The following is a 53,799-nucleotide window of genomic DNA, read 5'->3' as shown; positions in this document are numbered from 1 at the left end:
TCCGGCTTCTGCGCGAGATCCACGAAAAGCTATTGACCGATGTCCGCGGCGCCGAACGGCGCCCCGGCGAGTTCCGGCAGAGTCAGAACTGGATCGGCCCGGCCGGTGTAACGCTCAACGACGCGGAATTCGTACCGCCGCCGCCAGACGCTATGCACGAGGCCTTGGGGAATCTCGAAGAGTTCCTTCACGACCGTGCTACCCTGCCGGACCTCATACATTGCGCCGTTGCGCACGCTCAGTTCGAGACCATCCACCCGTTCCTGGATGGCAACGGCCGTGTTGGGCGCCTTCTGATCACACTGCTGCTTTGCGAGCGAGGCATACTGCACAAGCCCCTGCTCTACCTCAGCTACTATTTCAAGGCGCACCGCGCTCAGTACTACGACCGCCTCATGGCCGTTCGCCACGATGGCGATTGGGAAGGCTGGATCAAGTTCTTTCTGCGCGGTGTGGTCGAAGTCAGTCAAGCGGCCACGACCACATCCCGCGAAATCCTCGCACTCCGCGAACAACACCGTGAAGCTCTTCGCGACAATGCGATGGCTCAACAGCTGCTCGACATCCTATTCGAGCGCCCCATCGTGTCGATCCGTACCGTCGAAGGGGCATTGAACACGTCGTATGTAACCGCCCAACGAACAGTGGAACATCTGGAAGCCTGGGGCATTCTGAGAGAAATAACGGGCCGGAAGCGCAACCGGCGCTATCGCTACCAACCCTATGTCGACCTGTTCCAGCGTCAGAGCATCCTTGCTCCCGACGAGGAGCTGGGAGAGCCCGCGACAACGGGTAGTGAGCCGCCCGCAGCGTCGTAGTGGAGCCGAAGACCTAGCTGATTGAACCACTTGAGCTGCCGCGTGAGCGAAACCACATGCGCGCAGCTCGGCGTTCTCCGCGGTCAGGGGCAGCGGCGAGGCGGTCGGTTCGCTTTGAGGCGGGTGGCTTTACACATGGCGACGCGGTATACGGACGCGACTCAGCCAGTTCGAGGCGCGGAACCCCCCGTTGCAGTGAACACTCGCCGCGATATCGGGTGTGGGGCGCATTCGCAAGTTATCGATTGGACTGGTGGGCCCGGCTGGATTCGAACCAGCGACCAAGGGATTATGAGAACGTCATTCCGGTGCACTCTTGTGCACTCTTCTTGACTGTTCAATAACTTACGGCGTTCGTGGCGCACAGTGCAGCACTCTTACGCAGAGAGGCGTAGCCACTGGGTAGACACTCGTTGCCGGTTACTGGTGTCTTATATAAGTTCTGATATAATCTTGCAAAGATGAAGGAAATCGAGTTCTGGGGCGACAGTCTGGACGTCATCCGGGGCTTGGCGGAAGGGGCCAAGACCGCCGTCGGGTACCAGCTTGACCGACTGCAACGCGGCATGCAGCCGGACGACTTCAAGCCGATGAAGAGCATCGGCCCTGGTGTCGAGGAACTGCGCGTGAAGGACGAAGGCAACGCCTACCGCGTGATCTACATCGCCCGGTTTGAGGACGCCATACACGTCCTGCACGCCTTCCAGAAGAAAACACAGAAGACCGCCAAGCGGGACCTCGACACAGCAACGCGCCGGTTCAAGCAACTGCAGGCGCAGCGGAGGAACGAGCGATGACTGACAGCCAGCGATTCAACAGCGTGTGGGATGCCCTGGGCGACACGCCGGAGCAGACTGAAAACCTGAAGCTCCGCGCCGAGCTGATGACGCAGATCCGCGAATACGTGGAGAGTCTGAACGTTACCCAGAAAGAAGCGGCTACCCGCCTCGGCCTGACTCAGCCGCGGCTGAACGACCTGCTGCGCGGCCGTCTGGATCGGTTCAGCCTCGACATGCTCGTGAACGTTCTCGCTCGCGCCGGTAAGCACGTCAACGTGACCGTCGTCGACGACGTGGCCTAATTCCGCGCCTACTCGACGGCCGGTTCCGCGCGCCCTACGTTCTGGCTAGCCTCAGGCTGAGGTTGCACTAAGGCGGCAACAGCGTCCCTGATCCGTTCTCGATCCGGCATATCCTTCACGTGCCACCGGATGATGGGAATGCCCGCCTCTTCGAGCACCGCATTCTTCGCCTGGTCACGCTTGCGGGTATGCGAACGGTCGTCCAGCTCGACCACCGCCAGGATCGACAGATCCCGCCGGCAGATCACGAAATCCGCCACCTTCTGCCGGGCCGTGCCGAACTTCGCGAAGTTCGCCTTGCGACTCCCGCCCTTCACGCCGATGAACTGGCTAAACGCCACTTGCGCCAGGACCTCATAAGGCAACGCCGCCTTGAGCCGGTGATACAACGTCTGCTCGGGCGCGGTAAGCACCTTCTTGGGCACGAACCGCGGCCCTCGGGCCGCGTCCTTCCCCTTCTGTGCCAAGGCGTCTAGCACCTGCCACACCAACCCGCGCCGTTTGCCCTTCGCGTTCTTAACGGCCGCGACGATCAGCCCTGCGAACATAAGGACGATGAACGCGTACACGAACACGCTGAACATGCTGAATCTCCCGCCGGCGTCTACTCGTCTGCGTAGATGGGCACGCGGCGCTTGTACCCATGCCGGCAGCGCAACACGTTCTCGTTCAGCTCCTTGTCCGGCCCGATGCACTCCTCCATCGGCTTGCCGGGCACCCACTCCTCGCGATAGCCGATGATGCGTTTGCGCTTATCGCCAAAGAGCTGGTCGACCATCATGTGCGCGCCGTCGCGCATCCCTTCGATGGCCGCATCGCCCAGGTTGGGCAGTGGATCGGGTTTGCGCTGGTCATCAGCGACGGCCGGGACAACGGCGAGCGACAGTCCAGCAGCGAGCACGAACGGTAGGATTCGCATATGGCACCTCCCTGTCTGTAGGGCAACAGCCACCGATGTGGCACTGGGCAGCTCCTAGCCCGATGGTTGCCTGTTCACTCTGAAAGTGTGATGTTTATCACTGTAAGGCCGGTTTCCGACGCCTGCAACGTGCCTGGGCGAAACGGGCATGGTGAGATCAGCGATGGGCTATACCTGCGATCTAACAACGTGTGGGAAGCTCGGGACGATACGTCCGAGCAAGCCGAGTATTATTTCCGTTCGGCTAAGGGGTGTAGTGATGGGGCAAGAACCTGGTGGCCATTCTCGCGAAAACATGGGGCAGGCACTTGTCGACTCTGTCTTTTCGGAAAGCGGGAGGGATTTTGTCAGCACCGTTACCGAGACTGCACTGGATGCAGCTATGGATAGTGGGGTGCTAAAGGATATTCCGTTCGTAGGCATTCTTGCAAAAATTTGGAACCTTGGTAACACAATTGATAACAAGGTTTTCATGAAGAAGGTGGCGTTTTTTCTAGAATCAGCAAAACAGTCATGTGGTCAGGTGCCTAGCCATGAGGTTAGGAAGCTACAATCAGATCCCTCTTACAGGCGACGCGTGGGAGAAGGGCTGATCCTTTTGTTACAGCAACAAGATCATTTTGACAAAGCCTCCATTTTAGGGAAGGTGTATGCTGGTTGCCTTCGCGGGGATATTGATTACGACATGTTTCAGCGCCTTGCCAGCGTTATCAACAATACCTTTATTGGCGATCTTCACGAACTGGAAGACTATTACAAGAGGATCGATCAATATGACCCCACATTGAGACGGCCATTCAAAGAATTTCTCGATGATGCGATAGCACAGTCTTTGCAAGGCAGCGGGCTTGTTATAGCGGAGGGGTATACGGAAGATATTTATCACCCTAGCGAAAGCGGCCGGACATTGGTTAAGCTTCTAAAGAATTGAGGGTGGCACGGGGGGTTAAAGCGTGTGGCAGAAAATGACGCGGCGATTAGGAAGCTTCTGGCGCCCCTGGCGAGCTATTGCGGGCTTTCTCAATCTCTGGGCTGATGTGCCCATTCGCCGGGTCGGTCATCCCTGTCACAAGGCAGTGGGCGTACTTGGGCCAAATGGCACAGACGGTCTCAATGACTTCTGTGCGCGGTGCGCTTCCGGTCTGCTCGTACCGCGTGACCGTTCCCTTCGCTAGTCCGGTTACCTCGCAGAGATCTGCACAGGTTGCTCGACGCTGGCATCATCGACCGAACGGAAGACGGCCGTCTGTTCCTTCCGTATGATGCGATAAACGTCGATTTCACACTTACAGCAGCCGCCTGACCTGGGTTGTGCGAATACATGGGTGGCGGTGCGATTTTCTAGGGGGCAAAGATGAAGCGATATGGAATTTCGCTTTTTATGGTTCTCTCACTGATTATCAGTTCTGCGGTAGCAGAGTCGCCAATCAAAACAGTTGGTGAAAATAAAGCATGGATGCTTTCTAAGCGAGTAGACCCCATTACGGATGCGGTATCTTTCACCGCATACACAAATGAGGCCGATAGGGATATCAGGTTTTTTCTGGGCTGCTATCAGAGCGATAAAGAAGTGCTCGCTGGGCTGAAAGGGCTGAAATACGAATCCGGTGACTTGGTTCGAGAGGTTATCTATCGTTTTGACAAATCAAAACCGCAGCATGCGGATTTACTTTTCACCTCTATAAATACTGTCAGCGCTCACCCTCCGCTTGTAGAGAAACTTGTAAGAAAAGCTCCAAAGCATAAGAGGCTTGTTATTCGTGTTCCGCTAGGCCGACCTCATGTGGACTTGTTTTTTGACTTATCAGGAAGCGCCACGATTTTGGCGGAATGGGAAGACAAATGCGATATTGATTTGGCAAGCATGGCCGAAAAAGTGCGCCGGCGTGAACGTGAAAAGCGACTGAAAGAAGAGCGTCAACGTAGAATTTCGAAAAAATTGAAAGAAGCGAGGGAGCAGTATATTCCAATATGGCAACAACGGATCCAAGCTGCGTGGATTCGGCCTCCGGGCATTAGTGATGGATTATCGTGTATTATTCAGGTGCGTCTCAGCCCGAGCGGCGTGGTCATGAGTGCTCGGGTCGTAGAGTCTAGCGGTGACTCATCTTTCGACCGATCGGCAGCTGCCGCCGTACAGCGCGCTGGGATGTTGCCAATGCCCGCAGATTCGAAAATAAAAAGAAAATTTCGGCAACTCCGTTTTCGATTTAAACCCGAGACTTAATGTGGATTGTTTCGGGAATGGCTGCGCAGCTATGGTTTTGGTGCGTTTGTGCTAGGCATTTACCATGCGGATGGTCTCCTAGTAACGTGGCTGCGTTTACTTGCTAGGGCTGCTAAACGCGGCGGCCTATCCATACAACGCGGCCAACTATTTTCAAGTTCTTGTAGTCGTCAGGCCCGACGTGTTGATCGTGATACTGGGGGTTGTCGGAGCGTATCCACACGCCGCCTGACCAGTCGCGTTGTAACCGCTTGGCGAAAGTTTCGCCGTCTACCTGAAGCACATAGATAGAGTCGTCGCGGACTTCGTTGCGGCTGGTGTCGACGAGGATTAGGTCATCTTCTCCGATCGTCGGCTCCATGGAGTCGCCCATGGCCGTGACCAGGACGAGGTTATCCGGGGTAAACCCTTCACGACGTAACCAGTCCTTGCGGAAGGCAAGTCGTTGCACTTCCTGTTCCCGCTCGACCACGGCCCCGTGGCCTGCGCTGACATGAACGTCATAGCGGGGTATCAGAGCGTACTCGTCGACGATCTCGGTGTTCGCTTGTGATGCCGGCGAGGGGGTGACCTCCTGGGAGCCTTCACCGGTAGCTAGCCACGTCAGCGAAACGCCTGTGACCTGAGCTAAGGCGACGAGCTTATCTGCACCAGGGATAGAGCGCGCGTTCAAATATTTCCGGACCAAGCTCTGCGCTATGCCGGTTTGTTGCTCTATGGAGTATACCGACTGGTTACCTAGAGCCTGCCGCAATCGCTGACTGAACCTCTCCGTGTCCCAAGTTGGTTCGGCGACAGTGTGTGGTTCGGACTTGGGGCGCGTCACGTGTCTCTCCAAGACGTTGGCATGACTCTATAGGGCCTAATCCCGTGGAGGCGAGATCTCAAAGAGCCTTTAGTAGGCTCTAAATACTTGCATTAGGCTCTATAGTGCAGTATGGTTCTCATCAGCGGCTACATAGTCCCTGAGGACAGTGCACCACAGTTCATTACAGTGCAGGAGCCAGCATATGGAAACGCCCGCGCCTGAACAACCGAACACCCCACTGATGAGCAAGGAGCGCTTCGCGCAGTTGACGGGCGTGGGCGAAGAAGTGGTGCGCGGCTGGATCAACAAGGGCTACATCCCGACCATGAAGATCGGCCGTTACCCGCTGATCAACATGGAAGTCCTGCGCCGCATGTGCCTGGAAGCGGAGGATTGGGAATGACGGCCTACCTCCCTGCCTTCGAGGCAACTGACACCATCGTCGAAGCCCTGGAATCGGGTACGCTCCGCGTCCAGACCGGCCAGTGGGTCTACCGGTTCGACGAACAGTGGCGGCGCGAGATGGGCCGCGTGAAGCAATTCCGCCACGGTGCCATGATCGTGTGGCGGCCGATCACCAACGGCAAACGGGAGCGGTGGGCCGACTACTGCGCCCGTTTCCGCCGCGAATGCTGTCGCCCCTGGCGCCCCTTCGCCTGCCGGCCCCGACAGACCAACTGGGTCACCGGTGCCGGTCTGGCCACGGACTATGGTCTGCGCTGGCCGTATGAGAGCGTTCACGCCCAGGGTCGCCGCATCCGCCCCAAGGGCGTCAAAGCCCCGCGCCCGGTCTGCGCCAAGCCGAGCGCTCCCAAGCCGCGCCCGCGCAAGCATCCGGGTAACGTCACGTACTGGGCGTCTAACGGCATGACGGGTCCGCAGCGACCGGCACCGCGCCCCTTCCAGGACCGCAACACCTGGCGACTGATCGTGCGTCAGCAGCACGGCCGCTTCGTCACCTATTTCCAGCAATGCCCGCACTTCACCCCGCAGCGGTACGGCAGCGGTGAGACGTACGACGAAGCCGTCGCGGCCATCCGGCGGAAGATGCCAGCCGATGTCACGCTCACGGAGGCTAGCCATGTGTGATCGCAGCAGCCGGCAGATGGAAGCGATGCGTGTCGTGAGCCGCCTTAAAGCGGTGGCGTGGAAGGTACCGGGTGAATGCGGCGTGCAAGCAGCGCTTGAGACGGTTATCCAGACGCTCCTGATAGAGGGCGAGGTTAGGCCGGAGGCCGTCGAGCGGCTGACGACGCAGCTTGAAGTGGGTTTTGGCGGCGAGGAGGCGACGACCGATGCCCTACGCTAGCCGCTACATCCCGGCCGTCACCTACCGGGGCCGCTACCAAACCCCGGCCGGCCACGCGACGGCGCTATACGCTGCCCTCGGTCACTGCCGCGTGCTCATCAACCGCCACGCCGGCGACGCGGACGCTCAGGTGCCGACACTCGCCCTCGTGCGCGCCACCCTCGCCGAGTGCCGCCCCTACGCGCCGGATCTGCGGACCCCGCAGACCCTCGCGGACGCCCCGGCGGCCATCGCCCACGCCCGGCAGGTGCTGCGCCACGTTGGCGCCGATCCCGCGCCCGCCGCCGACTGGCAGGCCGACTTTCAGGCGTGGCTCGCCTTCGAGACCGCACGCGGCACCGACAACTGGCGCCCGGCCATCCAGCGCGAAGCCCGCGCCACCTTCACCGAGCGCCAGCGCGCCACGGTGCTGCTGATGGGCCTGATCCACGCCGATGCCTGCGCCCAACTGGCGCGAGGCAACGCCGCCGAGTATGCGGCGCTCGTCATGTGCCGGGCGGCGCTTCGCCCCTGCCGTGACTACTGCTATGGTCTGTGGAAGCCCGACAACGTGAGCGAGGCGCGGCAACTGCTCAACAAGGCCGCTGACCAGCTCTGGGCCATCGGCGCGGACTATGACGGCCTCGCCGACGCCGAACGCAGCGTCGCCGACTGGCTCGCCTGGGCCCTCGGTGACGAGGTGCGGCGTATCGCCCCCGATTCACTGGCTGGTGGTGTGTGTTCTGTGCGCCACGCCACCCCCCTTCACCCGGACGCCACGCCCCCACGACACCGCATCCGTCGCTGTCGTCCGGGTGCTTCCTACACGAACCCGGCCGAGTCGCCGCCCCGAACGTAGGGCGACGTTCAAGGCCTGGCAACGGTGCCGAGTGCCGGCACGGCATCGCGAAAGCAGTACTGCCGGCTTGGAGAACCTAAGGAGTACAAAGCCATGATGAACCAGATCATTGACGTGGACATCCTCGGCGTGCGGCGGATCACCGTCGACGGCAACACCTACACGAAACTGTTCCTCGCCGAGCGCCAGGACACCAAGGACGTCAAAGGCGTCATCCCCATGACCATGCCCTGCGAGCCCGACGTGGCAGACCAGCTCGACGCCTCGACGCTGCCGCGTCAGCACAAGCTGCGCGTGCGGCTGCACATGGCCGGCGGCGGCAAGACCGGCATGCACGGCCTCGCCATCGAGCCCGAAGACAGCCCCACCGGCGGCGACACCAGTACCGGCGGCCTGCCGGCCACCGACAAGGCCCCGGGTAGCAGCACTAGCAGCGCCAGCGGCGAGAGCGCCGCCGCCAGCACCGGCGCGAGCAAAAAGGGCGCGTAAGTGGCGCTGTGCGCCGAAGTCACCCGCCAGGGCTTTGTGACGGCCACGTCCAAGACCCTGGAAGACTGCGGGGGTTACGTACTGGTAACCCCCGCCGAGCATGAACAGCTCGCCTGGACCCACGAGCTGTTCGCGCCCCACTGGCCCACCGCCGAATGGACGTTTGGCAGCGTACTGGCGATGTGGGCCATGGGCATCGCACTGGGTCTGATCCTCAATCTTCTGCGAAAAGCGAGGTAAACCCGATGAAGATCGTGAATGCCGTCCATCGTTTCGGCAAGTCCACCGCCGCCAAGGTCGCCACCGGCGCGGCCGTGTTCGGTGCCAGCGCCACGACTGCGCTCGCGCAGTCTGGTGGCAACATGCCCGACCTCGCCGGTCCGGCGACGAATGCGCTGGATTCCGCCAAGGACCAGTCGGGCACCGTGGCGACGGCCGTGGTGGGTGCGGTGGCGCTCATCGTGCTCGCCGGCATCGTCATCTCCATGATCCGCAAGGCGTAAGGGAGGGCGAGCGATGTTCACCGGCGCGCTCATCGGCGTTGCCTGGGGCCTTGCCTTCTGCGCCGGCGTGCGCGCCGTTATCTACTGATGCCACCCCCGGCGGGGTGACGGCCGCCGTCACCCCGTCGATTCCCACCGCCCGAGCGAGGGTCCGCGCTCATGGATCGCGTGCTGCTTACCGCCGCATTGATCGTCCTCACCGTCATGGCCCTGGTGGCTGCCGGCAACGCCCGCGCCGCCGAGCTGCTGCCGGCGAAATTCCACGTGCCGCTGATGAACGTCACCGGCTGGGGCGACAGCCGCCAGGCGGCCTGCGCGGATGCGGCAGCGCGGGCACCGTCGGTGCATGACGGCGAGTTCGAGGCGCGGATTGTCGTGGGGCCGGAGGAAGAGTTGCCGCCCGGCGAGGTGCATTGCTGGGTGATCCAGCATGTGCCGAATCCGAACGAACCGGATGGCATTCGCTCGCAGCTGCACGACATCCACCCGATTACTAAGGCGTGTCCGGGCAATAAGTTGAATGAGGTCTGGGAGAACGGGCAGCTGTTCTGCCGTGTCGCCGAGTGCGAGCGCACCTATCGGCGCTATGAAGATTCGATGCAGAAGCCGGGGCCGGACGAAGCCAACGTTTGGAACACCACGGCGAAGACGTGGTGCGACAACGGCTGTTGGAAGCATTTCACCGGCGTCAAGAACCTCACCGACAACGGCGATGGCACGGTGTCGTGGAGCTACTCATCGGGCCAGACCGGTGAGGCATGTCTGAATAGTGACGATCCGCCCCCGCCACCCGAGTGCCCGAATTACGCCCAGCTCGGCGAGATTGTCATCTGCCTGAGCGATATGCCCGATGGCGGCGATGGCGATGACAGCGATGACGACAACAACGATGGCGGCAACAACAACGACGACGACGACCAGGGCGACGGCGATAACAACGACGGCGATGACGGCCAGAACCCCGACGACGGCGACGATGGGTCCGGCGGCGGCGGTGGCGGCGGAAGCGGCGGCGGCGGTGACGGCGACGATGGTGATGGTGACGACTCCGGCGGTGGCGGCGGCGGTGGGTCAGACGGCAGCACCGGGGATGGCGATGGCGATGGCGACGGTTCCGGTGGTGGCGGTGGTAGCGACGGCGGCACCGGTGGCGGTGGCGGTGGTGATGGTGACGGCCAGGGCGATGACAACAACGACGACGATGGGAACAACAACGATGACGACAGCGACGGTGACGGTGACGGTGATGGCGACGGTGATGGCGATGGCGATGGCGATGACGGGGACGGCGACGGCGATGGCGACTGCAAGGCCGGCGAGGATTGCGGAGACGGTGGGGGGCCGACGCTCGACGTCGGTGGCGAGGGCGGCGAATTCCCGGAACTGACCGAAGAGCGCGAGGCTGCCGAACAACGCCTGCAAGAGACCATCGACCGCATTCGCGGCGAGGCCGAAGACCTGCTGGGCCTGAATACCAGCGGCGGCGAAAGCCTGCCGGTCGTCACATTTCCCTTTCTCGGCGAGCAAATCAGGATGGACTTCAACCGCTTCGCGGAACAGCTCTCGCTCGTGGGGCTGCTCGTGATGCTGCTCGCCGCCCTGGCATCACTGCGAATCATTCTGAGCTGAGGTGCGCTATGGATTTCTCGTGGGTTGGCGAACTGTTTGAAGGGTTTCAGTGGATACTCGACTGGTTCAACTCAGGGATTTACGACTTCTTCGTCGAGTGGACCGCCTTCTTTACCCAGAAAGCCGCCATTGCGGCGATCAGCGCGCAGGTGGCGGCGATGCAATTCGCCTGGGACGTCGCGCGGCAGATCCTCGCCGACATCGGTGTGACCGGCTACATCAATAGCGCCTGGGGGCAACTGCCCGCCGACTTCCGGGGCGTGCTCGGCTTCTTCCGCATCCCCGAAGCCGTCAACCTCGTCGCCAACAGCTACGCCACGCGGCTGGTGATGCAGTTCCTCGGCCTCGGCATGAAGGCGAGCGGCTGACGCCATGGCCATCAAGATCCACCACGGCCCGCCCGGCAGCTACAAGACCAGCGGCGCGATCATGGACGACCTGCCCAAGGTCGTGAAGGAAGGCCGCACGCTGGTGACCAACGTGCGCGGGCTCACCTCCCGCGAGCGCATCCTCGAGGTCATCGACGGCGACCCCCGGTTCGACGTGATCCACATCGACACCAGCCAGCGCGAGGGCCTGGAGCGCCTGCGGCGCTGGTTCCACTGGGTGCCCAAGGGCGCCTTTCTCATCATCGACGAAGCGCAACGCGTGTGGCCGCCGCGGTGGACGGATCGGCAGCTTAGTGCGCTGTCGATCGAAGGCGGCGAGGACGCAGCGGCGGAGATGGGGCGGCCGGAAGATCATTGGACCGCCTTCGACATGCATCGTCACTTCAATTGGGACCTCGTCCTGACCACCACGAACATCCGAAAGATTCACAGCACGATCCGCGAATCCAGCGAAGGCGCCTACAAGCATCGGAACATGGCGCTGATTGGTGTCGGTGGCTTCTACAACGAAGCCTTTCACGCCGCCGGCGACAGCGGATCGAGCACGAGCCAATTCCTGTCGATTCGCAAGCGCCGCATTCGCTCTTGGGTATGGAATCTGTATGAGAGTACCGATACAGGCGACGTCCGCGACACGCACGCCGGCACCCCCTTATGGAAAAATCCTCGCGTGGCATTTCTGGGGGCTATTGTCCTGGCTGGCTTCGGCTACGGCTTCCGTAACGGCATACCCGACCCGTTTACGCCGCCGGATGCGGGTCAGGCAGTGGCGGAGCGCCAAGCGCCGGGGCCATCGCCGGCCGAGCCGGGCAGCACGCCTGCTGCGCCTGCCGCTGCGCCTCGTGGCGATGGCGCTGCGCCCGTTCAAACCCGTGGCCAAGCTCGCCGGCCGGCTCGCCCTGCGACTGGTCATTTGGGTGATCGTGCTGCGCGTCATCAGCGCCGGCATGGCCCGCTTAGTGGCTGGGATATGACCGTTGTCGGCGAATTCCGCAGCGTGTGGATCGAAGTCGAGCGCGGCGATGCCCGCATGACCCTGCGCGGCGACGAGCTCGGCCGGCTCGGCTACAGCTACCGGCGTCTGTCGGACTGCATCTACCGCATCACCCACATCGACACCGGTGTCGAACAGCTCGCCACCTGCCGCAAGCGCGGCGAGCCCGTCGCCCCCGAGCTACTGCCCGGCGCCAACCTCGTGCACAGCCAATCCGGCCCGATCCTGCCCGGTGGCAACGACTCATGACCGCCGTGGCCCGAATCACCCCCGGCCCCCGTCACCCGGCGCGTAGCGAAGCAGCGCCGCCCCCAGGGGCCGACACCACCCCGGCTGTCCTCCCCAGAGGGCGCGCGTCCAGGTCGGGCGTCGCGGGGCCCCGCGACGGCGCGCAGCGCCGGCGTGGGTTCCGACGTCCGCACCTTGACGCAGCAACCGACCCCCACCCTGTAGACGCCCCGGGCAGGCACACGCCTGCCCGGGCTGCCCCCCGGCGAGGGCGGGGTCTTAGGGGCGGAGCCCCTACGACAACACCCCGCGGAGCGACCAATTGCCGGCAAGCGGAGCGCGCAGGCCCGACAGGGCCGGAGGCGCGAGGGATCCGGAAGGCGCGCCGCGTCCCGCAGGGATGGAACGCATGTGGAACCTGTAGGAGCCCGGCCCCGAAGGGGCGCGCCCACTCTCATACACGCATTGACGCTCGGAGGCCCATCAACCATGACCGCCGACCCCACGCAGGCCATATCCCTACTCAGCAGCTTGTACACCGGCCTACTGCTGTTCTTCACGCTCCTGGGCGCCTTCTTTGGCTGGATCGCCCACAGCCTGTATCGCGACATCGGCGATTACCTCGCCGTCTCCCGTCGTCCCGATCCCCGGCCCGACGACCTGCGCCCACAACAGCACCAGTGATCGCCATCACCGACCGGCCGTGCCCGACAGGGCATACCGCTGCTCGCCGCAAGGCGAGCCGCCGGCCTGCTTTCGGCCGGCGGCCGCCGGTCTGCGCGGCGCGGCACGGCGTGTGCGAGCCCCCGAGCGCCACGCCGTGCCGCGCCGCGCAGACGGCCCTGTAGCACGTCTTAAGAGAACAAGAGGTTTAGACCGTATGAGCACAGTCATGCACACTCGTGCACCGTCCGCCCAGAAGGCGGCCAGCAAGCGGAACCACTGCGACCGCCAGCAACTGAACGCAAAGGCCGCCAACCGGGTCAGCACCGAATCGCTGCTGAATGGCGAGTACGACCCCAAGGGCCGTCAGTTCCTTCTACCCAGTGGTCCGCGAGACCTGCGCAACGTCCGCATCCTCCACACTGGCGTGGACACCCTGCGACAGCTCTACCAGGGCACCGTGCGCACCCACGAAATCGGCCTGCTTCACGGACAGAGCCGTTGGGGGGACGAATCCGTCGTCACCTGGGCCGGATACGAGTGGGTCATTGGCTCGGGTGGCCGCTCAGGCTACCGCTACCGCCTCCAGAACAACGAACTGGGACTGATCGTCCTGCTGGGCAGCCGGTACAAGCGCCTGCAGGAACCGGGGTCGCACCTCAAGATCGAGTGTTCCCCGCACTTCCTCAAAGACAATCCCCCGGAACGCGTCCAGGCAGAACTTGACCGCATCGCCGCCACCCTCCTGCACGATCCCACGCACCACGCCGTGGCCGTGCACGTCGCCATCGACGTTCAGGGCTGGAAACCGCCACGAGACTTCACCGAACGCATCCGCACGCGCGCGCGGCGCAAGACCGATCACACTGGATTCGACAGCCTCGAATTCGTCGGCGGCGAGACTGCGCAGCGCTACGAAGGCGGCCAGTCCTACCTCTTCGGTAGCTCCAGCTCCGTCCAGTTCGCCACCTACCGCAAGGATCTCGAAGCCCACAAGCGCGATAAGCTCGACTGGTGGGAAAGCGTTTGGCGTGAGGCCGCCGAAGAACTGGACGAACCAAGCTATCGCGAGGGCAAACCCGTGTGGCGCCTCGAATGGCGCTTCCACCACAACGTCGTCCAGCAAATCCAGAGCGAAGACGGCAAAGGCTTCCGTGCCTACACCGACATCGCCCCCGTGCTCACCAACCTGTTCCGCTACGGCCTGAACCTCTTCCGGCTGCACGCCAGCCCCACCTATGCCGATCCCATGTGGCAACTGCTCTTCGAAGACGTGACCATCCACGCCGAAGCCACCCGCTTCGTCGTCCGCCGCGTCCAGAAGACCCCCGGCCGGGGCAATGAAAAGAACCTCGTCCTGGCCCTGGGCAACATGCTCAGCCTCTACGCCCGCGAGGGCTACAGCACCCGGCAGGTCATCCACCACCTCAAAAGCGCCGGCTTCTGGAAAGACCTCGTCGCCTACTGGCAGGCCCGGGGCAAAGACCCGCAGAAAGTCATCACCCACGGCCTACAGAAGCGAATACTGGCGACCTGACGGACGACTATGGCAATTCGCAAGATCAACACCGGATGGCAGGTCGACATCTGGACCGACGGCCGTGGCTCCCGGCGCATCCGCAAGACGTTCAAGACCAAAGCGGAAGCGGCGCGCTATGAGCGCTGGGTGCGCGCCAAGGTGCAGAGCGAGCCCGAGTGGCGGCCGCCGAAGAAAGATCGTCGACGCCTAACCGACCTCGTTGACCGCTGGCTTGAAGTGCACGGCCTCCAGCTCAAGGACGGAACGCGCCGGGCAGCGGACATGCGCACGGCTGCCCACGCCATGGGTAATCCGCAAGCGGCCGGCTTCACCGCACGCCAATTCACCGAGTATCGAGCGCGGTGTCTCGAAGACGGCCTGACGCCCGCCACACTGAATCGTAAGCTGGCGTACTTCCGCGCCATGTTCCGTGAGCTGGAGCGAGTAGGGGAGTGGAACCGGGGCAACCCGCTTGCCCAGGTGCGGCAATTTCGCGTCGACGAAACCGAACTGGCATGGCTGACCCGCGACGAAATCGCCGCGCTCTGGTGGGCGTTGCGGCAGTCCAGTAACCCTGATGCCCTCCGGGTGGCCCGTCTGTGCCTCGCCACTGGCGCACGCTGGTCTGAAGCCGAACAGCTCCGGGGCGAACAGCTCTTTTCCGACCGGGTACGCTACGGCAGGACAAAAGGCGCGAGAGTGCGTGTTGTCCCGATCAGCGAACGCCTGTCCCGATCGCTCGCCCTGCATCAGCGTGGACGCCTGTTCACGTCCTGCTACGCCGCCTTTCGCAAGGCCGTCGACCGTGCCGGCCTGGAGTTGCCGCGCGGTCAGTGCTCCCACGTGCTCCGGCACACGTTCGCTACGCATTTCATGGCGCGCGGTGGCTCCATCCTCGTACTACAGCGCATCCTCGGCCACACCGACATACGCATGACCATGCGCTATGCCCATTTTGCCCCGGATCACCTACGGGAAGCGTTGCACCTGAACCCGTTGGCACCCCGTAGACAGTTTGTAGACACTCGGCCACAAACGAGGCTTTCCGCGAAGGGTAATGTTTAGCTAAGTGATTGATTTTATGGTGGGCCCGGCTGGATTCGAACCAGCGACCAAGGGATTATGAGTCCCCTGCTCTAACCACTGAGCTACGGGCCCTTCGGCGGGAGGCCGCAGTATAACGGTTCATGGGCGGTGGGGCACAGTGTTCGTTGGTATGATCGGCTCTCGTGCAAGACAGTGAGTGGGGTCGATGGCTGTGCGCATCACCAGTGCCAACCTGAACGGCATCCGGGCGGCGGCGCGGAAGGGGTTCTTCGACTGGTTCGCCGAGGCAGCGCCGGACGTGCTGTGTGTCCAGGAGACGAAGGCGCAGTACGAACAGATCGCCAAGGACGCGACTTTCTTCCCCGACGGCTATCACGCCTATTTCAAGGACGCGGAGAAGAAGGGCTACAGCGGGGTGGCGCTGTACACCCGGCATGAGCCGGACGAGATTATCCGGGAGGTGGGCTTTCCGGAGATCGACAGCGAGGGGCGCTGGATCGAGGCGCGCTTCGGGGATCTGTCGGTGGTGTCGTTTTACATGCCTTCCGGGACGTCGGGGGATGAGCGTCAGGACTTCAAGTACGCGTTCATGGAGCCGTTCCTGGAGCACCTGGTGCGCCTGCGGGAGTCGGGGCGGCGGTACATCATCTGCGGTGACTGGAACATCGCCCACACCAAGCTCGATATCCGCAACTGGCGCTCGAACCAGAAGAACTCGGGCTTTCTGCCGGAGGAGCGGGCTTGGCTGGATCGTCTCTTCGGCGAGGCCGGCTTCGTGGATGCCTTCCGCGTGGTGGAGCCGGAGACGGAGCAGTACACGTGGTGGTCTTATCGTGGTCGGGCGTGGGACAACAACACGGGGTGGCGGATCGACTACCATGTGCTCACGCCGGATCTGAAGGACGTGGTGCGGGAGGCGAGTGTGTATACCGGGGAGCGGTTCTCGGATCATGCGCCTTTGACGTTGGCGTATGACCTTTCGCTTTAGGCGGAAGGGACGGTGGACTGCGCTGCGCTCCGTCCACCCTACGCGTCGGCATGAACGTTGAGCGTACCGGTCTTTTGCCTTTGCACTTTTGGCTTGTCGCTTGTCCTCTGGTGGACTGCGCTGCGCTTCGTCCACCCTGCCTCCTAGTACCCAAGTCGGGTACCCTGCCTTCGTGGGCAAGGGTATGTCGGAGCGCATACCGCTCTTTCCACTTTCATCTTTCCGCTTGCCGTTCACAAAAAACGACCGGCGCTTTGGCCGGTCGCGGCGACTTGCGGGTAGTCGCGTTTATGGTGTGTTGACGGCGCTGCGCTGGCCGAAGCGCTCGGCGAGGTAGGCGGCAATGTCCGCCGACTCGTAGAGCCAGGTGGCCTCGCCATCGGGTTCGTCGATGCGCAGGCAGGGCACCGTCTGGCGGCCGCCGCCTTCGAGCAACTCCTGACGGCGCTCGGGTTCCAGGCGCACGTCTCGCAGCTCGATATCGACGCCGAGGCGCTCCATCACGGCGCGCACCCGAAGGCAGGCGCCGCAGAGCTCGTGGTGGTAGAGCGCGAGCCCTGCGGCCGGTGCCTTGTCGAGGGCTTCGCTCACGCGGGCGTCTCGGCGGCCGCGTCAGCCTTGGCGACGGTTTCGCGTTCGAGCTTGAGGGCGTCGAGGTACTTCTCGGCGTCCAGCGCGGCCATGCACCCGGTACCCGCGGAGGTCACGGCCTGGCGGTAGACGTGGTCCATGACGTCGCCGGCGGCGAACACGCCGGGCACGCTGGTGGCCGTGGCGTTGCCGTCGAGCCCGCTCTTCACCTTGATGTAGCCGCCCTCCATGTCGAGCTGGCCCTGGAAGATCTCGGTGTTGGGCTTGTGGCCGATGGCGATGAACACGCCGGTGACTTCGAGCTCACTGGTGGAGCCGTCCTCGGTGCTTTTCAGCCGCAGGCCGTTGACGCCCATGTTGTCGCCGAGAACTTCGTCGAGGGTGCTGTTCCACAGGATCTCGATGTTGCCGTCCTCGGCCTTCTTCATCACCTGATCCTGGAGGATCTTCTCGCCGCGGAACTGGTCGCGGCGATGCACGATGGTGACCTTGCGCGCGATGTTCGACAGGTACAGGGCTTCTTCCAGCGCGGTGTTGCCGCCGCCGACGACCGCGACGTCCTGGTTCTTGTAGAAAAATCCGTCGCAGGTGGCGCAGGCCGACACGCCCTTGCCCATGAACTTCTCTTCGGACTCCAGTCCCAGGTATTTCGCCGTGGCGCCGGTGGCGATGATCACCGCGTCAGCGGTGTACTCGCCGCTGTCGCCGGTCAGGCGATAGGGGCGGTTGCTGAAGTCCACTTGATTGATGTGGTCGAAGAGGATCTCGGTGCCGAAGCGCTCCGCGTGGGCCTTCATGCGCTCCATGAGCGCCGGGCCCTGCAGGCCTTCGACATCGCCCGGCCAGTTGTCCACGTCGGTGGTGGTGGTGAGCTGGCCGCCCATCTCCATGCCGGTGACCATGACCGGGTCCAGGTTGGCCCGGGCCGCGTAGACCGCAGCCGTGTAACCGGCGGGACCGGAGCCGAGAATCAGCAGTTTGCAGTGTTTAACGTCGCTCATCGAATCAAGCGCCTCTTCTCATAGGGGATCCGGGTGTCTGAGCCGGGCCGCGGCGCGAGGGCGCCGCGGCGGACCGACCTGAACGCTGGTCCTGAGTTTACAGGTTACCGGCGTTCTCCGAGAGGTAGCTGGCCACGCCCTGGGCGTCGGGCTTCATGCCGGACTCGCCCTTCTGCCAGCCGGCGGGGCAGACCTCGCCGTGCTCCTCGGTGAACTGCAGCGCGTCGACCATGCGCAGCATCTCGTCGACGGAGCGTCCGAGCGGGAGGTTGTTCACCACCTGATGCTGGACGACGCCGTCCTTGTCGATGAGGAACGAGGCACGCAGGGCGACGCCGGCCTCGGGGTGCTCGATGCCGTAGGCCCGGCAGATCTCGTGGCTCTTGTCGGCCACGACGGGGAACTTCACCTCGCCGATGCCGCCCTTGTCCACGGCGGTGTTGCGCCAGGCGAAGTGGGTGAACTCGCTGTCGATGGACACGCCCACGATCTGCACATCCCGCTCGGAGAACTGCTCGAAGCGGTTGTCGTGCGCAATGATCTCGGACGGGCAGACAAAGGTGAAGTCCAACGGCCAGAAGAACAGCACGGTGTACTTACCGCGCAGGTCGGAGAGCTTGAAGTCTTCCTTGATGGTGCCGTCGGGCATCACGGCCGGAGCGGTGAATTCCGGGGCTTCCTTCGCTACGAGTACGCTCATGCTTAAACACTCCCCTGTTGGGTTGCTCTGACTGGACGTCGGCAGTCTATGAGAGCAGGTGCCGATCGGTAAAATTGATTTCCGGCATCGGGGTGATAGATGGGATCGATCGTTTGCCGTCACTACATGTCGCCGATGGATGTCGGGACTGGGAGGTTAGTTTTCAACGCGGGCCGGTCGCCACGGGGCCGGCCCGCTGGATACCCGGTGTCAGAATCCGTGCATGCCCATGCCGCCGCCGATCATCATCCCGCCGAAGCCGAACACCATGGCGAGTAGCCACAGCGCCAGCAGCACCAGAACCATCACGCCGCTGATGGTGAAGAACGTGCGCAGGCGCTGCTGCGCGCGGATCATCGCGGCCTCGTCGCCGCCGGCATGGGCTTCGTCAATGGCGTTGCTGCTCTGAAACAGCACCACGCCCATCCAGATCGGCAGCCACGCGATCAGCAAACCGACGATGGACAGTGCGGTGAGGACACCGTTTGCGATGAGCAGTACGGCGACCAGTTTGACCCATACCCGACCTTCGGCCAGGGGCGCCGCCAGGCGGCGGACGATTTCTCCGGAATCTTGAGGGACGGTGCTCATGGGGTCGGCTCCCTAGTGTGCAGTTGTTGTTCTCGCTCAGTTGCGTCCGCCGGCGGGCGGCGGCGCATGAGCCAGAGTATGAGCGCAATGGCCGGCAGGCCAAGCGCTGCGGTCACCAGGAAGAAGGCCGGATAGCCGCGGGCGTCCACCAGTATGCCGCCCCAGCCGCTCAGGAACTTGCCGGGCAGGGTCATCAGCGAGCTGAACAGCGCATACTGCGTGGCCGTGTACTGCTCCGAGGTAAGGCTCGACATCCACGCGATGAACGCCGTGCCGGCGAGACCGCTGGCGAGGTTCTCGGCGCCGATGATGGCCGTGAACAGCATGACGTTGTCGCCGCTGACTGCGAGCAGGGCGAAGAGCAGGTTGGTCACTGCCGCCAGGACTGCGCCGGCGAGCAGGGGGGTGAGCAGCCCGTATCGGCGCACCGTCACGCCCCCGCCGATGGCGCCGAGCATGGTCATGACCGTCCCGTAGAGGCCGCTGACCGCGCTGATCTGTTCTTTGCTGAATCCGAGGTCGAGGTAGAGCGGGTTGGCCATGCTCGCCATGGCGAGGTCGGTTATCCGGAACACGCCCACCAGCGCGAGAATGCCGATGGCTGCGGGGCCGAATCGGCGCAGGAAATCCCCGAGCGGCGCGACCACGGCGCCGGCGACGTGCGCGCTCATGTGTGCCAGCGGCCGGGGCAACCAGGCGTGGCGGCGGCTGTACGCCTCCACGGCGCGTTCCTCGGCGCTCGTCACGCTCACCCGGTGTGCCGGCTCCACGCTCAGCAATACTGTGACCATGCCGACGCCGGTCAGGCATGCCATCACCAAATAGGTCACCTGCCAGCCGACCCCGGCGGCCAGGTAGAGCGCGCCGGCGTAGGAGACGATGATCGCGGTTCGGTAGCCGAGCTGGTAAGTGGCCGCCATGGCGCCCTGGTCGGTGGCCGGCGCGGATTCGATGCGGAAGGCGTCGATGGCGATGTCCTGGGTTGCCGAGGAGAAAGCCACGAGCAGCCCCAGCAGGGCCATGGTAGTGAGCGCTTCTGTCGGGTCGGTCACGGCCATGGTGGCGAGGCCGGTGGCGATGCCGAGCTGGCCGGCGAGCATCCAGCCGCGCCGGCGGCCGAGGCGTGTCGTGAGGCCGGGCAGCGGTACCCGGTCCACCACCGGTGCCCACAGGATCTTTATCGAGTACGTAATCCCGATCCAGCTGAAGAATCCGATGGCGGTGCGTGTCACTCCCGCCTCGGTGAGCCAGGCGGTGAGCGTGGAGAAGACCAGCATGAAGGGCAGGCCGGCGGAGAAGCCCAGAAAGAGCATGGTGACCACCGGCCGCCGGGTGTAGATCGTGAGCGCTTCGCGCCAATGCCGTCCCTGCTCGGGTTCGCGGGTGTTCGCGCGCTCGGTCACCGTGCCACCGCAATGGCGCTGGGGATGTCAAGGTGTACGGCTGGCGGGAAGCCGCAGGCGGCGTCCAGGCAATGCGTCGGTCGGTGCATGGCGCGTGGCTCGGTGCTCGCGGCTTCGGACCAGGCAGCATGGTCGTCCATGGTCACCGCTGCTGCAAGGGGGACGGGTGTCGCGGCGCGGCAGCTCCACGTGCCCGGGTGCCCTTCCGTGTCACAGGAAAACCACACAGTGGTTGCGTGTGTGCATCACTGTGAGCCTTTGGAGCCCCGTGTAATCCTCGTCTTACGTCGTCGATCGACGACAAGTCCTAATCTGGCACGCACCATGCATTGAACAGGGCGCGAACGCAGACCGGAATCCATGAGGGGGTTTTAAGGGCAATGGTCTCGCAGCTTGAACGAGCGTGGAACGATTATCTGTGTGGCCGACGCCTCGAAACGGGGGACGGTTGCACGGTGGACCTGGTAGAGGCCGCTCGCCAATACCGTCGTGCCGCGCTCCGTGGGCTCGCCGAGGCTCAGCATGCCCTTGCGTTCCTGTACGCCACCGGCCAGGGCGTGCGTCGCGATGACGCACTGTCGCTGCGGTGGTTCGAGGCAGCCGCGCGGCAGGGACACGTCGCCGCGCAACACAATCTGGGGGTGATGTTCGCGGAAGGCCGCGGCACCTCGCCCGACGAGCAGACGGCGGTACGCTGGTTCTACCGGGCGGCGCTGGGGGGCAGCGCCGAAAGCCGCCGTTGGCTCGATGGGCGTAGCGGAGACCGCGAGGCGGCGGAGCGTTAGGGGAGGGGCTTTCCCTGACGGGTGCCGCCGGCTGCCATTTATCAGGGCCGGATCGCCAAGCGATCCGGCCCTTTCTTTATGCGCGACTGCCGCCGCAACGGGCCGGTCAGCGTGGTGGAAAGCGCAGGATGCGTGCCTTGCGTGGCCGCGGCAGCGGCAGCGGCTCGTCATCGGCGACGGCGCGCAGGTGCTCGGCGAGCCCGCCCGGGCCGGCGAAGCGATCCCACATCATGTTCGACAGGCGTACGCATGCGGCCATGGCGTTGGGGCTGCGCTCGCGCTCGCGGTCGATGCGCCACTGCAGGCGGCGCAGGCGTTCCCGGCGGGCCCCGGTTTGGGCGCTGATGAAGGCTTCCACTTCGGCCCGTCGACGCCGCTCGAAGGTGTCGGGCTCGGTGCGGGCGAGGCGTGCCCATTCGTCGAAGTCGAACTTGCCCATTTGTATATCCCCGGGAGCGCTCACTTACACAATAGCAGCTGGTTGTTGGCACGCGTGTCACGTCAATGAGGCGAATTCTGTGCGAGACTCCGCGTTACCGATGCGTGAGGGTGGTCGGGCGGCTGGCTGCTCTGCTAATAAAGGGGCGGCCATGGCGTCGACGCCGATGACGGCGGCCTGAGGGGGGCCCAGGCGTCCGGCGCCCGCAACGCGTGACTGGCACTCAGGGCACGAGCCAGGGAGCCCGAGAATGAATGACAATATCAGCAAGGCCCTCGTCGTCGACGATTCGCGGCTCGCGCGCATTGCGCTGAGCAAGCTGCTGCGCCGGCGTGACGTCGAGGTGGACGTGGTGGGCACCGGCGGTGAAGCGCTTGCCTACGTGCGCGACAACCGGCCCGACGTCGTCTTCATGGACTACATGATGCCGGACATGGACGGCTTCGAGGCGACGCGGCAGCTTCGCGAGCAGCCGCACACCGCCGATCTGCCGGTGGTCATGTACACCTCCCAGGACACGCCGGAGGATCGGGAGCGGGGCCATGAGCTCGGGGTGGTGGATTTCCTGATCAAACCGAGCGGGGAGGACAGTCTGGGGCGGGTGCTCACTGCCGTGCGCGAGCACTATGCTGCGAATATGCCGGCGCCGGAGCCGGAACCCGGGCCCGAGGTCGAACCCGCTCCCGAACCCGAACCGAAACCCGAATCCGCTCCTGAGCCTGAATTGCCGCCCGAGCCCGAGATCGACTTCGAGCCGGTGGCGTGGGAACCGGAACCTGAGCGGGAGCCGGTCGCCGTAGCCGTGCCGCCCGCCGACGAACCGGCCGAGCTACCCGCGTTTGAGCCGCCGCCTGCGGCCCAGCCTTCGACACCTGGGCCGGTTCCCGCTCCGACGGCAGGGCCCGTCGAACCGGAACCCGCCATGTCCGGGGCTGCCGAGGTGGAAGCGGCCCCCGCTCCGTCGCCTTCGCCTGAGCCATATGAGCCGGCGGCGGCGAGTGCGCCGGAGCCGGCGGTGGACGGCGGCGTCTGGCGGCGTGAGGCCGAAGAGATCGCGGCCCGGGTTGCCAGGGACGCGGTTGGCGACCGGCTGGACGCCGAGCTCGAGGCACGGGTGCGTGCGCTGGTGACGCCCGTGGTGGAACAAGCGGAAGCGGGCGCTCGCGAAGCTGCCCGCGACGCCGCGCGTGAGACCGCTCGGGAGATCGCCGCCGAGGTGGCCCGGGAGAGTGCCCCGCAAATCCCGGACGCCGCGAGCGCGGCGGACAGTCTGGATACCGAGGCGCTCGCCGAACGTCTGGCTCGCGAGACGACTGCGCGGGTCGTCGGCGACATCGGTCCCGAGGCGGCCCAGCGCATTCTCGATGAGGCCGCCCCGGCGATCGAGCGCCAGATCCAGGAGTGGATGCGCAGCGAAGCGTTTACCGCCCAGGTGTTGCCGCAGTTCCTCGAGCGCGCCCTGCCGCCGCTTCAGGAACGGCTCACGGGGGCGTTGCGTGGCCCGTTGCGTGAGGCACTGGTAGAGGAGCTCACTGCGGCGGCGAGCCGTGCCGGCGAGAAAGCGGCCGAGGAGCGCGCTGCCGCGCAGACCGAGGCCGTGGACAACCAGGTACGTGAGCGGATCTCCCGTGAGCTTGCCGAAGTCCGGCGCCTTGTCTACATCGTGGCAGGTGTTGGCGGTGCGGCGATCCTTGCGGTGGCGGCGCTGGCCATGCTTTAGGCCGCTGGGGCCGCATCGAGCGCCGCCACGACGCGTGCGAAGGGGGCGTCCCGGTTTCGCCGGGGCGCTCGGACATGCAGCGAAGTCCGGATACGGGGCACTAGCGATTGGAGGCCAGGCGGTCGGCTGCGCGAATGGGCTCGGGCAGGCGGTAGCGCGTGCAACAGGCGAGCACCCAGTCCGCAGCGTTCGCTACGTCCAGCCGGTTGCCCGGGGAAACGTACAGTGGCCGTACGCGGGTGCGACTGCGTAGTACCGTGCCGATACGTTCTCCTTCATGAAATAGCGGTACCCGGGCGCCTTTTTCCTCCCCCGGCATATCGTGCTCGCCGACGAGCCGTGATTTGCCCACGCCGATGGTGGCGAGCCCCGTGATCACCCCCAAATGGGCAGCGATGCCCAGGCGGCGAGGGTGGGCGATGCCCTGGCCGTCGCAGAGCACGAGATCGGGCTCCGTGGTCAGCGATTCCAGGGCACTGAGCACCACGGGCAGCTCCCGGAACGACAGCAGTCCCGGCACGTAGGGCATGCGTGTGGGTTCGCGGGCAATGTGGTGCTCGACTACCGTCAGCGCCGGCCAGTTCATGAGCACCACGGCGGCGCGCGCGGTGGCGCCCCCGTCCTCGAATCCCGTGTCGACGCCTGCGATTGTGGCGATATCCGGCGGTGCCGGTTCGAGGCGGACCCGCGCGGCGAGTTCGGATTGCAACGCACGCGCGGCGGCCGGCGCCAGATTCCATTCGTGCTCGATCAGTCGTTCCATCGGCGCAGTCTGCCACGGCCGCAGCTCGTCGTGCGTCGATTGCGGGTCGTTTTCGTCGTCCCGTGTGCGGTACACGAAAAAGCCCCGCACGAGGCGGGGCTTTTCGAGCGACTCGGGTGTCGAGCCGGGCGGGGCTTACATCATGCCCATACCGCCCATGCCACCCATGCCGCCCATGTCGCCGGCACCGGCGCCGCCTTCGTCCTTCTCGTCCGGATGCTCGGCCACCATGCACTCGGTGGTGATCATCAGGGCGGAGACGGAGGCCGCGTTCTGCAGCGCGGTGCGGGTGACCTTGGTCGGATCGAGGATGCCGAACTCGACCATGTCGCCGTACTCGTCGGTCTGGGCGTTGTAGCCGTAGTTGCCCTCGCCGGCACGCACGGCGTTCACCACCACGGCCGCGTCCTGGCCGGCGTTGGTGACGATCTGGCGCAGCGGCTCCTCGACGGCACGGCGGACCAGGGCGATGCCCATGTCCTGATCGTGGTTGTCGCCCTTGAGGTTCTCGAGCGCGGAGAGGATGCGCACCAGGGCGACACCGCCGCCGGGCACGATGCCCTCTTCCACGGCCGCGCGGGTCGCGTGCAGGGCGTCCTCGACGCGGGCCTTCTTCTCCTTCATCTCGACCTCGGTGGCGGCACCCACCTTGATGACGGCCACGCCGCCGGCGAGCTTGGCCACGCGCTCCTGGAGTTTCTCGCGGTCGTAGTCGGAGGTGGCGTCCTCGATCTGGGTGCGGATCTGGTCGACGCGCGCCTTGATGTCCTCGGCGCGGCCGCCGCCGTTGACGATCGTGGTGTCGTCCTTGGAGATGTTCGCCTTCTTGGCGGTGCCGAGCTCCTCGAGGGTCGCCTTCTCGAGGGAGAGGCCGACTTCCTCGGAGATCACGGTGCCGCCGGTGAGGATGGCGATGTCCTGGAGCATGGCCTTGCGGCGGTCACCGAAGCCGGGCGCCTTGACGGCGGCGACCTTGACGATGCCGCGGATGCTGTTGACCACCAGCGTGGCGAGCGCCTCGCCCTCGATGTCCTCGGCGACGATCAGCAGCGGACGGCTGGACTTCGCCACCGCCTCGAGCACCGGCAGGAGCTCGCGGATGTTGGAGATCTTCTTGTCGCAGAGGAGGATGTAGGGATCCTCGAGCTCGGCGGCCATGCTCTGCTGGTTGTTGATGAAGTACGGGCTGAGATAACCGCGGTCGAACTGCATGCCCTCGACCACGTCGAGCTCGTTCTCCAGGCCGGAGCCTTCCTCGACGGTGATCACGCCTTCCTTGCCGACCTTGTTCATGGCCTCGGCGATGATCTCGCCGATGGCCTGGTCGGAGTTGGCGGAGATGGTGCCGACCTGGGCGATGGCCTTGTCGGTGTCACAGGGCTTGGAGAGGTTGCGAAGCTCCTCGGTGGCGGCGTGCACGGCCTGATCGATACCGCGCTTGACGTCCATCGGGTTCATGCCCGCCGTGACCGCCTTGAGGCCCTCGCGCAGGATGGCGTGAGCGAGCACGGTGGCAGTGGTGGTGCCGTCACCGGCGCTGTCGGAGGTCTGGGAAGCGACCTCCTTGACCATCTGCGCGCCCATGTTCTCGAACTTTTCCTTGAGCTCGATTTCCTTGGCGACGGAGACGCCGTCCTTGGTGACGGTGGGGGCACCGAAGCTCTTCTCGAGCACGACGTTGCGGCCCTTCGGGCCCAGCGTCACCTTGACCGCGTTGGCCAGGGTGTTCACACCCTTGACCATGCGCTGGCGGGCGTCTTCGGCAAAGCGTACGTCTTTGGCTGCCATTGTCTTGTTACCTCTGTAATCCGGTATCCGAAGTGGAAAAAACCGTGTTCCTCGGCTCAGCCTTCGATGACGGCCATGACGTCGTCCTCGCGCATCACGAGAACGTCCTCGTCATCGATCTTCACCTCGGTGCCGGCGAACTTGCCGAACAGCACTTTGTCGCCGACCTTGATGTCGAGCGGGCGGACCTCGCCGTTGTCGAGACGCTTGCCGGAGCCCACGGCCACGACTTCGCCGCGGATCGGCTTCTCGGCCGCGGAGTCGGGGATGACGATGCCGCCGGGGGAAGTGCGCTCTTCCTCCTGGCGTTTGACGACTACTCGATCGTGCAGAGGACGAAGGTTCATCGGGTCGTACTCCTTAACAGTGTTCCAGTCGGTGACACCTGATGATTCCCGAGACGGCGGTTGTTAGCACTCGCCGCTGGTGAGTGCCAATGATAGTCACGCCATCACGGCAGTCAATAGCCGCCCGCGCAGCCAATGGTGCGCGGTTGACGCGAGGCATGGAGGTCGCGGTGTTATAATTCAAGCCTTTGATATGACCCGTGCCGAAACGGAGGTCGCCTGTGTCCGAAGAGCATCTCGTCGCGCTGTCCACCTGCCCCGATCGCGAGACCGCCGAACGCATTGCCGAAGCCCTGGTCGCCGGCCACCATGCCGCCTGTGTGAACATCATTCCGGGGCTGACCTCGGTCTATCGCTGGCAGGGCGAGGTCCATCGCGACCCGGAGCTCCTGCTGGTGGCGAAGACCACGCGCGCGGCTTTCGATGAGCTCGAGGCCGCCATTCGCGCCGAGCATCCCGATGAACTTCCCGAGATTATCGCGGTCCCCATAGCGGCAGGGCTGGAGGGGTACCTGCACTGGGTGACCGAGCAGACCGCCAAGAGCGACAGGGAGTGACCGCATGCTGCGCCGCCGCCTAGCCCGCATATCGCGGGTGGTTCCCGGGCTGATCGCCGCCGTCGTGCTCGTCGCCGCGAGTGCGAACGTGTATGGGCAAAGCGGCGGCCTCTCGGGGCTGGTGGGTGGCGAGTCGGATCTGCTCCGTCCGGAGCAGGCGTTTCCCCTGACCGTCGAACGCGTGGCGCCGGATCGCGTGGTCGCCACCTGGGACGTTCAGGACGGCTACTACCTCTACCGCGACAAGGTCGGTTTCAGCGTCTCCGGCGATGACAACGCCGTCGTGCGCGTGGAGACGCCGCCGGGCAAGGAAAAGGACGACCCGTACTTCGGCCGGGTCCAGATCTACGAGACGCCCGTTTCTGCCTCTGCGTACCTCGAAGGGGGAGGGCCCGTGGACCTGGTCGTGGAGTACCAGGGTTGCGCCGAGGCCGGCGTGTGCTATCCGCCGCAGGCGGTCACCGTCAGCCTCGCCGGTGGCGGCGGTGCAAGCGTATCCGCGAGCCCGGGCGGCGGCGCTGCGGTTGGTGCGGCGGCGGGCGTCGGCGGCGGTCTCGGGGCCGCGCTTGCCAGCGGCAACACGGCGGCGGTGCTGACGGGCTTCTTCCTCGCCGGCCTCGTGCTGGCGTTCACCGCCTGCCTCTATCCCATGGTGCCCATCCTCTCCGGCTTGATCGCCGGAGACAGCCGGCGCACGGGCTGGCGGGCGTTCTGGCTGTCGCTGGTCTACGTCGAGTCTACCGCGGTGGCCTATGCCCTGGCCGGCGTCGCCGCCGGCCTCTCGGGCGCGGCGGTGCAGGCGCAGGTGCAGGGCCCCTGGGTGCTGGGCGCCTTCGCCGCGCTGTTCGTGGTGATGGCGCTGGGCATGTTCGGCGTGTTCAACGTGCAGCTGCCGAGCGCATGGCAGACGCGGCTCACCGAGCTCTCCCACCGCCAGCGCGGGGGCACGGTGATCGGCGTGACCGTGATGGGTGTGCTCTCGGCGCTGATCGTCGGCGCTTGCTCGGGGCCGGCGCTGATTGCCGCACTGGCTTTCATCAGCACGACCGGCGACGCCTGGCTTGGGGGGGTGGCGCTGTTCGTGCTCGCCAACGGCATGGGTGTGCCGCTGCTCGTCATCGGCACGGCCGCCGGGCGCTGGCTGCCGCGCGCCGGCGTGTGGATGAATCTTGTCCGCCAGGTGGTCGGCGTGCTGTTCCTCGGCGTGGCCATCTACTTTCTGGACCGGATCGTGCCGGCACCGGTGACACTGGCGCTCTGGGGGCTGCTGCTGCTCGGCTGTGGCGTGTTCATGGGCGGGCTCGACGCACTCGGCCACGGCGCCGCGCACGGTCACCGTCTGCGCAAGGCGGGTGGGCTGGCGCTGGTGATCTGGGGCGCCGTGTCGCTGGTGGGCGCCTCCGCCGGCGGCGGTGACGTGTGGCGGCCACTGGAACGCCTTGCCGCGGGCGGCGGCGCCACGGCGCAGTCCGTCGCCGCCGGGGAGTTCCGTACCGTCGATGATCTGGATGGTCTCCGCGCCGCGCTCGCCGACGCGCGATCGGCGGGGCGGCCGGCCCTGGTGGACGTCTATGCGGACTGGTGCGTGTATTGCGTGCAGCTCGACGAGGAGACGTTTGCCGACCCGCAAGTCCGAGCGCGGCTCGCCGAGGCCGTTCTGCTGCGGGTGGATGTCACCGAGATGAACACGGCCGATCACCGTCTGCTCAGTGAGCTGGACGTGTTTCTGCCGCCGGCAGTGATGCTTTTCGGCCCTGGTGGCGAGGAGCGGCGCTCGCTCCGCGTGGTGGGCTTTCTCGGGCCGGGCCCATTCCTCGCTCGGCTGCGTGAGGCCTGGGGCGAAGGGCGCGGCTGATGAGGCGTCTGGTCTACACAGCGCTGCTGGTGCTTCTCGGCGGCGCGCTTGGTGTCGGCGGCGTGCTCTGGTACCAGGAGCGCCAGGGCGAGCGGCGCCCGGTTTTCACCATGCCGGATCTCGACGGCGAGACGCGTTCGGTCACGGAGTGGGACGGCCGGGTCGTGGTGCTTAATTTCTGGGCGAGCTGGTGTCCGCCGTGCCGGGAGGAAATCCCGCTGTTCAACGAGCTACAGGCGCGCTTCGGTGACCGTGGCGTGCAGTTCGTCGGGGTCGCCGTGGACCGGCGCGAGCCGGTGATGGCGTTCATCGAGGAGCAGCCCCTGGAGTATCCGACCCTGCTCGGGTTCACGACCGGCAGGGAAGTGCAGGCGCGCTACGGCAACGAGGCCGGCACCCTGCCTTACACCGTGGTGATCGACCGCGAGGGCATGATTCGCCATGTCTTTCCCCGCCAGGTTCACGAGGGCGAGCTGGCCCCGGTGCTCGCCGAGCTCGCGGATATGTGACGCGGTGCTTCCCGTTGCCGTGAATTGCTACGAAATGCGCGGTAACGTCTCCGAAATGGTTGGTAACGGCTCATAACTGGACAAAGCGCAGAGTGTGGTCCAGAATACCCCGCCTGACAGCACCGTGCCTTACGGGGCGAGTCATCGAGGGAGGGTCATGGCGACGGTACTGCTGCTCAACGGGCCGAACCTGAACCTGCTCGGCCGCCGCGAGCCCGGGCACTACGGCCGGGAGACGCTGGCGTCGATCGAAAAGCATCTCACCGGTCTCGCCGACGCACACGGTGCCCGGCTCGAATGCTTTCAGAGCAATGCCGAGCACGAGCTCGTCGAGCGGATACAGCGCGCCGGGGACGAAGAGGTAAACTTTATCATTATCAACCCGGCCGCGTTTACCCACACCAGTATCGCGATTCGTGACGCACTGCTCGCCGTCGCGATTCCGTTCATCGAAGTGCATTTGTCCAATGTGCACGCGCGCGAGCCCTTCCGCCGCCATTCCTATTTCTCTGACCGGGCCGAAGGCGTGATCGCCGGGCTCGGCCCGGCGGGTTATGAATACGCCTTGGACGCCGCGCTGCGGCGCACGAGACAGGATTGAACAGCGATGGACATCCGCAAGATCAAACGTCTGATCGAGCTGCTCGAGGAATCCGGGGTCAACGAGATCGAGATCTGCGAGGGCGAGGAGTCGGTGCGCATCAGCCGCGGTGGCGGTGCGGCGCAGGCGACGATGCCCATGCACTACCAGATCCCGGGGCAACCGGACCCGGCGACGGCCGTGCAGCCGCAACCGGCGGCACCCGCCGCCGAACCCGAACCCGCCGCGGCCGAGCCTGCCGGGCACACGGTGCGCTCGCCGATGGTGGGGACGTTCTACCGTTCGCCGTCGCCCGGGGCGAAGGCTTTCGTGGAGGAAGGCCAGGAGGTACAGGCAGGCGATACGCTGTGCATCATCGAAGCGATGAAAATGCTCAACCAGATCGAGGCCGATCAGGCCGGCACGGTGCGCAGCATCCTGGTGGAGAACGGCCAGCCTGTGGAATTCGACCAGGCGCTGTTCATTATCGAGTGACGCCCTGCAACCTCTGGCACCAACGGATACGCACCCATGCTGGATAAAGTCGTCATCGCCAACCGCGGCGAGATCGCATTGCGCATCCTGCGCGCCTGCCGGGAGCTGGGCATCAGCACTGTCGCGGTGCACTCGAGCGCCGACCGCGAACTCAAGCACGTACGCCTGGCCGACGAGTCCGTGTGTATCGGCCCGCCACCCTCCGGCGAGAGTTACCTGAATATCCCGGCTATCATCAGCGCCGCGGAGGTCACCGACGCGGTGGCCATCCACCCGGGCTACGGTTTCCTCTCCGAGAACGCGGACTTCGCCGAGCGGGTGGAGAATTCCGGATTCGTGTTCATCGGTCCCCGGGCCGAGACCATTCGCATGATGGGCGACAAGGTCTCGGCCATCGAGGCGATGAAGGCCGCCAATATCCCCTGCGTCCCCGGCTCCGGTGGTCCTCTCGGTGAGGACGACGAGGAGAACCTGCGCATCGCCGCGGAGATCGGCTACCCGGTGATCATCAAGGCGGCGGCCGGTGGAGGCGGGCGCGGCATGCGCGTGGTGCGCAGCGAGGCGAATCTGCTCCATGCCATCGCCGTCACCCGGGCCGAGGCGCAGAACGCCTTCGGCAGCGAGGTGGTGTACATGGAGAAGTACCTGGACAACCCTCGCCACGTCGAGTTCCAGGTGCTCGCCGATCAGCACGGCAACGCCATTCACCTGGGTGAGCGCGACTGCTCCATGCAGCGGCGTCATCAGAAGGTCATCGAGGAAAGCCCGGCGCCGGGTATCACCCCGGAGCAGCGGCAACGCATCGGCGAGCGGTGTGCCGCTGCCTGCCGCCAGATCGGCTACCGTGGTGCCGGCACCTTCGAGTTCCTCTTCCAGGACGGCGAGTTCTACTTCATCGAGATGAACACCCGCATCCAGGTGGAGCATCCGGTCACCGAGCAGGTCACCGGCGTGGATCTCGTCAAGGAGCAGCTCTACATCGCCGCCGGGGAACCGTTGCGCTATTCGCAGGACGACATCGTCATGCGCGGCCATGCACTGGAATGCCGCCTGAATGCCGAGGACCCGAAGTCCTTCATTCCGTCACCGGGGCAGATTACCCAGTTCCACGCCCCCGGCGGGCTGGGCGTGCGTGTCGACTCGCACATCTACTCCAGCTACGTGGTGCCCCCGCATTACGATTCCATGATCGGCAAGCTCATCACCTGGGGCGACGACCGGGTGAGCGCCATCGCGCGCATGCGCACGGCGCTCACCGAGCTGGTGGTGGAGGGCATCAAGACCAATGCCGAGCTCCATCTCGATCTGTTGAGCGATGGCGCCTTCAAGCAGGGTGGCACCAATATCCACTATCTCGAGAAGAAGCTCGGCATCAGCTGAGAAACAGGCGCACGCCCACCACCGCGAGGAATAGCGCGAACGCGCGCTTGAGCGTGCGCTGGGGTAACCGGCTCGCCAGGCGGGCGCCAACCGGTGCCAGCAGCACGCTCGCCGCGGCAATGCCCGCCACCGCCGGCCAGTAGATGAACCCGGTGCTGCCGGCGGGCAGGGCCGCCCGGGCGTGCAGTCCGCCGGCGATGACGAAGCCTGCCGTGCCCGCGAGTGCGATGGGCAGGCCGCAGGCTGCGGAGGTGCCCACGGCGCGGCGCATCTCCACGCCGCACCAGGCGAGAAACGGTACCGTGAGGCTGCCGCCGCCGATTCCGACGATGCTCGAGATGGCGCCGATGCCCACACCCGTCGCGCCGAGGCCCGCGGCGCCGGGGACCTGGCGATGCGCCGGCGGCTGGCCCCCCAGGGCCATGCGCACGGCCATGATCAGTACGAATGCCGCGAAGACGCTGCGTAGCAGATCGCCGGGCATCAGTCCCGCGATCTGGGCGCCGGCGATGGCTCCGAGCACCAGCCCGACAGCCAGCGGCCGCCATGTGGCCCAGAGAATGTTGTCGAGACGCCAGTGCGCGCGCAGCGACGATATCGAGGTGACGATGATCGTCGCCAATGAGCTGCCCACGGCGAGGTGCGTGGCCACCGCCGGGTCCACGCCCTGCCAGGCGAACACCGCCAGCAGCACGGGCACGATGATGAGCCCGCCGCCAATACCGAACAGGCCCGAGGCGAAGCCGGCGGCGATGCCGACGGCGAGGTAGATCAGCAGAACTTCCAAGGGGGTCTCCTCCTTTCGGCCCCGGCGGCGTCGATGGGCATCGCCAGCGGCGGTCAGTGGAATGAGTGTCCGGCTCGCGCGGCATTGCGGATTCCCACCTGCCGATGGTGGCCGCGACCGCGTCACAGCCATGCACAATCCCTTACAATGCGCACCAGCTTCAACCATCAAGAGGGGCGCCCCGTCATGCGAGTGGACTCGGTCTGTATACTCGGCGGCACCGGTTTTGTCGGTCGGCATATCGCCAACCGACTCGCCAACACACCGGTGCGCATCAAGGTATTGACTGCCCGGCGCGAGCGTAACCGGCACCTGCTGCCGATCCCGAACCTGGAGCTGGTGGAGGCGAACGTCCACGACGCCGACACCCTGCGCCGTGAGTTCGGCGGCGTGGACGCGGTGATCAACCTGGTCGGCGTGCTCAATGAGAGCCCGGCGCGCGGGCGGCGTTTCGAGGATGCGCACGTCAACCTGGTGCGCAACGTGGTCGAGAGTGCCCGCGCTTCTGGCGTGAAACGGCTGCTGCACATGAGCGCCCTGGGTGCGGGCCCGGACGCGCCGAGCCGGTACCAGCAGACCAAGGGCGAGGGCGAGCGCATCGCGCTGGAAGCGAATCACACCGGTTTCGGTGTCACCGTGTTCCGACCGTCGGTGATCTTCGGCCCGGAGGACAGTTTCCTCAACCAGTTCGCGACGATGCTGCGAATCGCCCCGTTCCTGCCGCTGCCGACGCCGGAAGCGCGCTTCAAGCCGGTCTACGTGGGTGATGTGGCGCGGGCGTTCGTTCAGTGCCTGGACGACCCCGAGACCTTCGGCGAGTGCTACGAGCTCTGCGGCCCCAATGTCTACAGCCTGCGCGAGCTGGTCAACTACTGCGCCGAGCTGATCGGCTCCAAGAAGGCCATCATTGGACTCTCCGACCGTTTTTCACGGCTGCAGGCCCGGTTCATGGAGCGGTTGCCCGGCAAGCCCTATACCATGGACAACTACCTCTCCAGCCAGGTGGACAGTATCTGCAGCGACGACGGTCTCGGCCGCCTCGGCATTCACCCCACGGCGATAGAGGCGACCGTGCCGGGGTACCTCGGGCACAGGCGTCAGCGCAGCCTCTATGACCGTTATCGCAAGACCGCGCGCCGCGTCTGAGCCGCCCATGCAGCCCGATCCGCACACATCGGCTCTCGAAATCTACCTCGTCGGCGGGGCCGTACGCGATCGCCTTCTGGGCCTGCCGGTGCACGAGCGCGACTGGGTGGTGGTCGGTGCCACGCCCAAGGCCATGGAGCGCCAGAGCTTTCGGGCGGTGGGCAAGGAGTTCCCGGTGTTCCTGCACCCGGAGACCGGGGAGGAGTACGCGCTCGCGCGTACGGAGCGGAAGGTCGGGCCCGGCTACCACGGGTTCACGTTCCACGCGGAGCCGGATGTGACCCTGGAGCAGGATCTGGCGCGGCGGGATCTCACCATCAACGCCATGGCCGAGACGCCGGACGGCCGCCTGGTCGATCCTTACGGTGGACGCGACGACCTGGACAATCGCCTGCTGCGCCACGTCTCGCCCGCGTTTGGCGAGGACCCGGTGCGCATTCTGCGGTTGGCGCGCTTCGCCGCGCGCTTCGCGCATCTCGGTTTCCGCGTCGCCGACGAGACGATGGCGCTATGCCGCGACATGGTCGCTGACGGCGAGGTGGACGCGCTGGTACCGGAGCGTGTCTGGCAGGAAGTCGCCAAGGCCCTGATGGCGCCGACGCCGAGCGCGTTCGTGCGTGTGCTGCGGGACTGCGGCGCGCTGGCGGCGCTGTTGCCGGAGATCGATGCGCTGTTCGGCGTGCCCCAGCGCGCTGATTACCACCCGGAAGTGGATACCGGTGTGCACGTGCTGATGTCGCTGGATCAGTCGGTCGCGCTCACCGATGAGCTCGCTACGCGCTTCGCCGTGCTGCTGCACGACCTCGGCAAGGGCACGACACCCGTCGATGAGCTACCGCGCCACCGCGGCCACGAGGAGCGTGGCGTGCCCATGGTCGAAGCGGTTTGCGATCGCCTGAAGGTGCCCAACGTCTGCCGCGAGACGGCGCGTCAGGTCGCCCGTTACCATCTCCACGCGCATCGCGCCTTGACGCTAAAGCCGGCGACCGTGGTGCGGTTGCTGGAATCCCTGGACGCCTTTCGCAAGCCCCAGCGACTACCACGCTTCACCGCTGCCTGCGAGGCGGACGCGCGCGGCCGTACCGGTTTCGAGGAGGCCGACTACCCCCAGGCGCGCTATCTCCAGGCGGCGTTCGAGGCCGCCCGCGCGGTCACTGCAAGGCCTTTCGTGGAGCAGGGCCTCAAGGGCCCGGCCATCGCGGATGCCGTCCACCAGGCCCGGGTCGCCGAGGTGCGCCGCGTGCGCGAGGCGTGGCCCGGCGGCTGAGCCGTGACGCCCCAACCGTCCAACAACCATCCAGGGAAAGACCGAATGTCGTCGACTCCCGCGGAGACCGCCCGCGAAACCTACAATCTGCCCCACTGGAGCGAGGGGTACTTCGAGATTACCGACGGCGGACGCGTGGTCGCGCGCCCGCGTCGGGATGCAGGGCCTGCGGTGGATCTCCACGAGGTCGCCCGCGCCGTGCGCGCCGAGGGCCTCAATCTGCCGGTGCTGGTGCGGTTCGTCGATATTCTCCATGACCGGGTGCGCCGGCTGTGTAACGCCTTCGAGCAGGCGATGTCTGCCGATGGTTATGGAGGGCGCTATACGGCCGTCTATCCCATCAAGGTCAACCAGCAGCGCCGGGTTGTCGACGAAATCCTCGCCGGCGGCGGCGAGCGGGTGGGGCTGGAGGCGGGCAGCAAGCCCGAGCTCATGGCCGTGCTCGCCGTCGCGCCCCCTGGGGCCCGGGTGATCTGCAACGGCTACAAGGATCGCGAGTACCTTCGCCTCGCCCTGCGTGCGCGTCAGCTTGGCCTCGACTGCCACGTGGTGGTGGAAAAACTCTCCGAGCTCGCACTGCTGCTCGACGAGGCCGAACGCCTGGGTGTCGAGCCCAGCCTGGGGTTGCGCGTACGCCTCGCCTCCATCGGCGAGGGCAAGTGGCAGAATACCGGGGGCGAGCGCTCCAAGTTCGGGCTCACCGCCGCGCAGACGCTCACGGTGGTTGACCGCCTGGCCGCCGCGGGCCGGTTGGACGCACTGCGGCTGCTGCATTTTCACCTGGGATCACAGATCCCTCACATCGGCGATATTCAGCGCGGCATGCGCGAGGCGGCGCGCTATTATGCCGAGCTGCGGCGGTTGGGCGCGCCCATCGCCTGCGTGGACGTGGGTGGCGGGCTCGGGGTCGACTACGAGGGCACGCGCTCGCGCAGCTTCTGCTCGCTGAACTACTCCATCGAGGAGTACGCCCACAACATCGTGCATACGCTGTGGGAAGCGTGCGAAGCCGAGGGGCTGCCGCACCCGGACATCGTCACCGAGTCCGGCCGGGCGATGACCGCCCATCATGCCGTGCTCGTCACCGACGTGATCGACGTGGACGGCGTGCCGGCCGATGACACCCCCACGGCGCCGGATGCCGAGGCGCCGGTGATCCTCCGTGATCTCTGGCGTGGCTATACGGAGGGCGGCGGGCGGTCACCGCTGGAGGTCTATCACGACGCCTGTCACTGGCTCGGCGAGGCGCAGACCATGTATACCCACGGGTTGCTGACCCTCGGCCAGCGCGCTGAGGCGGAGCGCCTCTATCACGCTACCTGCCGGGCGGTCATGCCGCGGCTCGATCCGCGGGTGCGTGCCCATCGCGAAGTACTCGACGCGTTGCGCGAGAAGCTCGCCGGCAAGCTCTTCGCCAACCTGTCGCTGTTTCAATCGATGCCCGATATCTGGGCCATCGACCAGATTTTTCCCATCCTGCCGCTGCACCGCCTCGACGAGCCGCTGGCCGAGCGCGCAGTGCTCCAGGACCTCACCTGCGACTCCGACGGCGCGATTCACCTGTACGTGGATCGCGACGGTGTGGAGAGCACGCTGCCGGTGCCGGCGTGGCGCGCCGGCGAGCCGTTGTTGCTTGGCGTGTTCATGGTGGGGGCCTATCAGGAAATCCTCGGCGACATGCACAATCTCTTCGGGGACACAGACGCGGTGAACGTGGTGCTGGACGGGGAACGCTGGCGGCTGTCCGAGCCGGTCAACGGCGAGAGTGTCGAGGCAGTGCTGCGCCATGTGCACTTCGAGGAGCGCGAGCTGCTGCAGGCCTATCGCCGGCGTGTCGGGGCGACGGACCTGGACGCGGACACCCGTGCCGCCTGCCTGCGCGAGCTCGAAGCCGGGCTGCAGGGGTATACGTACTTACGCTACGAAGGAGGTCGGCCATGAATGTGGGAGTGATCGGACTCGGCGCCATGGGCGCGGGCATGGCTCGCAACCTCGCCCGCCACGATTTGCTGGGGGGCGTGTGGAATCGCACGCGCGAGCGGGCGGTGGCGCTCGCCGATGAGCTTGAGGTACCCGTCGCGCCGGTGCCGGACGCGCTCGCCGAGGAATGCGATGTGGTGCTGACCTGCGTCGCCGCGGACGCGGACGTGCTGGAGATGGTCGACGCCATCACCCCGGCGCTTGAAGCCGGCAAGGTGGTGGTGGATACCTCCACCATCGGCGTGGCCACCGTGCGCGACGCCGCCGAACGGGTGGCGGCCACCGGCGCCCGCTTTCTCGACGCGCCGGTTTCCGGTGGCAGGGAGGGCGCTGAGAAAGGGCAGCTCGTGGTGATGGTCGGCGGTGATGCCGAGGCGCTGGTGCAGGCCATGCCCGCGCTGGAGGCGATCGCCAAGTCCGTGACCCATATGGGCGAATCGGGCAGCGGTCAGGCGACCAAGGCGGTCAACCAGATCATGGCCGCCGGCATCAACCAGGCCGTGAGCGAGGCCCTTGCCTTCGGCCAGGCGATGGGGCTGGACATGGACCGGGTGATCGAGGTCGTCGGCGGCGGCGCCGCGGGCAACTGGTTCCTAAGCCACCGCGGGCCGACTATGGTGCGTGGCGTCTACGAACCCGGCTTCAAGGCTGCCCTCCACCACAAGGACCTGAGCCTCTGCCGCGAGATGCTCGACGACATGAACGTGGCCCTGCCCCTGGTGGAGATGACCCTCAAGCACTACGAAAAGCTCATGGAACAGGGCCATGGCGACGAGGACATCTCCGCGCTCCATCGGCTGAAGCGCGAAATGTTCGAGCAGGGGAACAAGCGCTCGCTGTAGGGCGAGCGCAGGGGCAAGTTGAAAGTTTCAAGTTGCAAGAGGCGCGTCCGCGCTCGCGGTGCCAGCGCAGTATCTCACTCGGAACGTTCAACTTCGTTCCCACTCCCGCCATAGCCACGCAACACAACCGCGCCATACTGCTGTCTGGGCTAGTGCGGAGGCGTGGCCGTGATGCACGTGCTGGACGTGACCGCCTTGTATGCCGAGCGCAGCGGTGGGGTGCGCCGTTATCTCGGGGCCAAGCGGCGCTGGTTCGGGCGGCAGCCGGGAGTGCACCATTCCCTGCTTGTGCCTCGCGGGCCGGGCGCGCGCCCGGGCGACGGCGTTCATACCTTGCCGGCGGCGCCGTTGCCAGGCTCGGGGGGCTACCGCTTCCCGCTGCACGAGCGTCCGTGGCGGGAGGCGATTGCCGCTCTCGCGCCTGATCTGGTCGAGGCCGGCGACCCCTGGATACCGGGTCACGCGGCCCGGTACGCGGCGCAGCGCCAGGGTATTCCGGCCGTGGGCTTCTGCCATTCCGATGTGCCGCGCTTGCTGGGCCGGCGCCTCGGGCGGTGGGCGGCCGGTCCGGTCGCGGCGTGGCTGCGTCGATTCTATGCCGGCTTTGATCTGGTGCTCGCGCCCAGTGCGACGCTCACACAACGGCTGCGGGCGATGGGTATCGAGCATGCCCACCACCAGCCCCTAGGGGTCGATGTCGCGCTGTTTCATCCACGTCACGGCGACCGGGCTGCGCTTGTGGCACGCCTCGGACTGCCAGCCCCCACGCGGCTGCTCGTCTACGCCGGCCGGCTCGCCCGGGAAAAGCGCCTGGACGTCCTGCGCGCATCGATGCGGCGCCTGGGGGCGCCGTACCACCTGGTGCTCGTGGGCGCCGAGCGGATGGCTCGCATCGATGATCGCGTGACGACGCTGCCATTTCAGGAGGCCGGTCTTGCCCGGGTGCTGGCCAGCTGTGATGCGCTGGTGCATGCGGGGGAGTGTGAGACGTTCGGGCTGGTGGTGCTGGAGGCCATGGCCTGCGGCCTGCCGGTAGTGGGCGTCGAGGCCGGCGCGGTGCCGGAGCTGGTGCGGCCCCAGTGGGGCCGTCTTGCGCCCCCCGGCGATGCCGCGGCGTTCGCTGGGGCGGTGGCGGCGGTGTTCGATGCCGATCACAGGGCGCTCGGCCGGACTGCCCGTGAGACCGCTGAACGGCACCACGCCTGGCGCGCGGTGTTTCCGACGCTGCTCGCCCACTACCGGCGCCTGGGCGTGGCGGCGCCGACTGCGGCGTTGGAGCCGGTGCCGGACGGTCATGGCTGACGTGGCGTGCGTTGAGGTCCACGACGTCGCGCCGGCGACCTGGCCGCTGTGCCGCCGGCTCGTGGACTGGCTGGACGCTCGCGGTGTGGGGCCGCTGGCCTTGCTGGTGGTCCCGTACTACCATCGGTGCTCGCCCACCGTCGGCGACCGTCCCTTTCTGGAGTGGCTGGCGGCCCGCCGCGCCCGGGGCGACGAGCTGGTGCTTCATGGCTATGTTCATCTGGATGAGTCGCCTGGCGGGGGAGAAGTGGCGATGCGCTTCGCCCGCCGGTGGCTGACCGCCGGGGAAGGCGAGTTCGCGGCGCTGGGCCATGACGAGGCGGCCCGGCGTCTGCGGGCGGGGCTCGAGCTGTTCCGTGACGCCGGCTGGCCGCGGCCCGGCTTCGTGCCCCCTGCCTGGCTGGCCGGTGCGCAGGCGCGCTCCGCCATCGACGACAGTGGGGTAGCCTACCTGGCCATGCGTAACACCGTTCACGCTGTCCCCGGCGATCGCTGTGCCCGCGCCCCGGCGGTTGCCTGGAGCATGCGCAGTCGCCCGCGCCGGCTGACCTGCCTGGCGGTCAACGCGCTGCGCGGCCTGCAACGTCCCTCGTACCTGCGCGTGACTCTGCACCCGGCGGATGCTCACCGTTCGGACGGTTTCGCCAGGGTCCGCCACCAGGCTCACCGCCTGATTGCCGGGCGACGGCTGGTGACCCTCGCAGAGATCGCCGGAGCTCCCCGGTGAGGCGCCATTGGGTGCTCGCGCTGCTGGCGAGCGTGCTCATTTCCGCGGCCATTCCTGTGTGGCTCGGCGGCGGCGTCGGCCTGCTCGATGCCCTCGATCGTTTCCCGCCCTGGGGATTGCTGCCGTTGATCGCCATGGTGACTGCCGGCTGGGTGTGCAATGCATTCCGTTTGCGCCTGCTTGCCGGCGCTTTCGGGTTACGGCTGCCGTTACGTGAGACCTTCGCCAAGGTGCTGAGCATAGAGTTCGCCGGCACCGCCACCCCGGCGTACACCGGCGGTCCGGCGACCAGCGTGTTGCTGTTCACCCGCCGCGGACTGGGGGTGCCGGAGGCCGGTGCGCTCGTGGTACTCGACCAGATTACCGACTTCGCGTTCTTCGCCACTTTCCTGCCGCTTGCAGCGCTGTTGGTGCTCGGTGATGTGCCGCTTCAGTACGTGCTGGTGGCCGGCCTTGGCGCGCCGGCGGGTTTTGCGTTGCTGCTCTGGCTTCCGCGTCACTACCGGCCGCTGGCGCTGTGGCTCGGCCGTATTTTCCGCCGCCTGCCGGTTCTCCACCGCTACCGCTGGCGGCTCGGGCGGGCGCTGATCCGCTTCCGTGCGGCGGTGCGTCTGATGCTGGGGCTGGGGCGGTGGCGGCTCGCCGCGCTGTACGGCTTCTGCGCCGCACACTGGCTGCTGCGCTACGGTATCGTGCCGGTGATCTTTCTGCTGCTCGGTGATCCGCAACCGTGGGCGTGGCTGTTCATCACCCAGGCCGTCTCGCTTTTCATCGGCCACCTGAGTTTGCTGCCCGGCGGATCCGGCGGTGTGGAGGTGGGCTTCGGCATGATGCTGTCGGCGTGGGTGGACGCGCCGGTACTCGCTGCCGCGCTGCTGGTGTGGCGCTTCTGCACCTTCCACTGGTATCTCATCGCCGGCGCGCCGGCCTTCCTGTTCACCGTCGGCCGCGGCGGGCCGGTTGCCAGGCAACCGGCGGATTGAGCCCGGTTTCCGCACGGAGCGCGGCAGGTGTTGCCGCGCTCTTCGGTCCAGCGCTACACCACGCCGCCGTTGGCGCCGACGACCTGGCCGGTCACCCAGCACGCCTCGTCGGAGGCGAGAAACGCCACGACGTTGGCGATCTCTTCGGGCTCACCGAGCCGCCCCAGGGGGGGGGAGACCCGGCATCGCATCGCGCGCCGCCGGTAGCAGCATGTCCGTGTCGGTGGCCCCCGGCGAGACTGCGTTCACCGTGATCTCGCGACCGCCGAGCTCCTTCGCCAGTATCTTGGTGAATTGCTCCACGGCGGCCTTGCTGGCGGAGTAGATCCCGAGACCGGGACTGCCCTGGAGCGTCAGCTTGGTGGAGAAGCCGATGATGCGTCCGCCGTCCGGCACCCGCCGGGCGGCTTCCGCGTAGGTCAGGAAGGTGCCCCGGGCATTGACGGCAAACCCCGACTCGTAGTCCTCGACGGTTGCCTCGGCGAGGTTCTGAACCCCCAGCGTGCCGGCGTTGGCGACGACGATTCCGGGCTCGCCGAAGGTGCGGGCGGATTCGTCGAACAGCCGCTTTACGTCCCCGGGCTGGCTGACGTCGGCCTGTATGGCGATCGCTTCGGCGTCGGTGGCCGTGATCCGTCGGACGGTTTCCTCGGCACCGCTGCGGCCGCGGCTGTAGTTCACCACTACCCGGGCTCCCGCTTCGGCCAGACGTTCGGCGATGGCGCGCCCGATCCCCCGTGAGGCACCGGTTACCAATGCGACTCGGTTGGTCAGCTGCATCGTTGCACTCCTTCGTTGGTTGGGCGTGGGAAGGAGTCTGGCAGCGCAATGACAAGTTTATAATGGCAAATATGATTAAATGATTTTCAACTTTTGGTTACTTGTCTGAAGAAGGCGTATGGATACCTTCCGGAGCATGGTTGTCTTCCGCCACGTGGTCGAAGCGGGCAGCTTCGCTGGCGCGGCCGGCCAGCTGAACCTCACGGCGGCAGCGGTGAGCAAGCAGATCAAGGCCCTGGAGCAGTGGCTCGGCACGCGGCTGTTCGACCGGACCACGCGGCGGGTGCGCTGACCGAGGCGGGGGAGGCGTTTTACCGGCGCTGCGTCGGCATTCTCGACGAGGTGGCCGCCGCCCGGGACGACGCGGGCCGCCGGCGCACCGTGCCGCGGGGGCACATGCGGGTGAGCGCGCCGGTGACGTTCGGCACGATGCACCTCGCGCCGGTGGTGACCGACTATCTGCGCGAGTACCCGGATGTCACCGTGGAGGTGGAACTGAGCGACCGAGCCGTCGATCTCATCGCCGAGGGGTTCGACGTCGCGGTGCGTATCGGCGAGCTGCCCGACTCCAGCCTGGTCGCCCGGCGGCTGAGCTCGAGCCGATTCGCACTATGCGCCGCGCCGGCATACCTGGCACGGCACGGTGCCCCTGCCACGCCCGGGGAGCTCACCGGGCACGCCTGCCTCGAATACAGCTACCGACCGCCCCACGGGCGCTGGCGTTTTGCCGGTTCCGGCGGCGATATCGTGGTGCCGATCCGTCCGCGTCTGCGGGCCAATAACGGGGAGTTCCTGCGTGCCGCCGCCCTGCGCGGGGAGGGCATCGCCCTGGCGCCCACCTTCATCGTGGGCGACGATCTGCGAAGTGGCCGTCTCGTCGGGCTGTTGCCGGACTATCGCCCGGCCGCGACGCCGATCCAGGCGGTGTATCCGGCGGGCCGATATCTGCCCGCGAAGGTCCGTAGCTTCATCGACTTCCTGCACGAACGCTTTGCGGGAACCCCGCCGTGGGACGCGGAGTGAGCGTCTCTTCCGCCCGGGGCCGGGGTCAGCGGCCGCGTTTGAGCAGGATCGTTTCCACGCCGTTGTCCTGCAGGCGCTGACGGATCCGGTTGACCCGGGCGCGTTCGCCGTAGGGGCCGATGCGCACACGGTGCCAGAGCTCGCCGCCGGCGAGCTCGACCTTCTGAATGCGTACCTCGACGCCGAGGAGTGCGAGCTTGGCCTTCATACGGTCGGCGTCGGCGGCGTTGCGGAATGAGCCGGCCTGCAGAAGGTAGCGCTGGTTGCTGCCGGTGTCGGCGGAAGCCGTGGTCTCGGTGTCGTTCCCGGGGGCATCGCTGCCGGCCGCCGTTGCCCGCTGATCGCGTTCCGGGGTGGTCGTTGGTTCCCGGGCAGGCTGCGGTTCCGGTTCCGGCCGCTTGGGCGGGCGTGTGTTCGATGTCTCGCTGCCCTCGTTGTCGGAAGGCACTTCGACTTCCTGCTCCGGCAGCAGGCGGTAGAATTCGAAGCGGGGTTTGTCCTTCTTCGACTCGGCGGGGGTGTCGTCGGCCGGGCGTTCCCGGGCCGGTTCGTCAAACAGTCGTGCGACCTGCTCCGGCCCGCCTTCGGTGTGATGCAGGTGTACCAGGTAGGCGACGCCGAGCCCGACCCCCAGGCCCGCGAGCCCCCAAACCCATCCGGGCAGGGAGCGGCCGCTGGCGGTGCGACGCGAGCTGGTCTTGCGGCGTCCGCTCGCCTGTCGGCCGCTGCGCTTTGCCACGATTACATGCTCTCCGGTGCCGAGACGCCGAGGATGGCAAGGCCGTTGCGCAGCACCTGTCGGGTCGCCAGGATCAGGTTCAGCCGTGCGTTGCGCAGGCCGTCGTCATCCACGAGGAACTGGTGTGCGTTGTAGTAGGTGTGGAAGGCGTTGGCGAGCTCGCGCAGGTAGTGGGCGATCTGGTGCGGCTCGTGGGCGAGCGCCGCGCTCTCGACCATCTCCGGGAAGCGGTCCAGCTGGGTGATCAGCGCCTGCTCGTGATCCTCGGTGAGCTTCGCCAGCGTGGCGAAGCCTGCCTCGACCTCGTGGTCGAGCCCCTTGTCGGCGAGCTGGCCGAGCACGCTGCAGATACGCGCGTGGGCGTACTGCACGTAGTACACCGGGTTGTCCGAGGATTCGGACTTGGCGAGCTCCAGGTCGAAATCCAGGTGCTGCTCGGGCTTGCGCATGACGTAGAAGAAGCGCGCGGCGTCACGGCCGACCTCGTCGCGCAGCTCGCGCAGGGTGACGAACTCCCCCGAGCGCGTGGACATGGACAACCGCTCGCTGCCCCGGTAGAGGATGGCGAACTGCACCAGGCGGAACTCGAGGCGGTCGGCGGGGTAGCCGAAGGCCTCCAGGCTGGCGCGTACCCGCGCCATGTAGCCGTGGTGGTCGGCGCCGAAGACGTCGATGAGCTGATCGAAGCCGCGCTCGAACTTGTCCAGGTGATAGGCGATGTCCGAGGCGAAATAGGTGGTCAGCCCGTCGGCGCGGCGCACGACCCGGTCCTTGTCGTCGCCGAAGGCCGTGGCGCGGAACCACAGGGCGCCGTTTTCCTCGTAGAGATGGCCGGCTTCCTGCAGCCGCTCGATGGTGCGGGCGACAGCGCCATCGTCGGTGAGGCTGCGCTCGGAGAACCAGCGGTCGAAGGTCACCGAGAACTCGGCGAGGTCGTCGCGGATATCGGCGAGGATGGCATCCAGCGCCGCCTGGTGGACGGCGCGGTAGCGCGTCTCGCCGAGGAGCTCCCGGGCGCGGACGACGAGGGCATCCACGTGCTGCTCCTTGTCACCGCCGTCGGCGGCGTCTGGTGGCAGGTCCGCCATCAGCGCCGCGGTGTCGACCCGGTAGGCATCGCCGTCCCGGCGGTGCAGGTCCGCGGCGATGTCGCGGATGTAGTCGCCGCGGTAGCCGTTGTCCGGGAAGCGGGGCGACTCGCCGCAGACCTCCAGGTAGCGCAGGAGTACCGAGACGGCGAGGATGTCCATTTGCCGGCCGGCGTCGTTGACGTAGTACTCGCGGTGGACGTCGAATCCCGCCGTGGCCAGCAGATTGGCCAGTGCGCTGCCGAATGCGGCGCCCCGCCCGTGGCCCACGTGGAGCGGCCCGGTGGGGTTGGCGGAGACGAACTCCACGAGGATGCGCCGCCCGGCGCCCACATGGCCGCGGCCGAAGATTTCCGCCTCGCGATGGATGCGGCGGACCACGTCGAAGGCTGCGTCGGCGGTGAGGAAGAAGTTGATGAAGCCGGGGCCGGCAATCTCCACGCGCTCGACGTGCTCGTGTGCCGGCAGGGCTTCCACCAGCGCCTGGGCGATCTCCCGCGGCGGTCGTTTGGCCGGCTTGGCGAGCCGCATGGCGGTGTTGGTGGCGAAGTCGCCATGGCCCTCGCCACGGCCTCGCTCGATCTGGACATCCAGTTCGAGGTCCGCCGGCAGGGCGCCGTCGGCCTTGAGGGTGGCGATCGCCTGTTCCACGAGTTGCGCGAGCTGCTGTTTCATAGCGCCGGGAGGTCGTCCATCCGAGAGTCTGGGAGGCGACCTATTATCCGGTGTGCGTGCGCCCATGCAAGGCGGCGCCGATTGTCGTGGGGTCCCAGCCCCGTCATGCCTCCGTTGCCGACCCGACCATCACCCCTACACAGGGCTTGAACGGACCCGGCATGCGCTATTGCGCAGCCGGAAACGCGATGTGCTGCATTCAGCGCCTCACAGCCCTGGTCAGGAATTCAACGAAATGGAATGTCAGCCAATAGAACAGGGCTAAGAGGGTGGCCGCGATGATGATTGTGGCGACGATGAAGTAAAGGACGCCATGCGTGAAGAGGTGATGGTAGAAGTCAGCGGGTTCGCTGAGCGACTCATCGCGCAGAAAGTAACCTTCCACTAACGCGGGCCATTCGTAGGCGAGGTATGTGCGCGCGCCATCTTCCACCGTTTCCAGCTTCGGCGTCGGCTGGGCGATGAACGGTAGTGTCAGCGTGGCAATGAACACCAATACGGTGCCTGCCCACTTCGTCGCTCTGGGCATAGCCTGTCGTCCCTTCGCGGCTGGGTATGAACGAGGGTGTGATGCTTGCGGCGTTCATCCGCGCATTCGGGTGACGCCTTGCCATCTGCTGCGCGTGCGGCCATGAAGCGCGGCACGGGGCGCTCCCTCGCCCCACGCCGAGATCCCGGTATATGGCGCACTCACTCAATGGGTGCGTAACGCAGTGTGTAGATGCCGCTGGTGCCGGCGGCATCGTAGTAGGTGACGATCTGCAGCTTGTAGGTCGTCTCGTCGGTGTCGATGGCGTAGACGCGGTAGTTCGGCCACAGGCGGTGCTGATCCTGGAGGTTGTACGCGTACCAGGACTGTTCGTCGAACACGCCGCCGGCGGCATCGGCGTTGTAGTGGCCGGAAATGTCCGTTCCGGAGATGTCGGTGGTACCGCTGGGGTACCTCTGCGGATCGTTCACGGGGCCGAAGGCCGCGGCCTGCCTGTCACCGCTGACGCCGCCGTTGGTCCAGAGCGCCCAGCGTCGCTCGGCGATGTCGAGCTGGATGTCCCAGGTGCCAGCGGTCTCTTCGCAGTCGACGCTCGAGCCGGTGTCGAAGTCGAAGCAGGTCTGTCCGCCTTCGGGGGGCACGGTGAGGGTGGCGGTTCGGGTGCCGCCGGTGAAGCTCGCGGTGCCGGGGGCCTGGTACTGGTAGGCGACAGACACGTCGATCGCGTTCTGATCGATGCCGGTGACGTGGAACTTGGCGTAACCGTCGCCTTCGGCGGTGCGCACCAGCCACCAGGCGTCGGTGTTGGCGGAGACGGTGTGGCTGGCGCGGTCATAGAGCCACCAGCCCTCCTCGCTCCCGTCTCCGGCGATGGCGGCGGCGCGCTGGTCGGTCTCGAATTCCAGGTCGGCTGGGGCGGTGGCTTCGGTCAGGGCGCTGAGCTCGGCATCCGGATCGGCGTTGAGAAAGACCGAGGCGTTGGGGCTGCCGTCGGCCGCGTAGAATTCCGACTGTTCGTCGAGCAATGCCGCGCCCACAGATCCCGGCCCGGAGATACCGCCGTTCAGCTTGATCGACGTGCGCTTGAACGCGATGTGCCAGGCGCCGGAATCGTCCGCCTCGGCGTCGTCGATATCCACCACTTCGCCGGTACTCAAATCCAGGTAGGTATAGCGGTTGGCGGGATCGTCGGCGGGAGTGCCGAAGCCACCTGCGGTGGCGTCGACGGTCAAGGTGGTGACGCCGTTGTTCTGGTTGCCGTCGCCAGCGGAGTCGTCATCGCTGTTGCTGCTGTTGCCACCACCGCCACAGGCAGCGAGGGTGAGCGCCGCGAGGGTGAGGGAGGCGAGTGTGTAACGCGATTTCTGTGGCATAGGAGTCTCCTGGAAAACCTTTGGTGAGTGATTACAGGGCGTAGCGCAGCCCCAGGTAGGCGAAGCGCGGTTCGAGTGGCCGTCGGTCCGTGCCCACTCCGGGTGCGCGATGCTCGTTGGTGAGGTTGTCTATGCCCGCGAACACCGTCAGGCGCTCGTTCACCGGCTGGTTCACGCGCACGTCCCAGCGCGTCCAGTTCGGACTGCGCGCGTTGTTGTTCGCGTCCGCGTACTCTTCGCTTCGATAGGTGCCGAGCACGCTGACGGCCAGACCCGAGGACCTGTGATGGTAGGTGGCTTCCACATTGACTTGGTGGCGGGCGCGTCCGGGTAATTGTTTACCCGTGCGTTCGTTTTCGGTGTCCAGGTACGTGTAACCGCCTGAGAATGCCCACGCCGCTGTGGGTCGGTATTCGGCCACGAACTCAGCGCCCTGGGTGCGAGCCTGTTCCAGGTTGGTATAGCGGTACACGGCGACCTCCGATTCCGCCGTGCGCTCCGGGTCCAGCGCCGTGGTGATGAGGTCGTCCAGCCGATTGTGAAAGAGGTTCACGTCGAGCCGCGCCTGTTCGGTCACGATTTCGGCACCGAGTTGAAGGCTGTCGGACTGCTCGGGCTGGAGGTCGGGGTTGCCCAGCACCACATAGCCCAGTGCGCTGTGATCGAAGACGTAGAAGCGTTCCTTGAGGTTGGGGACGCGGTAACCCTTGCCATAGCCGGCACGTAGGTTGAGACGGGCGCCGCCGGTGAGCTCGCGCCGGTACATCAGGTTGATCTTGGGGGCGAGGAAACCGCCGAAGTCGTCGTCGTGCTGATAGCGCACACCGGGCAGCAGCTCCCAGCGTTCCCCCAGGAAGATGTCATCCTGAATGAAACCTTCGGCGGTGCGTCGGTCGGCGCCGGGCTCGATCTCGGGGACGTGTACGTCGCTGCCGCCCTCGATCCGGTGCTGGGACTGCGCGAGCGTCTCACGTGAAGCGGCGAGCCCTGCGGTGACCAGGTGGCGGTCGCCGATGGGCTGGTCCCACTGGCCTTCCCACTGATGCAGCTCGATCTCCGCCTTACGGGACTGATCCAACACTGGTGTGGCCAGTGCGTCCTGACGGGTGTCATCGGTGAAGCGTTCGTGAACGAGGCTGGTCGTCAGCAATCCGCCGTCGGTCAGCGGGTGACGGTAATGCAGCGCCGTATGCCAGCGCTCGGCAGTCTCTTCGTCGGACTTACGGATTTCGCCTTGCCCCGGGGCGGTGCTGGAGAACGGCGTGGCGATGTCTTCGTGGTAGTAGCGGGGGGCCAACTCGAGCTCACGGCCGTCGCTCCAGCGGTAGGCGAGGCGCGCGGCGACGTTGGCGCGGTCGCCGTCCTCGCCCTCGGCGTTGTAGCTGGTGTCGTCCAGGTCGAAGCCGTCGGTGGCCCGATAGTCCGCATCCAGTGACATTACCCAAGGCCCGGTAACCTTCTGCCAACCGGCGGCCACGTGTTGCTTCGCTATAGCGCGGTCGCTGCGGTTGTGATCGCCGTAGCCACCGGCGTCGAGAGTTACGTGATAGGCGTCGCCGTCCGGCTCTCGGGTGATGACGTTCACCACCCCGCCCATGGCCTCGCTACCGTAGAGCGCCGACGTAGCGCCCTTGACGATCTCGATGCGTTGCACGTCGTGCACGGCGATCTGGCTCAGGTCCACGGTGGAGCCGGTGGAGGCGGCGACGGGCTGGCCATCGATGAGCACCAGCACGCGATCGCCATCCAGCCCCTGCAGCGAGACCTCCTTGCCGCTCTTGCCGTGGATCGCGGTAAGCGTGATGCCCGGCACGTGGCGCAGGGCCTGCTGGAGATCCCGGGCGTGCGTGCGCTCCAGATCCGCCGCACTGACCACCTGAGTGCGCACCGGCGAGTCCAGCAGCGGCTTCTCGGTGCGTGTGCCGGTGACGACGACAGGCGCGAGCGTAGTCTCCGCGGCGTGGACGAGGGGTGTGGCGGTCGCCATCGCGGCGAGCGCAGCGGCGACGCACGCACAGCGTCTCGTGTGCCGCGGTTCGTGGCACAGGTACGTGTGTGACATCGAAAGCCTTGCAGCCAAGCGTTGTTTTTGGATACTAATGCGATGCATTATCATTCGCAAATAAAGCATGCCGCAACCTGCGAGCAAGGAGAGTCCGGCAATGAACACGGCAGACATGCAGGACGTGCGCGACCGGGCGTCGGAGCTGCGCGGCCGCTACGAGGCGCTCAAGCACGCAGAGCCGAGCCTGCGCGCGCGCGATGCCGCGGCGCGGCTGGATGCCAGTGAAGCCGAGCTCCTCGCCTGCCGATGCGGAGACGGTGTCGAGCGCCTGGACGGTGATGTGGAAACCTTGCTCAAGCGGCTGGAGCGCCTCGGCCCGGTGATGGCGCTCACCCGCAACGAGCACGCGGTTCACGAGAAGACCGGCGTGTACCGGAATCTGCGTTTCGGCGGCCCGCACGCGCTGGTGCTCGATCGCCAGATCGATTTGCGCCTGCGGCTCGACCACTGGGCGTTCGGTTTCGCCGTCGAAGAGGCGGCCGTGGCCGGTACTCGGCGCAGCCTGCAGTTCTTCGACAGTGCCGGCACGGCCGTCCACAAGATTCACCTGATCCCGGATAGCGATGACGGGGCTTTCGCCGAGCTCGTCGCGCGTCACCGGGGCACCGAGCAGATGCCCTGGATCCGTGTGCAGCCGTCGTCCCGTCAGTCACCGGGGCGGGGCATCGAGGACGTGCACGCTTTCCGTGAGACCTGGCGCGGTATGCAGGACACCCACGACTTCCTGGCGCTCATGCGCCGCCATGGGGTCTCGCGCCATCGGGCCTTGCAGGCGGCGCCAGATGGCTTCGCCCGGGAGGTCACCACCGACGCACCCCGGCGTGTGCTGGAGGCCGCCGCGGCGTCAGGGACCTCGATCATGGTCTTCGTGGGCAATCGCGGCGCCACCCAGATCCATACCGGGCCGGTACACCGTCTGCGAACGGTGGGCGGGTGGTTCAACGTGCTCGATTCCGGCTTCAATCTGCACTTCGCCGAAGCCGGCGTCGCCTCTGCCTACGTGGTGCGCAAGCCCACCCGCGACGGGATCATCACCTCCCTGGAGGTCTTCGATGGGACGGGCGAGACCGTGGCGCTGTTCTTCGGCGAGCGCGAGCGCGGTGCACCGGAAGCCGTGGCCTGGCGTGATCTGGTAGGGATGCTTCCCGCTGCGGCGGAGGAATCGGCATGAGGTGCCTGCGCTGGTCATTGGTGCTGGTGGTGACCGTCGCCTTCTGCGCCACTGCCGCGCCGCCGCAGCGCGTGGTTGCCGTGGGCGGTGACATTACCGAGACCGTCTATGCGCTGGGCGCGCAGGATGCTCTGGTCGGCGCGGACACCTCCAGCGTCTGGCCAGCGGCAACTGAGGCGCTGCCCAAGGTTGGCTATCAGCGCAATCTGTCCCCGGAAGGGGTGCTGTCGTTGTCGCCGGATCTGGTGCTGGCTTCGCCGGATGCCGGTCCCGAGAGTGCGCTGAACCTGGTCGAGCAGGCTGGCGTTGCGGTGAAGGTCGTCCCTGGCGGCTCCTCGCCCGCGGGGGTGAAGCGCAAGGTGCGCTTCGTGGGCGATGTGTTCGGGCGCGAGGACGACGCCGAAGCGCTGGTGGCACGTATGGAGCGGCGTCTGGGGGCCGTCAGACGGCAGCTCGACGCTATCGACGGTCCGCGGCGACGGGTGCTCCTGCTGCTGGCCGCCGACGGTGGCCTGCTGGCGGCGGGTCGCGACACCGCTGCCGATGCCATCATCCGCCTCGCCGGGGGGGAGAACGTGGCGGCGGGATTCAGCGGTTACAAGCCCTTGAGCCGGGAGGTGGCGATCGCAGCGGCTCCGGAGGTCATCGTGGTGCCCGGCCATGCCATGGCGCGCGCCGGCGGGCGCGAGCGGTTGCGGGGGATGGCCGGTCTTGTGCAGACCCCGGCCGGTCGCGAGGGACGCATCGTCGAGGTCGACAGCCTGTTGCTGCTGGGATTCGGGCCGCGCCTCGCCGAGGCTACGGAACGGCTCGCGCGGCATCTCTATCCACACCGGTTCACGGTCGACGAGCATCCCGGTGGCTGAGGCGACGCGGACTCTCTCCGAGGGCCCACCGGAGCCTGCGGTGAGTTCGCAGATGCGGCACCGCAATCGCGGTGTCCTGGTGCTCGCCGGGCTCGGTATCGCACTCGCTGTGACCGTGGTCCTCTCGCTGGCCGTGGGGGCCGCGGCGGTGCCTATGGCGGCTGTCGTGGGTGCATTGCTCGACACGGTGGGGCTCAACCCGACGTCGCCGGTGGATCGGCAGTTCGCGGCCATCGTGGTGGACATCCGCCTGCCCCGGGTGCTGCTAGGGATGCTGGTGGGCGGCGGCCTCGCCTGTGCGGGGGCCATGATGCAGGGAATATTCCGAAACCCCTTGGCCGATCCGGGGCTCATCGGGGTTTCCAACGGGGCGGCGGTGGCGGCAGTGGCCGTCATCGTCCTGCCGTTGGGGTGGTTCGGCGGCGTCCTCGGTGAGTTCGCCCTGCCACTGGCGGCGTTCGCCGGTGGCCTGGTCGCCACCGTGCTCGTCTATCGCCTCGGGCGGCTGCGCGGGAGCTCGGACGTGGCGACGCTGCTGCTCGCAGGCATTGCCGTGAATGCCATCGCAGGCGCCGGCACCGGTATTCTGGTTTATTCCGCGGACAACGAGCGGCTGCGCGACCTGACCTTCTGGCTCATGGGGAGCTTGAGCGGTGCCACCTGGGGTTGGGTCGCCGCGGTGACGGTGCCCATGGGCGTGGCGATGGTGGCCATGCCGTCGCTCGCCCGGGCCCTGAACGCGTTTCTGGTGGGTGAGGCGGTGGCCGGGCACCTGGGTTATCCGGTGGACCGCATCAAGCAGGCTGGTATCGCACTCGCCGCACTTGCCGTTGGTGCGGCGGTAGCGGCTACCGGGGTGATCGGCTTCGTCGGCCTGGTGGTGCCGCACCTGATTCGACTTGCCTTCGGTGCCGACCATCGGCTGCTCCTGCCAGCGTCCGGGCTCCTGGGGGCGACACTGCTGCTGCTGGCCGATTTGCTGGCACGCACGGTGGTGGCGCCCGCCGAGCTTCCCATCGGCATCGTCACGGCCCTGCTCGGCGGACCATTCTTCCTGTACCTGCTGAGGCGCAGCGCTTATGGTCGGATTCACGGTTGAGGCGGCGTCGGTGGTGCGCGGCGGCCGCTACGCCCTCGATGGCGTGAGCCTGCAGCTCAGTGCCGGGGAAGTAGTGGTGGTGCTCGGGCCTAACGGGGCGGGCAAGTCCACGCTGCTCGGCCTGCTCGCCGGCGAGGCGAGGCCGGATGCCGGGTGTGTGACCCTCGACGGCCGCCCGCTGGCGGAAATTCACCCCCGAACGCAGGCACAACGTCGCGCCGTGCTGCCGCAGCAGACGCCGCTGGGGTTTCCGTTGCGGGTCGAGGAGGTGGTCGCCCTGGGCCGTGACCCGCACCACCGTGACCCCGAACGCGGGTGCGACCGTGAGGCGATCGTGACGGCGATGGCTCATGCAGGCGTGGCGCACCTGCAGGGGCGGCAATACGATCGCCTCTCCGGCGGTGAGCGTCAGCGGGTGCAGCTCGCTCGGGCGCTGGCCCAGGTGTGGTTGCCATCGGCGAAGCAGCCGCGTTATCTGTTGCTCGATGAGCCCACCGCGAGTCTCGACATCCGCCATCAGCACGAGGTGCTGGGGCTGTGCCGCCGCCTCGCCCGGGAGGGACTGGGGGTGTTTTGCGTACTCCACGATCTCAATCTGGCCGCTGGTTATGCCGATCGCGTCTGTCTCCTGGCGCAGGGGCAGGTGGTTGCCGACGGGCCGCCGGCGGCGGTGATGACGCCGGCGTCGCTCCAGGTGGTGTTCGGCATCAGTGCGGATGTCGCACCCGACCCCCGCGATGGTCGGCCACGGATCGGCTGCCATCGCGCGGTGGCGGGTTAGAGCATTTCCGCCGGGTCCACGTCCAGCGCCCAGCGCACTCGCCTGCTCTCGCGCAAGCTCCCGAGCCGGGACGCCCAGCGGCCCAGCAGGGTCTGCAGGTCGGCACGACGCGCGGCCTGTAACAGGAGCTGCGCACGGTAGCGCCCCGCCCGCCGCTCCATGGGGGCGGGAATGGGGCCGAGGAGATGCACACCGTTGACCCCGGTCTCCACGGCTTGTTCCCGGGCGCGTTCGAGAAACGCACGGGGCGCGGTGGCGTCCACGGCCTCGGCACGCAGCAGCGCCATGGCGCTGAACGGCGGCAACCCAGCGGCCTCGCGTTCGAGCAGCGCATCCTCGGCGAAGCGGCGGTAGCCGGCGTGGATGAGCACCTGGAGCAGGGGGTGCTCCGGGTGATGGGTCTGGATTACCACCTCCCCGGGGCGTTCGGCACGCCCGGCGCGGCCGGCCACCTGCACGATGAGCTGGGCGAGACGTTCGGGGGCGCGGAAGTCGGCGCCGAAGAGGCCCTGGTCCGCATCGACGATGGCGACCAGAGTCACGTCGGGCAGGTGATGGCCCTTGGCGAGCATCTGGGTGCCGAGGAGGATGCGGGCGTCGCCGCGCAGCGCGGCGGCCATCTGTGCCTCGAAGGCGCCCTTGCGACGGGTGCTGTCGCGGTC

At 66.4% G+C, this 53,799-nt stretch carries 61 protein-coding genes and 1 tRNA gene (2 of these 62 running past the window's edge); 40 read left to right on the top strand and 22 right to left on the bottom strand.

Annotated features, from left to right (window positions below; translation table 11 throughout):
- The 3 genes from ACPEES_RS03400 to ACPEES_RS03390 form a co-directional block, all read left to right on the top strand.
- Positions 1 to 818 carry the 3' portion of a Fic family protein gene (locus ACPEES_RS03400; RefSeq protein ID WP_435101072.1) on the top strand. The gene continues 379 nt to the left of window position 1, outside the view, so only the last 818 of its 1,197 coding nucleotides appear in the window; its start codon lies beyond the left edge, outside the window; it ends in the stop codon at positions 816 to 818.
- A gap of 461 nt (positions 819 to 1,279) precedes the next feature.
- Positions 1,280 to 1,615, top strand: a complete 336-nt coding sequence (locus tag ACPEES_RS03395) for a type II toxin-antitoxin system RelE/ParE family toxin (RefSeq protein WP_435101070.1) — start codon at positions 1,280 to 1,282, stop codon at positions 1,613 to 1,615.
- Positions 1,612 to 1,899, top strand: coding sequence for a helix-turn-helix domain-containing protein (locus tag ACPEES_RS03390; protein ID WP_435101068.1), 288 nt, complete (start codon positions 1,612 to 1,614; stop codon positions 1,897 to 1,899). The genes ACPEES_RS03395 and ACPEES_RS03390 overlap by 4 nt, the downstream gene beginning before the upstream one ends.
- Before the next feature lie 8 nt (positions 1,900 to 1,907).
- Here the strand turns inward: ACPEES_RS03390 and ACPEES_RS03385 are convergent, their stop codons facing one another.
- Both ACPEES_RS03385 and ACPEES_RS03380 read right to left on the bottom strand, forming a co-directional pair.
- On the bottom strand, positions 1,908 to 2,483 hold the full coding sequence (locus ACPEES_RS03385; protein WP_435101066.1) for a DUF2726 domain-containing protein: 576 nt from the start codon (positions 2,481 to 2,483) through the stop codon (positions 1,908 to 1,910).
- A gap of 20 nt (positions 2,484 to 2,503) precedes the next feature.
- Positions 2,504 to 2,818 (bottom strand): hypothetical protein, encoded by a 315-nt coding sequence (locus ACPEES_RS03380; RefSeq protein ID WP_435101064.1) that lies wholly within the window; start codon positions 2,816 to 2,818, stop codon positions 2,504 to 2,506.
- A gap of 259 nt (positions 2,819 to 3,077) precedes the next feature.
- Here ACPEES_RS03380 and ACPEES_RS03375 point away from each other — a divergent pair, with 259 nt between their 5' ends.
- Positions 3,078 to 3,749 carry a hypothetical protein gene (locus ACPEES_RS03375; RefSeq protein WP_435101062.1) on the top strand — a complete coding sequence of 224 codons (672 nt, stop codon included), beginning with the start codon at positions 3,078 to 3,080 and terminating at the stop codon, positions 3,747 to 3,749.
- A gap of 423 nt (positions 3,750 to 4,172) precedes the next feature.
- The gene (tolA, locus tag ACPEES_RS03370; protein WP_435101060.1) at positions 4,173 to 5,045 is read left to right on the top strand and encodes a cell envelope integrity protein TolA; all 873 of its coding nucleotides are present in this window, start codon (positions 4,173 to 4,175) and stop codon (positions 5,043 to 5,045) included.
- A gap of 112 nt (positions 5,046 to 5,157) precedes the next feature.
- On the opposite strand, the gene ACPEES_RS03365 is transcribed toward tolA, so the two are convergent.
- Entirely contained in the window at positions 5,158 to 5,871 is a 714-nt protein-coding gene (locus tag ACPEES_RS03365) for a LexA family transcriptional regulator (RefSeq protein WP_435101058.1), read from the bottom strand.
- A 184-nt stretch (positions 5,872 to 6,055) separates the two neighbouring features.
- Here ACPEES_RS03365 and ACPEES_RS03360 point away from each other — a divergent pair, with 184 nt between their 5' ends.
- From ACPEES_RS03360 to ACPEES_RS03300, 13 genes are all read left to right on the top strand, one after another.
- On the top strand, positions 6,056 to 6,256 hold the full coding sequence (locus tag ACPEES_RS03360) for a hypothetical protein (protein ID WP_435101056.1): 201 nt from the start codon (positions 6,056 to 6,058) through the stop codon (positions 6,254 to 6,256).
- Complete coding sequence (locus tag ACPEES_RS03355; RefSeq protein WP_435101054.1) at positions 6,253 to 6,942, top strand: hypothetical protein; 690 nt, start codon at positions 6,253 to 6,255, stop codon at positions 6,940 to 6,942. The genes ACPEES_RS03360 and ACPEES_RS03355 overlap by 4 nt, the downstream gene beginning before the upstream one ends.
- Complete coding sequence (locus ACPEES_RS03350; protein WP_435101052.1) at positions 6,935 to 7,162, top strand: hypothetical protein; 228 nt, start codon at positions 6,935 to 6,937, stop codon at positions 7,160 to 7,162. Before ACPEES_RS03355 ends, ACPEES_RS03350 begins: the two co-directional genes overlap by 8 nt.
- On the top strand, positions 7,149 to 8,000 hold the full coding sequence (locus tag ACPEES_RS03345) for a hypothetical protein (protein ID WP_435101050.1): 852 nt from the start codon (positions 7,149 to 7,151) through the stop codon (positions 7,998 to 8,000). The genes ACPEES_RS03350 and ACPEES_RS03345 overlap by 14 nt, the downstream gene beginning before the upstream one ends.
- Before the next feature lie 93 nt (positions 8,001 to 8,093).
- Positions 8,094 to 8,489, top strand: coding sequence for a hypothetical protein (locus ACPEES_RS03340; RefSeq protein ID WP_435101048.1), 396 nt, complete (start codon positions 8,094 to 8,096; stop codon positions 8,487 to 8,489).
- Complete coding sequence (locus tag ACPEES_RS03335; protein ID WP_435101046.1) at positions 8,490 to 8,729, top strand: hypothetical protein; 240 nt, start codon at positions 8,490 to 8,492, stop codon at positions 8,727 to 8,729.
- A gap of 5 nt (positions 8,730 to 8,734) precedes the next feature.
- Positions 8,735 to 8,992, top strand: a complete 258-nt coding sequence (locus tag ACPEES_RS03330) for a hypothetical protein (RefSeq protein WP_435101044.1) — start codon at positions 8,735 to 8,737, stop codon at positions 8,990 to 8,992.
- A gap of 159 nt (positions 8,993 to 9,151) precedes the next feature.
- Positions 9,152 to 10,621, top strand: coding sequence for a hypothetical protein (locus ACPEES_RS03325; RefSeq protein ID WP_435101043.1), 1,470 nt, complete (start codon positions 9,152 to 9,154; stop codon positions 10,619 to 10,621).
- Positions 10,622 to 10,629: 8 nt separating this feature from the next.
- Positions 10,630 to 10,989 carry a DUF2523 family protein gene (locus ACPEES_RS03320; RefSeq protein WP_435101042.1) on the top strand — a complete coding sequence of 120 codons (360 nt, stop codon included), beginning with the start codon at positions 10,630 to 10,632 and terminating at the stop codon, positions 10,987 to 10,989.
- Between the two features lie 4 nt (positions 10,990 to 10,993).
- On the top strand, positions 10,994 to 12,253 hold the full coding sequence (locus tag ACPEES_RS03315) for a zonular occludens toxin family protein (protein WP_435101041.1): 1,260 nt from the start codon (positions 10,994 to 10,996) through the stop codon (positions 12,251 to 12,253).
- Between the two features lie 468 nt (positions 12,254 to 12,721).
- Positions 12,722 to 12,916: a hypothetical protein gene (locus tag ACPEES_RS03310; protein WP_435101039.1), complete on the top strand. Its 195-nt coding sequence runs from the start codon at positions 12,722 to 12,724 to the stop codon at positions 12,914 to 12,916.
- Between the two features lie 208 nt (positions 12,917 to 13,124).
- A complete protein-coding gene (locus ACPEES_RS03305) occupies positions 13,125 to 14,432 on the top strand; it encodes a hypothetical protein (RefSeq protein WP_435101037.1) in 1,308 nt (435 codons plus the stop codon).
- Positions 14,433 to 14,441: 9 nt separating this feature from the next.
- Positions 14,442 to 15,479 carry a phage integrase gene (locus tag ACPEES_RS03300; RefSeq protein WP_435101035.1) on the top strand — a complete coding sequence of 346 codons (1,038 nt, stop codon included), beginning with the start codon at positions 14,442 to 14,444 and terminating at the stop codon, positions 15,477 to 15,479.
- A gap of 17 nt (positions 15,480 to 15,496) precedes the next feature.
- Here the strand turns inward: ACPEES_RS03300 and ACPEES_RS03295 are convergent.
- A tRNA-Ile gene (locus ACPEES_RS03295) sits at positions 15,497 to 15,572 on the bottom strand.
- Between the two features lie 94 nt (positions 15,573 to 15,666).
- Here ACPEES_RS03295 and ACPEES_RS03290 point away from each other — a divergent pair.
- Entirely contained in the window at positions 15,667 to 16,449 is a 783-nt protein-coding gene (locus ACPEES_RS03290) for an exodeoxyribonuclease III (RefSeq protein WP_435101033.1), read from the top strand.
- Between the two features lie 288 nt (positions 16,450 to 16,737).
- On the opposite strand, the gene ACPEES_RS03285 is transcribed toward ACPEES_RS03290, so the two are convergent.
- The 5 genes from ACPEES_RS03285 to ACPEES_RS03265 all read right to left on the bottom strand — a co-directional run bounded on the left by ACPEES_RS03285 (position 16,738) and on the right by ACPEES_RS03265 (position 20,735).
- Entirely contained in the window at positions 16,738 to 17,040 is a 303-nt protein-coding gene (locus ACPEES_RS03285) for a glutaredoxin family protein (protein ID WP_435101031.1), read from the bottom strand.
- On the bottom strand, positions 17,037 to 18,041 hold the full coding sequence (gene trxB / locus ACPEES_RS03280; protein WP_435101029.1) for a thioredoxin-disulfide reductase: 1,005 nt from the start codon (positions 18,039 to 18,041) through the stop codon (positions 17,037 to 17,039). Before trxB ends, ACPEES_RS03285 begins: the two co-directional genes overlap by 4 nt.
- A gap of 97 nt (positions 18,042 to 18,138) precedes the next feature.
- Positions 18,139 to 18,741, bottom strand: coding sequence for a peroxiredoxin (locus ACPEES_RS03275; protein WP_435101027.1), 603 nt, complete (start codon positions 18,739 to 18,741; stop codon positions 18,139 to 18,141).
- A 210-nt stretch (positions 18,742 to 18,951) separates the two neighbouring features.
- A complete protein-coding gene (locus ACPEES_RS03270) occupies positions 18,952 to 19,332 on the bottom strand; it encodes a DUF5362 family protein (RefSeq protein ID WP_435101025.1) in 381 nt (126 codons plus the stop codon).
- On the bottom strand, positions 19,329 to 20,735 hold the full coding sequence (locus tag ACPEES_RS03265) for an AmpG family muropeptide MFS transporter (protein WP_435101023.1): 1,407 nt from the start codon (positions 20,733 to 20,735) through the stop codon (positions 19,329 to 19,331). The genes ACPEES_RS03270 and ACPEES_RS03265 overlap by 4 nt, the downstream gene beginning before the upstream one ends.
- 380 nt (positions 20,736 to 21,115) lie before the next feature.
- Between ACPEES_RS03265 and ACPEES_RS03260 the strand changes: the two genes are divergently transcribed.
- A complete protein-coding gene (locus ACPEES_RS03260) occupies positions 21,116 to 21,520 on the top strand; it encodes a tetratricopeptide repeat protein (protein ID WP_435101021.1) in 405 nt (134 codons plus the stop codon).
- Positions 21,521 to 21,626: 106 nt separating this feature from the next.
- Here ACPEES_RS03260 and ACPEES_RS03255 read toward each other — a convergent pair whose 3' ends face one another.
- A complete protein-coding gene (locus ACPEES_RS03255) occupies positions 21,627 to 21,959 on the bottom strand; it encodes a DUF3135 domain-containing protein (protein WP_435101019.1) in 333 nt (110 codons plus the stop codon).
- A gap of 250 nt (positions 21,960 to 22,209) precedes the next feature.
- Here ACPEES_RS03255 and ACPEES_RS03250 point away from each other — a divergent pair, with 250 nt between their 5' ends.
- Complete coding sequence (locus ACPEES_RS03250; protein WP_435101017.1) at positions 22,210 to 23,679, top strand: response regulator; 1,470 nt, start codon at positions 22,210 to 22,212, stop codon at positions 23,677 to 23,679.
- A 100-nt stretch (positions 23,680 to 23,779) separates the two neighbouring features.
- Here the strand turns inward: ACPEES_RS03250 and nfi are convergent, their stop codons facing one another.
- The 3 genes from nfi to groES all read right to left on the bottom strand — a co-directional run bounded on the left by nfi (position 23,780) and on the right by groES (position 26,577).
- The gene (gene nfi, locus ACPEES_RS03245) at positions 23,780 to 24,442 is read right to left on the bottom strand and encodes a deoxyribonuclease V (RefSeq protein ID WP_435101015.1); all 663 of its coding nucleotides are present in this window, start codon (positions 24,440 to 24,442) and stop codon (positions 23,780 to 23,782) included.
- 135 nt (positions 24,443 to 24,577) lie between these two features.
- Positions 24,578 to 26,230, bottom strand: coding sequence for a chaperonin GroEL (groL, locus tag ACPEES_RS03240; RefSeq protein WP_435101013.1), 1,653 nt, complete (start codon positions 26,228 to 26,230; stop codon positions 24,578 to 24,580).
- 56 nt (positions 26,231 to 26,286) lie between these two features.
- On the bottom strand, positions 26,287 to 26,577 hold the full coding sequence (gene groES, locus ACPEES_RS03235; protein ID WP_435101011.1) for a co-chaperone GroES: 291 nt from the start codon (positions 26,575 to 26,577) through the stop codon (positions 26,287 to 26,289).
- A gap of 221 nt (positions 26,578 to 26,798) precedes the next feature.
- Here groES and cutA point away from each other — a divergent pair, with 221 nt between their 5' ends.
- The 6 genes from cutA (at position 26,799) to accC (ending at position 31,953) form a co-directional block, all read left to right on the top strand.
- Positions 26,799 to 27,134: a divalent-cation tolerance protein CutA gene (gene cutA, locus ACPEES_RS03230; protein WP_435101009.1), complete on the top strand. Its 336-nt coding sequence runs from the start codon at positions 26,799 to 26,801 to the stop codon at positions 27,132 to 27,134.
- Between the two features lie 4 nt (positions 27,135 to 27,138).
- A complete protein-coding gene (gene dsbD / locus ACPEES_RS03225) occupies positions 27,139 to 28,989 on the top strand; it encodes a protein-disulfide reductase DsbD (RefSeq protein ID WP_435101007.1) in 1,851 nt (616 codons plus the stop codon).
- Positions 28,989 to 29,498, top strand: coding sequence for a peroxiredoxin family protein (locus tag ACPEES_RS03220; protein ID WP_435101005.1), 510 nt, complete (start codon positions 28,989 to 28,991; stop codon positions 29,496 to 29,498). Before dsbD ends, ACPEES_RS03220 begins: the two co-directional genes overlap by 1 nt.
- Positions 29,499 to 29,655: 157 nt before the next feature.
- Entirely contained in the window at positions 29,656 to 30,099 is a 444-nt protein-coding gene (gene aroQ, locus ACPEES_RS03215; protein WP_435101003.1) for a type II 3-dehydroquinate dehydratase, read from the top strand.
- Between the two features lie 6 nt (positions 30,100 to 30,105).
- The gene (accB, locus tag ACPEES_RS03210) at positions 30,106 to 30,573 is read left to right on the top strand and encodes an acetyl-CoA carboxylase biotin carboxyl carrier protein (protein WP_435101001.1); all 468 of its coding nucleotides are present in this window, start codon (positions 30,106 to 30,108) and stop codon (positions 30,571 to 30,573) included.
- Between the two features lie 36 nt (positions 30,574 to 30,609).
- Positions 30,610 to 31,953: an acetyl-CoA carboxylase biotin carboxylase subunit gene (gene accC, locus ACPEES_RS03205; RefSeq protein ID WP_435100999.1), complete on the top strand. Its 1,344-nt coding sequence runs from the start codon at positions 30,610 to 30,612 to the stop codon at positions 31,951 to 31,953.
- Here accC and ACPEES_RS03200 read toward each other — a convergent pair.
- Positions 31,946 to 32,740, bottom strand: a complete 795-nt coding sequence (locus ACPEES_RS03200) for a sulfite exporter TauE/SafE family protein (RefSeq protein ID WP_435100997.1) — start codon at positions 32,738 to 32,740, stop codon at positions 31,946 to 31,948. The genes accC and ACPEES_RS03200 overlap by 8 nt on opposite strands.
- A gap of 186 nt (positions 32,741 to 32,926) precedes the next feature.
- Here ACPEES_RS03200 and ACPEES_RS03195 point away from each other — a divergent pair, with 186 nt between their 5' ends.
- From ACPEES_RS03195 to ACPEES_RS03165, 7 genes are all read left to right on the top strand, one after another.
- Positions 32,927 to 33,886, top strand: a complete 960-nt coding sequence (locus tag ACPEES_RS03195) for a complex I NDUFA9 subunit family protein (protein WP_435100995.1) — start codon at positions 32,927 to 32,929, stop codon at positions 33,884 to 33,886.
- A gap of 7 nt (positions 33,887 to 33,893) precedes the next feature.
- Positions 33,894 to 35,153 (top strand): multifunctional CCA addition/repair protein, encoded by a 1,260-nt coding sequence (locus ACPEES_RS03190; RefSeq protein WP_435100993.1) that lies wholly within the window; start codon positions 33,894 to 33,896, stop codon positions 35,151 to 35,153.
- Positions 35,154 to 35,198: 45 nt separating this feature from the next.
- Complete coding sequence (gene speA, locus ACPEES_RS03185; protein WP_435100991.1) at positions 35,199 to 37,094, top strand: biosynthetic arginine decarboxylase; 1,896 nt, start codon at positions 35,199 to 35,201, stop codon at positions 37,092 to 37,094.
- On the top strand, positions 37,091 to 37,975 hold the full coding sequence (locus ACPEES_RS03180) for an NAD(P)-dependent oxidoreductase (protein WP_435100989.1): 885 nt from the start codon (positions 37,091 to 37,093) through the stop codon (positions 37,973 to 37,975). The genes speA and ACPEES_RS03180 overlap by 4 nt, the downstream gene beginning before the upstream one ends.
- Before the next feature lie 171 nt (positions 37,976 to 38,146).
- Entirely contained in the window at positions 38,147 to 39,277 is a 1,131-nt protein-coding gene (locus tag ACPEES_RS03175) for a glycosyltransferase (RefSeq protein WP_435101144.1), read from the top strand.
- On the top strand, positions 39,270 to 40,004 hold the full coding sequence (locus tag ACPEES_RS03170; protein WP_435100987.1) for a DUF2334 domain-containing protein: 735 nt from the start codon (positions 39,270 to 39,272) through the stop codon (positions 40,002 to 40,004). Before ACPEES_RS03175 ends, ACPEES_RS03170 begins: the two co-directional genes overlap by 8 nt.
- Positions 40,001 to 40,987, top strand: a complete 987-nt coding sequence (locus ACPEES_RS03165) for a lysylphosphatidylglycerol synthase transmembrane domain-containing protein (protein ID WP_435100985.1) — start codon at positions 40,001 to 40,003, stop codon at positions 40,985 to 40,987. Before ACPEES_RS03170 ends, ACPEES_RS03165 begins: the two co-directional genes overlap by 4 nt.
- A 53-nt stretch (positions 40,988 to 41,040) precedes the next feature.
- Here the strand turns inward: ACPEES_RS03165 and ACPEES_RS03160 are convergent, their stop codons facing one another.
- Positions 41,041 to 41,178, bottom strand: a complete 138-nt coding sequence (locus ACPEES_RS03160) for an SDR family oxidoreductase (RefSeq protein ID WP_435100983.1) — start codon at positions 41,176 to 41,178, stop codon at positions 41,041 to 41,043.
- Positions 41,138 to 41,767: an SDR family NAD(P)-dependent oxidoreductase gene (locus tag ACPEES_RS03155; protein ID WP_435100981.1), complete on the bottom strand. Its 630-nt coding sequence runs from the start codon at positions 41,765 to 41,767 to the stop codon at positions 41,138 to 41,140. Before ACPEES_RS03155 ends, ACPEES_RS03160 begins: the two co-directional genes overlap by 41 nt.
- A gap of 118 nt (positions 41,768 to 41,885) precedes the next feature.
- Between ACPEES_RS03155 and ACPEES_RS03150 the strand changes: the two genes are divergently transcribed.
- Complete coding sequence (locus tag ACPEES_RS03150) at positions 41,886 to 42,059, top strand: LysR family transcriptional regulator (protein ID WP_435100979.1); 174 nt, start codon at positions 41,886 to 41,888, stop codon at positions 42,057 to 42,059.
- On the top strand, positions 42,011 to 42,790 hold the full coding sequence (locus ACPEES_RS03145; RefSeq protein ID WP_435100977.1) for a substrate binding domain-containing protein: 780 nt from the start codon (positions 42,011 to 42,013) through the stop codon (positions 42,788 to 42,790). The genes ACPEES_RS03150 and ACPEES_RS03145 overlap by 49 nt, the downstream gene beginning before the upstream one ends.
- 25 nt (positions 42,791 to 42,815) lie before the next feature.
- On the opposite strand, the gene ACPEES_RS03140 is transcribed toward ACPEES_RS03145, so the two are convergent.
- The 5 genes from ACPEES_RS03140 to ACPEES_RS03120 all read right to left on the bottom strand — a co-directional run bounded on the left by ACPEES_RS03140 (position 42,816) and on the right by ACPEES_RS03120 (position 49,142).
- Positions 42,816 to 43,529 carry an SPOR domain-containing protein gene (locus tag ACPEES_RS03140; protein ID WP_435100975.1) on the bottom strand — a complete coding sequence of 238 codons (714 nt, stop codon included), beginning with the start codon at positions 43,527 to 43,529 and terminating at the stop codon, positions 42,816 to 42,818.
- A gap of 2 nt (positions 43,530 to 43,531) precedes the next feature.
- Complete coding sequence (gene argS / locus ACPEES_RS03135; RefSeq protein ID WP_435100973.1) at positions 43,532 to 45,292, bottom strand: arginine--tRNA ligase; 1,761 nt, start codon at positions 45,290 to 45,292, stop codon at positions 43,532 to 43,534.
- Positions 45,293 to 45,491: 199 nt separating this feature from the next.
- Positions 45,492 to 45,821 carry a hypothetical protein gene (locus ACPEES_RS03130; protein ID WP_435100971.1) on the bottom strand — a complete coding sequence of 110 codons (330 nt, stop codon included), beginning with the start codon at positions 45,819 to 45,821 and terminating at the stop codon, positions 45,492 to 45,494.
- 161 nt (positions 45,822 to 45,982) lie between these two features.
- Complete coding sequence (locus tag ACPEES_RS03125) at positions 45,983 to 47,155, bottom strand: HmuY family protein (RefSeq protein ID WP_435100969.1); 1,173 nt, start codon at positions 47,153 to 47,155, stop codon at positions 45,983 to 45,985.
- 31 nt (positions 47,156 to 47,186) lie between these two features.
- The gene (locus tag ACPEES_RS03120) at positions 47,187 to 49,142 is read right to left on the bottom strand and encodes a TonB-dependent receptor plug domain-containing protein (RefSeq protein WP_435100967.1); all 1,956 of its coding nucleotides are present in this window, start codon (positions 49,140 to 49,142) and stop codon (positions 47,187 to 47,189) included.
- A 175-nt stretch (positions 49,143 to 49,317) separates the two neighbouring features.
- Here ACPEES_RS03120 and ACPEES_RS03115 point away from each other — a divergent pair, with 175 nt between their 5' ends.
- The 4 genes from ACPEES_RS03115 to ACPEES_RS03100 are packed head-to-tail and all read left to right on the top strand — an operon-like array spanning position 49,318 to position 53,137.
- Complete coding sequence (locus tag ACPEES_RS03115) at positions 49,318 to 50,391, top strand: hemin-degrading factor (protein WP_435100965.1); 1,074 nt, start codon at positions 49,318 to 49,320, stop codon at positions 50,389 to 50,391.
- Positions 50,388 to 51,257, top strand: coding sequence for a heme/hemin ABC transporter substrate-binding protein (locus tag ACPEES_RS03110; protein WP_435100963.1), 870 nt, complete (start codon positions 50,388 to 50,390; stop codon positions 51,255 to 51,257). Before ACPEES_RS03115 ends, ACPEES_RS03110 begins: the two co-directional genes overlap by 4 nt.
- 40 nt (positions 51,258 to 51,297) lie before the next feature.
- On the top strand, positions 51,298 to 52,356 hold the full coding sequence (locus ACPEES_RS03105; protein ID WP_435100961.1) for a FecCD family ABC transporter permease: 1,059 nt from the start codon (positions 51,298 to 51,300) through the stop codon (positions 52,354 to 52,356).
- On the top strand, positions 52,337 to 53,137 hold the full coding sequence (locus tag ACPEES_RS03100; protein WP_435100959.1) for a heme ABC transporter ATP-binding protein: 801 nt from the start codon (positions 52,337 to 52,339) through the stop codon (positions 53,135 to 53,137). Before ACPEES_RS03105 ends, ACPEES_RS03100 begins: the two co-directional genes overlap by 20 nt.
- On the opposite strand, the gene ACPEES_RS03095 is transcribed toward ACPEES_RS03100, so the two are convergent.
- Positions 53,134 to 53,799, bottom strand: the 3' portion of a protein-coding gene (locus tag ACPEES_RS03095) for a primosomal protein N' (protein WP_435100957.1). Its footprint extends 1,539 nt past the window's final position; 666 of the gene's 2,205 nt are visible here — the last part of the coding sequence; the start codon falls outside the window, past its right edge; its stop codon occupies positions 53,134 to 53,136. The genes ACPEES_RS03100 and ACPEES_RS03095 overlap by 4 nt on opposite strands.

Source organism: Arhodomonas sp. AD133, assembly GCF_051195215.1.
Taxonomy (GTDB): domain Bacteria; phylum Pseudomonadota; class Gammaproteobacteria; order Nitrococcales; family Nitrococcaceae; genus Arhodomonas.
The sequence above is the reverse complement of the archived record's forward strand: the minus strand, read 5'-3'. Positions and strand labels throughout refer to the sequence as shown.

Excerpts from the sequence above, each read along its gene's own strand:
- ACPEES_RS03395 (WP_435101070.1), top strand. The coding sequence starts at position 1,280 with ATGAAGGAAATCGAGTTCTGGGGCGACAGTCTGGACGTCATCCGGGGC.
- ACPEES_RS03390 (WP_435101068.1), top strand. The coding sequence starts at position 1,612 with ATGACTGACAGCCAGCGATTCAACAGCGTGTGGGATGCCCTGGGCGAC.
- ACPEES_RS03385 (WP_435101066.1), bottom strand. The coding sequence starts at position 2,483 with ATGTTCAGCGTGTTCGTGTACGCGTTCATCGTCCTTATGTTCGCAGGG.
- ACPEES_RS03380 (WP_435101064.1), bottom strand. The coding sequence starts at position 2,818 with ATGCGAATCCTACCGTTCGTGCTCGCTGCTGGACTGTCGCTCGCCGTT.
- ACPEES_RS03375 (WP_435101062.1), top strand. The coding sequence starts at position 3,078 with ATGGGGCAAGAACCTGGTGGCCATTCTCGCGAAAACATGGGGCAGGCA.
- tolA (WP_435101060.1), top strand. The coding sequence starts at position 4,173 with ATGAAGCGATATGGAATTTCGCTTTTTATGGTTCTCTCACTGATTATC.
- ACPEES_RS03360 (WP_435101056.1), top strand. The coding sequence starts at position 6,056 with ATGGAAACGCCCGCGCCTGAACAACCGAACACCCCACTGATGAGCAAG.
- ACPEES_RS03355 (WP_435101054.1), top strand. The coding sequence starts at position 6,253 with ATGACGGCCTACCTCCCTGCCTTCGAGGCAACTGACACCATCGTCGAA.
- ACPEES_RS03350 (WP_435101052.1), top strand. The coding sequence starts at position 6,935 with ATGTGTGATCGCAGCAGCCGGCAGATGGAAGCGATGCGTGTCGTGAGC.
- ACPEES_RS03345 (WP_435101050.1), top strand. The coding sequence starts at position 7,149 with ATGCCCTACGCTAGCCGCTACATCCCGGCCGTCACCTACCGGGGCCGC.
- ACPEES_RS03340 (WP_435101048.1), top strand. The coding sequence starts at position 8,094 with ATGATGAACCAGATCATTGACGTGGACATCCTCGGCGTGCGGCGGATC.
- ACPEES_RS03330 (WP_435101044.1), top strand. The coding sequence starts at position 8,735 with ATGAAGATCGTGAATGCCGTCCATCGTTTCGGCAAGTCCACCGCCGCC.
- ACPEES_RS03325 (WP_435101043.1), top strand. The coding sequence starts at position 9,152 with ATGGATCGCGTGCTGCTTACCGCCGCATTGATCGTCCTCACCGTCATG.
- ACPEES_RS03320 (WP_435101042.1), top strand. The coding sequence starts at position 10,630 with ATGGATTTCTCGTGGGTTGGCGAACTGTTTGAAGGGTTTCAGTGGATA.
- ACPEES_RS03315 (WP_435101041.1), top strand. The coding sequence starts at position 10,994 with ATGGCCATCAAGATCCACCACGGCCCGCCCGGCAGCTACAAGACCAGC.
- ACPEES_RS03310 (WP_435101039.1), top strand. The coding sequence starts at position 12,722 with ATGACCGCCGACCCCACGCAGGCCATATCCCTACTCAGCAGCTTGTAC.
- ACPEES_RS03305 (WP_435101037.1), top strand. The coding sequence starts at position 13,125 with ATGCACACTCGTGCACCGTCCGCCCAGAAGGCGGCCAGCAAGCGGAAC.
- ACPEES_RS03300 (WP_435101035.1), top strand. The coding sequence starts at position 14,442 with ATGGCAATTCGCAAGATCAACACCGGATGGCAGGTCGACATCTGGACC.
- ACPEES_RS03290 (WP_435101033.1), top strand. The coding sequence starts at position 15,667 with ATGGCTGTGCGCATCACCAGTGCCAACCTGAACGGCATCCGGGCGGCG.
- trxB (WP_435101029.1), bottom strand. The coding sequence starts at position 18,041 with ATGAGCGACGTTAAACACTGCAAACTGCTGATTCTCGGCTCCGGTCCC.
- ACPEES_RS03275 (WP_435101027.1), bottom strand. The coding sequence starts at position 18,741 with ATGAGCGTACTCGTAGCGAAGGAAGCCCCGGAATTCACCGCTCCGGCC.
- ACPEES_RS03270 (WP_435101025.1), bottom strand. The coding sequence starts at position 19,332 with ATGAGCACCGTCCCTCAAGATTCCGGAGAAATCGTCCGCCGCCTGGCG.
- ACPEES_RS03260 (WP_435101021.1), top strand. The coding sequence starts at position 21,116 with ATGGTCTCGCAGCTTGAACGAGCGTGGAACGATTATCTGTGTGGCCGA.
- ACPEES_RS03255 (WP_435101019.1), bottom strand. The coding sequence starts at position 21,959 with ATGGGCAAGTTCGACTTCGACGAATGGGCACGCCTCGCCCGCACCGAG.
- ACPEES_RS03250 (WP_435101017.1), top strand. The coding sequence starts at position 22,210 with ATGAATGACAATATCAGCAAGGCCCTCGTCGTCGACGATTCGCGGCTC.
- nfi (WP_435101015.1), bottom strand. The coding sequence starts at position 24,442 with ATGGAACGACTGATCGAGCACGAATGGAATCTGGCGCCGGCCGCCGCG.
- groL (WP_435101013.1), bottom strand. The coding sequence starts at position 26,230 with ATGGCAGCCAAAGACGTACGCTTTGCCGAAGACGCCCGCCAGCGCATG.
- groES (WP_435101011.1), bottom strand. The coding sequence starts at position 26,577 with ATGAACCTTCGTCCTCTGCACGATCGAGTAGTCGTCAAACGCCAGGAG.
- dsbD (WP_435101007.1), top strand. The coding sequence starts at position 27,139 with ATGCTGCGCCGCCGCCTAGCCCGCATATCGCGGGTGGTTCCCGGGCTG.
- ACPEES_RS03220 (WP_435101005.1), top strand. The coding sequence starts at position 28,989 with ATGAGGCGTCTGGTCTACACAGCGCTGCTGGTGCTTCTCGGCGGCGCG.
- aroQ (WP_435101003.1), top strand. The coding sequence starts at position 29,656 with ATGGCGACGGTACTGCTGCTCAACGGGCCGAACCTGAACCTGCTCGGC.
- accB (WP_435101001.1), top strand. The coding sequence starts at position 30,106 with ATGGACATCCGCAAGATCAAACGTCTGATCGAGCTGCTCGAGGAATCC.
- accC (WP_435100999.1), top strand. The coding sequence starts at position 30,610 with ATGCTGGATAAAGTCGTCATCGCCAACCGCGGCGAGATCGCATTGCGC.
- ACPEES_RS03195 (WP_435100995.1), top strand. The coding sequence starts at position 32,927 with ATGCGAGTGGACTCGGTCTGTATACTCGGCGGCACCGGTTTTGTCGGT.
- ACPEES_RS03190 (WP_435100993.1), top strand. The coding sequence starts at position 33,894 with ATGCAGCCCGATCCGCACACATCGGCTCTCGAAATCTACCTCGTCGGC.
- speA (WP_435100991.1), top strand. The coding sequence starts at position 35,199 with ATGTCGTCGACTCCCGCGGAGACCGCCCGCGAAACCTACAATCTGCCC.
- ACPEES_RS03180 (WP_435100989.1), top strand. The coding sequence starts at position 37,091 with ATGAATGTGGGAGTGATCGGACTCGGCGCCATGGGCGCGGGCATGGCT.
- ACPEES_RS03175 (WP_435101144.1), top strand. The coding sequence starts at position 38,147 with ATGCACGTGCTGGACGTGACCGCCTTGTATGCCGAGCGCAGCGGTGGG.
- ACPEES_RS03170 (WP_435100987.1), top strand. The coding sequence starts at position 39,270 with ATGGCTGACGTGGCGTGCGTTGAGGTCCACGACGTCGCGCCGGCGACC.
- ACPEES_RS03160 (WP_435100983.1), bottom strand. The coding sequence starts at position 41,178 with ATGCGATGCCGGGTCTCCCCCCCCCTGGGGCGGCTCGGTGAGCCCGAA.
- ACPEES_RS03155 (WP_435100981.1), bottom strand. The coding sequence starts at position 41,767 with ATGCAGCTGACCAACCGAGTCGCATTGGTAACCGGTGCCTCACGGGGG.
- ACPEES_RS03150 (WP_435100979.1), top strand. The coding sequence starts at position 41,886 with ATGGATACCTTCCGGAGCATGGTTGTCTTCCGCCACGTGGTCGAAGCG.
- argS (WP_435100973.1), bottom strand. The coding sequence starts at position 45,292 with ATGAAACAGCAGCTCGCGCAACTCGTGGAACAGGCGATCGCCACCCTC.
- ACPEES_RS03130 (WP_435100971.1), bottom strand. The coding sequence starts at position 45,821 with ATGCCCAGAGCGACGAAGTGGGCAGGCACCGTATTGGTGTTCATTGCC.
- ACPEES_RS03125 (WP_435100969.1), bottom strand. The coding sequence starts at position 47,155 with ATGCCACAGAAATCGCGTTACACACTCGCCTCCCTCACCCTCGCGGCG.
- ACPEES_RS03120 (WP_435100967.1), bottom strand. The coding sequence starts at position 49,142 with ATGGCGACCGCCACACCCCTCGTCCACGCCGCGGAGACTACGCTCGCG.
- ACPEES_RS03115 (WP_435100965.1), top strand. The coding sequence starts at position 49,318 with ATGAACACGGCAGACATGCAGGACGTGCGCGACCGGGCGTCGGAGCTG.
- ACPEES_RS03110 (WP_435100963.1), top strand. The coding sequence starts at position 50,388 with ATGAGGTGCCTGCGCTGGTCATTGGTGCTGGTGGTGACCGTCGCCTTC.
- ACPEES_RS03100 (WP_435100959.1), top strand. The coding sequence starts at position 52,337 with ATGGTCGGATTCACGGTTGAGGCGGCGTCGGTGGTGCGCGGCGGCCGC.